Consider the following 55559-nt stretch of genomic DNA (forward strand, 5'->3'; position numbering starts at 1 on the left):
CGGAACTCCAGCGGTCCCTCGGCGTCGACGTGACGATGCTCGACCCGCAGCAGGCGGCAGACCTCTTTCCCGGGATCCGGACCGACGACCTGCTGGGCGCCACCTACTCCGCCGACGACGGGTCCGGTTCCCCGGCCGACGCCGTCGCCGGATATCTGCGCGGAGCGCGCGCCCGTGGGGCGGAGGTCCGGCCGCACACCGAGTTCCGCGGGATCGTCACGGACGCCGACGGCGCGGTACGCGGCGTCCGGACCGCGGACGGCACGCTCGACGCCGAGCTGGTCGTGCTCGCCGCGGGGCCGCAGGTCCGCGGGGTGGGGCGGCTGTGCGGGGTGGACATCCCCGTACGGCCGCACCCCCGGCAGGCGTTCGCCACCGGCCCGCTGCCCGCCCTGCACGGCGGGCTGCCGCTCGCCGTCGACATGGCCAGTGGCGCGTATGTGCACCCCGAGGCGGCCGGGACGGCGATCGTCGGCGGCAACGACCGCGACGCACCCAGCAGCGAACAGGCGACGGTGGACTGGTCGCGGGTCGAGTCCCTGGCCGGTGCGCTGTCCCACCGCTTCCCCCCGCTGGAAGGGCTGGAGGTCACCCGGGGCTGGGCCGGGCTGCGGGAGATGACCGCCGACGACCACGCGATCGTCGGCCCGGTCGACCAGGTGCCCGGGCTGTGGGTCGCGGCGGGCTTCTCCGGCCACGGCTTCATGCAGTCCCCGGCGGTCGGCGCGGCGCTCGCAGAGTGGTGGCTGACGGGCGCTCCGCCCCTGGACCTCTCCGCGCTGCGGCTGTCCCGGTTCACGGATCGGGCTCTCGAACTCGAAACCGCCGTCTTCTGAGCCGTCTTCCGAGCCGCTTTCCGAGCCGCTTTCCGAGCTGTCTTCCGATCCGTCTTCCGAACGGAGCCCGCCATGGCTTGCGATACGAATCCGACCGGGGCCGAACTGCTCGTCGCGACGCTCGTCCGGCACGGCGTCGACACCGTCTTCGGCGTCCCCGGCGACACCGGCGTCATCCTGTACGACGTGTTCGCGCGGCACACCGGCGCCCTGCGCCACATACTCGCCCGGGACGAACGGCACGCGGGCTACATGGCCGACGGCTACGCCAGGACCCACCGGCGGATCGGCGTGTGCGAGGCGTCCAGCGGCGGCGGCGCCGTCTACCTGGCCGGTGGCCTGGGCGAGGCGTACGCCTCCAGCGTGCCGGTCCTGGCGATCACCAGTGACATCCACCGGCGCAGCCGTGGCTCCGGCGCCATCACCGAGATCGACCAGGAAGCCCTCTTCGGCGCCGTCACCACGTGGTGCCGTACCGCGGAGCGCGCCGCGGACATCCCCGCGCTGGTCGCGGAGGCCGTCGCCACCGCCACCGGCGGCCGCCCCGGGCCGGTCGCGCTGATCTTCCCCGAGGACGTCCTGGAGGAACACGCGGCGGCCGCCGTTCCCGAGGGCGACCCGGTCCTCCCGGCGGCCCGCCCCGGCGCCTCCGAGTTCGCCGTCGCGGGTGTCGCCGCGGACCTGGCGCGCGCGGAGCGGCCCGTGGTCTTCGCGGGCGGCGGTGTCCACGCCTCGGGCGCCTGGCGGGAACTGCTCGCGCTCGCCGAGCACGGCGCGCTCCCGGTGGCCACCACGATCCACGGCAAGGGCGCGGTCCCGGAGGACCATCCGCTCTCCCTCGGCGTCGCGGGCGGCAACGGCTGCCGCGGCTACGCCAACGACTACCTGGCCGGTGCCGACGCCGTTCTCATCGTGGGCAGCCGGGCCAATTCCACCGACACCAACGGCTACACCTCCCCGCCCCGCGACCCCGGTGTCCGGGTGGCGCAGATCGACACGGACGCCTCCCGCGCGGGCCGCAACTTCCCCGGCAGCGTGCCCCTCGTCGGTGACGCGGCGACCGTGCTGGACCAGCTGCGCGACCGGCTCCCGGCCGCCCCCGCCGCGGCCCGGGCGGCACGGGAGGCGGACATCGCCGCCGTACGGGACGCCTGGGCGCGCACCGCCGCCGACGAACTGCCGGACCCGGGCGAGGGACGGCTCCAGCCCCGCGAGGTGATCCGGGCCCTGCACCGGGTGTTCGGCCCGCGGGCCTGGGTGGTGGCCGACCCCGGCACCCCGACGCCGAACCTCTCGGCGTACTGGGAGAGCGCGGGGGAGGGGTGGCGGGTGGTGATCCCCCGTGGCCACGGGCCGATGGGCTACGCCATCCCCGCGGCGATCGGCGTGGCCGTCGCCCACCCGGGCGAGCGCGTCCTGTGCGTCACCACCGAGGGCAGCCTGGCCATGGGCGTCGGCGACTGGGAGACCGCGGCCCGCCTCGCGCTCCCCATCACCTACGTCGTGCTGGACAACACCTCGATGGGCTGGATCAAAATGCTCCAGCACCTGTTCCTCGAACGGCGCTACTTCGGGGTGGACCCCGGGCCGATCGACCCGGTCCCGCTGGCCACCGGCATGGGCCTCCCGGGCGCCAGGGCCACCACGCTCGACCAGCTGGACGTGCTGGTCAAGGAGTCCGTCGGCCGCCAGGGGCCGTCGGTCGTCCACGTCCCCGTACCCGAGCACAAGGACGCGCCGCCGCCCGTCGCGCCCTGGGAGGCCGTGCTGACCGGACGGTCCACCGGCCGTCCCGTGTACTGACCCCGCCGTCGGCCGTCCCGTGTACGTGCCCCCGCCGTATCCCCCTTCCATCGTCCGCCCTCTTCACAGCACGTGCAGGTTCCCGGAAGGATCCGCTCATGGAGGCTCACGCAGTACTCCCCACGCCCCCTGATTCCGCCGCGCCCACGGTCGACCATCCGACCGCCATGCGGGCCGCCCGGGCGAGCTTCACCGGCACCGCCATCGAGTGGTACGACTACTTCCTCTACGGCAGCGCCGCCGCCGTGGTGTTCCCCAAGGTGTTCTTCTCCGACCTCGGCTCCACCGCGGGCACCCTGACCTCCCTGGCCACGTTCGGTGTCGCGTTCTTCTTCCGGCCCCTCGGCGGCGTCGTCTTCGGCCACTTCGGCGACCGGCTCAGCCGCAGGCAGGCGCTGGTGGCCACCCTGCTGATCATGGGTATCGGCACCTTCGCGATCGGGCTGCTGCCCACCGTCGGACAGGTCGGTGTCCTCGCCCCGATCCTGCTGGTGTTCCTGCGCATGCTCCAGGGCATCGGACTCGGCGGCGAATGGGGTGGCGCGGCGCTGCTCATCGTCGAAAGCGCCCCCACAGAACGCCGCGGGCTGTACGCGTCGGCATGCCAGCTCGGCGTACCGGCGGGGCAGCTGGCCTCGGCGGGCATGGTGGCGCTGTTCTCGCTGCTGCCGGAGGAGCAGTTCCTCAGCTGGGGCTGGCGGATCCCGTTCCTCTTCAGCGGACTGCTCGTGGCCTTCGGCCTCTACCTGCGGAAACGGCTGCCCGAACCCGAGTTCCAGGCGCTCAAGGACGCGCGGAGGCGGCCGAAGCTGCCCCTCGCGGAGGTCCTGCGCCACGCCAAGAAGCAGACCCTTCTGCTGATCTTCGTGCAGGCCGCGTCCACGATCGGCTACTACCTCTTCACCGTGTACTCGCTGTCCTACGTCGAAGGCGATCTGGGACTGCCGCAGTCCTGGGCGCTGAGCGGGGTGCTCATCGGCGCCGCGCTGCTGCTCCCGGCGATGCCGCTGTACGCCGCGCTGTCGGACCGGATCGGACGCCGCCCGGTGTACTTCGCGGGCACCCTGTTCATCGCCCTGTTCGCGATCCCCTTCTTCTGGCTGCTGGACACGCGCAACCCGTATCTCATCGCGCTGGCGATCATCCTGGCGCTGGTGTGCGGCTACGGTCCCACCGGGGCGCTCAACAGCGTCCTGTACGCCGAGCAGTACCCCACCCGCTACCGCTACACCGGAGCCTCCGTGGCGTACCAGATGTCCAGCGTGGTCGCCGGGGCACCGGCGGCACTGGTCGCCGCCGCGCTGGTGTCCGCCACCGGATCGGGCATGGCAGTCTCCTGGTATGTGATCGGGGCGGCGGTCATCTCGCTGATCTGCGTGATAGCGCTCGAGGAGACCCACCGCACCGCGCTGACGAAGGAGTAGAGACGATGGCGGACATCGGGATCGTCATGCTGGACAACCGGATTCCCCGCCCGGCCGGTGACGTGGGCAACCCCGCCAGCTTCGACTTCCCCGTCGCCATGGCGGTCGCGCCGGGGGCCGGCACCCGCCAGGTGGTGGAGCGCTCGGCCGAGGGCCTGCTGCCCGCGCTCACGGCCGCCGCCACCGGCCTCCAGGACGCCGGGGCGGCCGCCGTGACCACCTGCTGCGGTTTCCTCGCCGTTCATCAGCCGGAACTCGCCGACGCCCTGCGGGTCCCGGTGGCCACCTCCAGCCTCCTCCAGGTCCCCCTGGTGCTCCAGACGCTGCGCCACGACCAGAGGTGCTGTGTGCTCACGGTCAACGCGAGCACGCTCACCGACGCCCATCTCCAGGCGGTCGGCGTCGGGCCCGCGCTGCGCGACCGCGTCCACCTCGCCGGTCTGGAACACACCGAGCACCTCTTCCACGTGCTCACCGGCGACGACGAGACCCTCGACGTGCCGCGCGCGGAGGCCGAGGTGGTGGCCGCGGCACAGGCCGTGCTCGGCGAGCACCCCGACATCGGCGCGTTCGTCCTCGAATGCACCAACCTCCCGCCCTACTCCGCCGCCATCAAGGCCGCCACCGGCCGCCCCGTCTGGGACGCGCTCACCCTCATCCGATGGCTGCACGGCGGCTGCGCGGAGCCGACGGCACCCGGGACATGATCATGCTGAACATGGTGCATCTCCAGACCCTCCAGGCGGTGCTGTCCACCGGCTCGCTCAGCGGGGCCGCCAAGGAGCTCGGCTACACCACCTCCGCGGTGTCCCAGCAGATCGCCGCGCTGGAACGGGCGCTGGGCGTGCGGCTCTTCGAACGCGGCCCGCGCAACCTGTGGCCCACCACGGCCGCCCTCCAGATGGGCCGCCACGCCACCGCCCTGCTGTCCCGGCTGGAGGAGGCCGAGGAGGACATCCGCGCGTACGCCGACGGCAACCGGGGACGGCTCAGGGTGGCCGCGTTCCCGACCGTGAGCGCCCAGCTCCTGCCCAAGGCGCTGCGCAGGCTGGTCGCCCGGCTGCCCGACGCCGAGATCACCCTTCAGAACGACGGCGACCCCACGGACGTGGCCCTGGCCGTGTGCGAGGGCCGGGCGGACCTCGGCCTCGTCTACGAGTACGATCTCGTCCCCGAGACCTGGCCCGGTGAACTGACGCTCCGCCCGATCCTCGACGAGGAACTGCTCATCCTCTGCGGCCCGGAACAGCACACCGCCGACGCGCACCACGTGGACCTGCGCGAACTCTCCGGCGCCATCTGGGTCACCAACGACGAGGGCACCGCCGCCCACCACAACCTCCTGCGGCTCTGCGCCCAGTCCGGCTTCCGCCCCGAAGTCCGCTTCACCAGCAACGACTACGACGTCATCCGCGGCATCGTGCGGGAGAACCTCGGTGTCGCGCTGGTCCCCGCGCTCTCCCTCGGCATCGACCGGGCGATCACGATGCGCCGCATGCGGACCCGCGGCCCGCGCCGCAAGGTCCTCGCCGTGCACCGGTCCACCGACCCCAACCCGCTGGTGCCCGCGGCCGTCGACGCCATCCGCGAGGCGGCGGGGGAGTTCGTGACCTGGACGACCGGGGCCTTCGGCGCCCGCGTCGACTCCCCGCTCGCCACGACCCCCGGCTGAGCCTCCTGTGAACGCGGTACTCCCCCGGCAGCTACGCGCCCGATTCGCCCGCGCCCTCTCCGACACGTACGCCCGCGAGGCGCCCGGCCACGCCACGCTCGTGGACGTGGCCGCGCGGGTCGACGCCGACTGACTAGGCGGTGCCGTTCAGGAAGCGCAGGAGGAGGTTGCGGCCGACCGCGCCGGCGATGCTGTGGTACGTGTCGTCGAAGGCGTGGTCGCTGTAGGGGATGGCGTTGAACCGGACGTCGTCCTTGGCCTGCCGCAGCCGGTCGGCGAGCCCGCGGACCCGGGACTCCCGGATGAGGTGGTCGGAGGCGCCGGTGACCAGGAGGGACGGCATCAGCCCGGGGCGGACGCGGTTGACGGCGGAGGCGTAGGCGTAGCGCTCGGGGTACTGGGCGGGGGTGCCGCCGGTGTAGCCCTCGGTGATCTCGCGTCCGTAGCCCAGGAGGCCGTTGTCCTGCCACGTGCCCTTGAGGTCCGCGGCGGGGTAGAACCCGGCGACGGCGACCGGCGGGGCGGGCAGCCGTGCGGTGCAGCTGCTGGCGATGCGGCCGGTTTTCAGCCCGTACGCGACGTTCAGCGCGAGGCTCCCGCCCGCGGAGCCGCCCACCAGCACGGTGTGGGAGGTGTCGACGCCGTACGGGCGGGCCAGCCTGGCGAGCCGGGACATGGCGCAGACGACGTCGTCGGAGGCGTCCTTCCAGCGCGGTGGCGGCGTGAGCCGGTAGTCGATGGACAGGACGGGGTAGCCGTGGTTCGCGAGCCAGCGGTAGTCGCCCGCCCGCTGGGACCGGCTGCCGGTGGCGAACCCGCCGCCGTGGATCCACACCACCATGGGCTTGTCGCCCTGCTGATCTTCCGCGCGCGGCGTCCACAGCCCGGCCCTGAGCGTGCGGCCCTCGACGCGGTCGAAGCCGATCACATGGTCCGGCGGCGCCGTGGGCTGGTCGACGGCCAGGACGTCGGCGGCGGACACCGGCACGTTCTGGGAGTGGGCGTAGAGCAGCTGCGTGGTCAGCACGGTGGCCGCGCCGATGGCGGTGATGGCCGAGGTGGCGGTGGTCCACACCGCCGTCCTGCGCTTCCCGCGCTTCCACGCCACCACCGCGCCCGCGGCGATGAGCAGGCCGAAGACCACGTACCACAGCGGCCGCGGCCCGACCCAGGTGGTCGCGTAGTAGCCGAGTACGGGAACGGCCGGGACGAGCGTGCCGAGTGTGACGAGCGCCACCAGCCCCGAGACCACCAGCCCCAGGCCGAGGGCCGCGCGGCGCCCCCAGTGGCGCAGGGTGCTGCGTGAGGGAATGCGGACACGGGCGTTCATGTCGGGCCGTTCTCCTGTTCGCTGTCGTCGGTGGCTCAGGCGCCGTCAGCAGTGAGGAGGGCCCAGCTCGGGAATTCAGGGTAGCCAGGAGGTGAACCGGCCCGGCCACGCGGGTCGCCGGGCCGGGCCGGGTCGCCGCGTGGTCACGTGGCGTACAGGCCGTGCGGCTACTTGGCGTACAGCAGGGTGCCGAAGCCGGTCTGGTCGAAACCGCCGCTGGTCGAGCCGTAGTCACCGCCGCCGCCCTCGGGCCGGACGCTCTCGGCGATGGCCTTGATGTACGGCACGTCCAGACCGCGCCTGCGGCCGTAGTGGTAGTACAGGAGGTCCCAGACGGGCCGGACCTGGCCACGGCTCGCGGCGGAGATCACGGTGTGCGACCGCTGGGCGCAGTTCTGGCCGGTGCCCCAGGTGTAGGTGGTGAAGGGCACCTCGTGGCCGAGGTTGTACTTGGCGACGTACTGGGCGGCCTTCATGAAGCGGTTGCCGTCGTAGCCGTACAGGTCGTCGCCCTGGGACCAGGCCATTTCGCAGAAGGCGCCCATCTGGCCCATGCCCATCATGGTGTGGCCCTGGTCCCGGCCGGACTCCTGCCACTGGCCGAGGGCGTAGCCGTCGACGTTGTCGTACACAAACGGGACGGCGTGGCGGAGGGAGCCGTTGCCCGCGCCGCTCTTGAAGTAGTTCACCGCTTGGTCGTACTTCGCGGCGTCGTCGCACAGGATCCCGATGGCGAGGATCGAGTTCATGGTGCACAGGTCCCAGTTGGCCCAGTAGTTGGTGATGCAGGCGTCGTTGTGCTGGTTGAGGAACTGGTTGTTGAGCGGGTAGAAGACGTTCCGCATCATCGTCTGGAAGCGGCCGAGGTCGAATCCGCTGTAGCCGCGCATGAGTTCGGCCGCGTTGGCGAACTGGTAGCCGTAGAGCCCGGCGGCCAGGAAGCGGTCCGCGTTGCCGGTGAGGGTGGTGAGGGTGGCCGACCAGGCGTTGAGGATCGTGACGGCGGTGTCGCCGTGGGCGGTGGTGCCCGCGATCTTCCAGCGCAGGGCGTTCTGGTAGGCGGCGTGGATGTCGTTGTAGAGGATGCCGTAGTTCTCGCCGGTCCCGCCGCGGATGATGGTCTTCTGCGGATTGGGGGCCCAGGTGCTCGCGGAGTGGCGGTTGGCGGTCAGGCGGTTCCATCCGGACAGCCACGGCTCGGCGCCCGCGGCGACCCGCACCTTGGCGCGGTTGAGTTCGCCGTAGGCGTGCAGCGCGCCCGGGTGGGTGAAGGTGGCGGGCGCGGCGCCCGCGCTGCCGCCGGTGGCGGCGGTCGCTCCGGCGCCGACGGCGAGGGCGGCGGTGAGGCCGCCCGCGGACCGCAGCAGGGTGCGGCGGGTCGGCCGGTGTGCGGGCGGGGGAGTGGGGGAGTGGTCGCGGCTCATCGCTGGGGGTCTCCGCTCTGGGGGGTAGTGAGGCGCACGCGGTCGAACCGCGTGGTGGTGCGGGCCAGCGGGTCACGGGAGCAGACCACGAGGCCCACGTGGTACGGGGCGTCACCGAAGCCGGGGACGGTGCCCTCGGCGAGGGGGACCCAGGTGGCGCCGTCGTCGGTGGACGCGGCCGCGGCGAAGGCGGTCCCGGTGCGCTTCAGCCGCAGCAGACAGGGCAGGGTGAGGCGGCCGTCTCCGGTGAGGCGGCCGTCTCCGGTGAAGACGGACGGGCCCGCCACCACCGGGCGCAGCATGAGCTGCGCGGTGCTCCCGCCGGTGACGATCGCCCCGGCCGCCTGGTCGAACGGCGACAGGGACTTGGCCATGAGCAGCCCGACACGGTCGGCTGCTGTGGCACCGGTCCGCGAGACGAGCCGGGCGGTGATCTCGCAGTCCCCGTTGACGTACCGGCGCACGAACTGTCCCGTCATCCCCTGCCCGTTGACGGTGAGATCGGTCCCGGCGCCGCGCACGGTGAACGTCCCCGCGTCGTACGCGGTGCTCCCGGGGGTGCGGACGGCCACCACGCCGTACGTGCCGAAGGCACGCTCGTCGAGGACCGGATCGCCGAGGTCGCCGTACGACCAGGGCGCGGGCGGCGGTGTGCCGACGTCGAGGGTGAGGGTGCCGGTGGCGGTGCCGGACGCGTTGCCCGCGCCGGTGGTGAGTGTGAAGGTGCCGCTCGCCGAGGGCCGTCCGGAGATCAGCCCGGTGTGTTCGTCGATGTGCAAGGCCCGGGGCAGGCCGGTCGCGGTGAACCGTACCGGTTCGTGCGTGGCGCGGAGGAGATGGCGGAACGGGACACCACGGTTCGCGAACACGATGTCGGCCGAGGTGAGTTGGGGCACCGAAGGGGTCGGCATGCGCGCGCTCGCGGTCGGTGACAGCGGCCCGCGCCCGCCGCGGTTCGTCTTCGCCACGGCGTAGTGGTACGTCACCCCGGGTGTCCCGGTGGCGTCCGCGTACCGGACGCGGGTGCCGAAGCCCACCGGGCCGACGCCGGTGGCGACGGTCTCGTACGGGCCGTGGGCGCGTACGGCCCGCAGCACCGTGTACCGGGCCGCGGGGTCCGGGTCGGTCCAGGCCAGCTCGACGGCGTCGGCCGCGGCCCTCGCCCGCAGGCCGGTGGCGGTGCGCACCGGGCGGGGCACGGTCCACAGCGGCCCGGCCGGGGAGGTCACGGTGACGTTGTCGAAGGCGCCGGTGCCGGTCTCGGCGTACGCCTCGTCGACGCCCAGGCAGGAGGCCAGGGCGAGGCCCGCGTACGCGGTGCGCCCGAGCCGGACCTCGGTCGAGCCCACCTCGGTCCACCGCTCGCCGTCCGGGGAGATGGCACCGGTGCAGCGGCCGCCCCGGCGGGTCACCCGCACCCAGTACGGGGCTCGCAGCCGGTAGCCGTCGCCCGCGCCCTCGACGCAGGGGGCCTCCAGGGGCGTGGCCGACGTGGGCAGGGTGCCGAGGTCGGAGATCGGGAACGCCGCGGCGGTGGTGATGGCCTGCCGCTGGGACGGTGGTACGGGGGTGCTGCCGGTGGCCGAGACGGGAGCCCCGGCCGAGCGGCGTACGGTCCACACACCGCTCCAGGTGTGCAGCGGCAGCCCCTGGATCAGCATCGAGGCGTACGGGGCGTCCGCGTCGAGGGAGCCGCGGACCGTGACGCCGATCGTGGAGTACTGCGAGCTGAGCGGCCACACGATCCGCGCGGTGACCGTGCCGTCGCCGTGCAGCGGCAGATGCACCAGACGGCAGCTGTCCGCGGTGCCGCCCGCCTCCAGGACGAAGCGCTCGCCGTCGAAGGTGGCGGAGCCCGGAATGCGCGGTGTGCCCACGTCCCGGGCCGACCAGGGCCCGGGCAGCCCGGCCGTCGCCGCCACCCAGCCGGAACTGCCGCTCGTGCCCCGGGAGTTGGTGGCGTCGACCGTGTAGTAGTAGGTCCGCCCCGTCCGCACGGCCCGGTCCGTGTACGCCGGTGTGGCGACCCCGGAGGCGATCCGCTCGTACGGCCCGTCGGGGCCGGTGGCGCGCCGGACCGTGTAGCCGGTCGCCCACGCGGACGGCAGCCACGCCAGGGTGACGGCGTGGCGGGCGCCGGTGGCGGTGAGCCCGGCGGGCGCCGTCGGCGCGGCGGGGGTGGCCTTCGCCCCGGCGTAGGTGAGCGTGCCCCAGCCCGGCAGGTCGTCGTTGCCGCCCTCGACGGCGCGGGCGCCGCCGGGACCGCGGAAGACGGCGCGCTTCGTGTGCGGGGGGCTAAGGCCGCGTACGCCCGCGTAGTGCGCGTACGCCCTCTCGTAGACCGGTGGCAGGGTGCCGCGCGCCGTGGCCGACACCGCTGTCTTGAGGTACTTGCCGGTGCGGTCCAGGTCGGGGGAGAAGGGCACGTCGTCGCCGAGGTTGTAGCGGGCGGCGTACTCGACGTTCGCCAGGATCCGGTTGCCGTCGCAGCCCCACAGGTCGACGCCCTGGTTCCAGGCCACCTGGGCGGCGTCGCCGAGCAGGCCCACCGCGAGCTGCTCATGGCCCTGGTCACGGCCGCTCTCCTGACCCTGGCCGGCGGCGGTGACGACGCGGTGCGGGACGCTGCCGTTGCCCGCGCCGGCCGCCGCGTACCGCAGCGCGTCCTCGAAGAGCGTCGGCTCCTCGCAGAACACCCCGATGGACAGGACGGTCTGGACCGCCGTGAGGTCCCAGTTGCCGTTGGCGTAGAGCATGTAGCCGGACACCGCCGGATACCAGACGCGCAGAAAGGACTCTTCGCAGCGCGCGACGGCCGCCGTGCCCCAGCCGTCGTAGCCGGTGTGCCGCAGCAGCTCGGCCGCGTTGAGGAACAGGAAGGCCTGGAGCCCGGCGCCGAGGGGGCCGTCCGCTCCGGTGATGGCGGTGAGCGACGCCGACCAGGCGTCCAGGATGTCGCGGGCCTTGTCGGCGTGGGCTCGGTCGCCGGTGACACACCACATGAGCGCGTTCTGGTAGGCGGCGGCGGAGTCGGCGACGGCCTCGTTCATGAACCGGGCCGGACCGCGGCCCCAGGAGGTGATCTGGCCGGTGTTGCGCACGGTGTACGCGGACGACGAGCGGGGACTTGCGGCGAGCGCCAGATACCCGTCGTGGACCGGGGGTTCCCCGGCGGCGACCGCGGCCTTCATCCGCGCCAGGTCGGCGGCGCCGTGCAGCAGCCCGGGGTGGGTGAAGGTCCGGCTCCCGCCGCGGTTCTCCGCGGCCCGCGCCCCCCCGGGTGCGGCGAGGCCGGTCGCGCCCGGCGCGAGCAGCAGGGCCGCGGCGCCGCCGAGGAAGCCCCGGCGGTTCGGTGCGGGGGCCGTCATGACGCGGCGGCCTCGGCGGTGGTGAGGAACCTGAGGTTCGTCACATGCTCGTTGACGTGCATGGGGACGAAGTCCGCGGCCACGTACCAGGTCGGCTTCCGCATGCTGTCGGCGATGACCGTGCCGCCCACCACCAGGTTTTCGAAGGTCACGTTCTTGATGGCGTGCTCGGCGTCGTAACCGAGCAGCAGACACGGGCTGCCGTGGGTGCCGCCGTAGCTGAGGTCCTTGACGTACACGTCCTCGATGCCGCGGCCCACCGAGGTGTTGTACTTCGTGTTGTACATGACCCGCATATGGATGAGCTGGCCCTGCCGGAAGTCCTCGACGCGGACGCCGTCGATGCGCACGTTCCTGATGAGGTTGCTGTCGCCGGGGTTGAGGGCGATACAGCCCTGGTAGCCGGTCTGGGGTTCGCGGTGGTCACAGATGTCGAGGTTGCTGAAGGTCAGGTTCTCCAGCACCTCGGGCGCGTCGCTGTTGCCGTGTGTGCCCACGTTGATGGGATGCGCCACGTCGGCCCACAGGGTGGAGTTCTTGACGGTGATGTTCCGGGTGTCCCCGTAGTAGTCCCAGCGGTGGGCGTAGATGGCCACGCAGTCGTCGGCGTTGCGCATGAAGACACCGTCGATCGTGACGTCGGAGCTGGAGAAGACGTCGATGCCGTCGCCGTTGCCCTTGGAGCTGAAGGCGGCCATTCCGGTGAGGGTGATGTGCTCGGACTCGCCGATGGTGACGGCGTATCCGCCCGGGTTGAGCATCGTCACGGCGCCGATGGTGATGTTCTTCGACCCCTCGACGGTGGCGCCGCCGCCGGGCGCCGCGTGGATGACACCGCGTCCGGTGAGCCCCGCGTTCTCGACGTCCTTGAAGATCACTCGGGCCTTCAGTACGGCACCGCCGTCCAGATGGACGGTCTTGCCGGAGGGCACGGTCAGGGTGCCTCCGGGGGTGGTGTGCACGCCGGGGCCGAAGTGGATGACGTCCGGATCGTCCGCGGCCGGGCGGTCCGTCTCCAGGGGGCGGGCGAGCAGGTGCAGACAGTCGAAGATCTGGTCGTCGGCCTGCACGATGAGGTTGCGCGGCTCGGTGAGCCGGAACCGGGCGGTGTTTCCGCGCACCTCGGGAGTGATGCCGTACGAGTCGGGCCGGACGCGCACCGTCTCGACACCGCCCTTGAGGCAGGTCACCTCGACCTCGACGCCGCCCGAGAAGTCGAAGTACGCGAGCGTCGAATTCTGCTGCCGACCGCTGCCGGTGGTGGTGTCGACCAGGTTCAGGGTGGCCAGATAGGTGCCGAGCCTGCACCATCTGCCGCCGGGGGGGCGGACCTTGACGGTGAAGCTGTCGGTCTTCACCGGGGCTCCCGCCGGCACCGGATAGGTGACGAGCCGTGCCGCGCCACCGGTCTCACCGGCCCGGGCGGCGGTGGCGGCCGTGGCGGTGGTGCCGGTCAGGCCCGCGGCGAACACGGTGGCCCCTGCCGCCTGAAGGGTGGCGCGACGGGACAAGGGTGGATTCATGGCTGACTCCCTGCGCAGTGGAAAACGGAAACCGGTTACTGCGGCCAAGTGGCCAGAGCTTCTGCCCTGCCCGGAAACGGAGTCAAGGGTCCGGGTGCACTTTCGAAAGGATCGGTCGCCTCGGCGGCGTACGGCCTGCCGATTGACCCGCCTCCCCGTCAGATCTACGTTAGAAGACGCTTTCTGAAACCGTTTCCCCGGCGCCTCAGGAGAGTCATGACCAGTGCCCAGCCGCCGAGAGCCGTGTTCGCCATGGACCCGGTGCACCTCCCGCTGCTCTTCCCGCCGCCGCTCATGGACCGGCTCCGGCAGGTGGCCGAGATCGACACCGCGCTCGTCGTACGGGACCTCACCGACCCCGCAGCCGCCCCCGCGCTGGCCCGGGCCGAGGTGCTGATCACCGGCTGGGGCTGCCCCCGCCTCGACGCCGACGCCCTCGCCGCGGCGCCGAAGCTGCGCACCGTCCTGCACGCCGCGGGCTCCGTGCGCTCACTGATCGGCGACGCCCTGTGGGACGGCGGAATCACCGTGTCCAGCGCGGTCACCGACAACGCGCTGCCGGTCGCGGAGTACACCCTCGCCATGATCCTGCTCGCGGGCAAGGACGCCCTCGCACACCGTGAACGCTTCCGGGACACCCACGCCCACCCGACCCCCGCCGAGACCGCGGCCATCGGCAACCTGGGCCGCCGGGTGGGCGTCATCGGCGCCTCCCGGGTGGGCCGCCGACTCCTGGAACTGCTGCGGCCGTTCGACTTCTCCGTCTCGCTGTACGACCCCTACGTGGACGCCGCCGAAGCCGCCGCGCTCGGCGCCGAGCCACTGCCGCTGGAGGAGCTGCTGCGCCGCAGCGACATCGTGAGCCTGCACGCCCCCGACATCCCCGAGACCCACCGGATGCTGGACCGCGCGAGACTCGCCCTCATCAGGGACGGCGGCGTGCTGATCAACACCTCCCGGGGCGCGCTGGTCGACACCCGGGCCCTCACCGACGAGCTGGTCGCGGGCCGCCTGAGCGCGGTCCTGGACGTCACCGACCCCGAACCGCTGCCCGCCGGATCCCCGCTGTACACGCTGCCCAACGTGTTCCTCACCCCGCACATCGCGGGTTCGCTCGGCAACGAGCTGGCCCGCCTCGGCCGCGTCGTCGCCGAGGAGCTGGAACGCCTGGCGGCGGGGCTGCCGTTGGCCCACGAGGTGCGGCATGCGGATCTGGCCCGCGTCGCCTGAGGCCCGCCCCGGTGGCCCGCCCCCGCGGAGTAACGATGGGATACGGTTTCCGCACCGGCGCAGGGCGGGGCCCGGCCCGTCCGATGGGGGCGTCGCTACGGTGAAGGAGCCGCAACGGTGAGCGAGCGCAAGGCGTCGGGTGGCGCCGGACGGGCCACCATTCGCGACGTGGCGGAGCGCGCGGGCGTCTCCGTCGCCAGCGTCTCGCGCGTCCTGTCCGGCAACTATCCGGTGTCGGACGAGCTGCGCCGCCGGGTGATGAAGGTCGTACGGGACCTGGACTACGTCACCAACGCCCACGCCCGCTCGCTGGCCGGTGGCGGCACGCCCACCGTCGCCATCCTCATCAACAACATCACCGGCGCCGCCTTCGCCCACGTGGCCAAGGGAGTCGAGGGCGCGGCCTCGCTGCGCGGCTGGCTCTCGCTGGTGGGCACCACCGGCGACGACCCGGAGCGGGAACTCGCGCTGGTGAACCTCATGCGCCAGCAGGGCGTCGCCGCGGTGGTCCTGCTCGGCGGCGCGTACGACGTCGACGAATACCAGCTGAGGATGGCCCGGTTCGCCCGCTCCCTCGACGCGGCCGGATCACATCTCGTCCTGGTCGGCAGGCCGCCACTGGAGGGCGACGTGGCGGCCACCACGGTCGACTACGACAACGAGGGCGGCGCCTACGCCATGGCCAGCCACCTGCTGTCCGCCGGGCACCGCCGGGTCCTCGTCCTGCCGGGCCACTCCGAACTCACCACGGCCCAGGGCCGGTTGCGGGGCGCCCGGCGGGCCTTCGAGGCGTACGGCGTCCCGTTCGACCCGGGCATGGTGCTCCACGGCCCGTACGACTACGGCCACGGGTACGACGCGGTCGAGGAGAGCCTGCGCCGCGAGCTGGACTTCACGGCGGTGCTGGCCGGGACCGACGTGGTCGCCGCGGGCGCCATGCAGGCCCTGCGCGGCGCCGGGCTCAGGGTCCCCGAGGACATCTCGATCGTCGGCTACGACGACATCCCGCTGGCCTCCCAGCTCACCCCGCAGCTGACGACCGTTCATGTGCCGTACGAGGAGATGGGCCGGGCCGCGCTGCGCGCGGTGGCCGACCGGCGCGAGGGCGGCGCGGGCCGCCGTGCGGGCGGCGACGGTGCCCATCTGGTGCTGGGCACCCACGTCGTCGTACGGAACTCCGTCCAGCCGCCGGCCCGCCGTTCCTGACCACCGCGACGCACCACCGTCGTAAACGTTTTCCGCAACTCATCGCGCCCAGCCCCTTGTCGAGCGCGGACCAACCGGCCTACCGTCCACAGCAACCGGTTACTACCGCTTTCCCGCCTTCGGCCTCCGCCTGCCATTACTGGCCACCACCGAGCCGCCGTCCTCGCGTTCCGAGAACGCCAACATCCAAAGGATCACGGTCAGATGGACTTCACCCTGCCCCGGAGAAGGTTCGCCCGCGCCGCCGTCGCGGGGCTCGCGCTGACAGGTCTGGTCTCCGCCTGCGGCGGATCCGGCTCCGGGGACCCTGGGGCCTCCGGGGACTCCGGCCCGGTCACCCTTCCCTTCTGGGGCTGGGCCAACGGCCAGGAAGCCGTCGTCAAGGCGTTCAACGCGAGCCACCGTGACATCAAGCTCAAGTACACCAAGGTCACCGACCAGCTGACGATGCAGAAGCAGCTGACCAACGCCGTCAAGGCGGGCAACGCCCCCTGCCTGGTGCAGAACACCGCCGAATACGTGACCACCCTGGTCTCCCAGGGTGTGCTCGCCGACATCACCCCGTACGTCGGATCGGCGAAGGACAGGTTCAACGCCGGTGCGTGGGCGGGTGCCGGAGTGCAGGGCAAGGTCTACGGCGTTCCCACCGGCTCCGCACCCGCGTTCACCATCCTCCGCACCGACATCTTCCGGAAGTACGGCCTGAAACCGCCCGCGACCTGGGACGACTTCATCGCCGCCGGCAAGGTGCTGAAGAAGCACGGCATCCACATCACCAACTACGCGGGCGAGGACCCGAGCACGCTCGAAGTCCTCGCGATGCAGGCAGGGGCGCACTGGTACGCCATCGACGGCAACGCCTGGCGGGTGAACTTCCAGGACACCGGCACCCTCAAGGCGGCGAGGGTGATCCAGCAGATCATCGACAACGGTCTGTACTCCTCGCTCTCCTTCGCCGACTACGCGGCGGTCCAGCGCAACTACGACAACGGCCGCACCGCCACCCGGCAGATCTCCACCTGGCAGATGGCCGGCATGGTCCAGAACTTCACCAAGTCCAACGGCCTGTGGGCGCTGTCACCCTGGCCCGCGTTCACCGGCGAGCCCGCCAAGACCCCGGCCGGGACCAACCAGAGCGGCGGGCTCACCCTGGTGACCGAGCAGTGCGAGCACCCGAAGCAGGCCGCCGCCGCGGCGCTGTGGATGTCCACCGACACCGGTGCCGTGTCCACCATGGCCAGCCCGGAGACCGGCAACGGCGTCATGCCCGCGCTCGCGGACAGCGCGTCGTACGCCGAGAAGTCGCTCTCCGCCAAGCTGCTCGGGAAGAACTACCGACCGGGCAAGAAGGTGGTCACCGACAGCCTGGGCACCGTCACCACCGACTGGACCTTCGGCCCGAACTGGACCGCGATGTTCACCGAACTCCAGACCGGCTGGGCCAAGGTGCTCAACAAGCAGCAGAAGGTCACCGATCTGCTGGCCCATATGCAGAAGTGGACGGTGGCAGACCTGAAGTCCCGTGGCATCAGCGTCAAGAACTGAGGGCCCGCATGATCCGCTCCCAGCGCTGGAAGGGGGCCGCCTTCACGCTGCCCTTCCAGCTCGGCTTCGTCTTCCTCTACCTCATCCCGGTCGGCTACGCGGTCCACCAGTCCCTGTTCCGGGAGCAGCGGTCCGGCCTCGGACTCGGGGGCGCCACGGTGACGTTCGCCGGACTGGACAACTACCGGCACGGCCTGACCGATCCCGCGTTCATCAGCTCCGTCCTGCGGGTGGTCCTGTTCGCCTGTGTCCAGATCCCGGTCATGCTCGCCATCAGCCTGCTGCTCGCCCTGTGCCTGGACGCGCTCACCGCGCGGGCGGCCGCCCGGTTCCGGATGCTGCTGCTGATCCCGTACATGATCCCCGGGGTGGTGGCCGCCATCGTGTGGATCAACCTCTACAGCCCCGATGTCGGCCCGCTGACCTCGCTCGGCGGGCTCTTCGGGAGCTCCTGGAACTTCTTCGCGCCCTCGATGGTCTGGCCGTCCATCGGCAACCTGCTGACCTGGCACGGCATCGGCTACAACATGGTGATCATCTACGCGGCGCTCCAGGCGGTGCCCCGCGAGCTGTTCGAGGCCGCCCGGCTGGACGGCGCCTCCGAGACGCGCATCGCGCTGAGCATCAAGATCCCGCAGGTGCGCGGAGCGCTGGTGCTGACCGGCATGCTCTCCATCATCCAGATGCTCCAGATCTTCAACGAGCCCGCGCTGTTCCGGAACGTCACACCCCAGACGGTCAGCGACAGCTTCACCCCGATCATGATCGTCTACAACCAGGCGTTCAACGCGGGCAACTACCACTACGCCGCGGCCCTGTCGGTGCTGCTCGCCCTCGTCCTCGGCGTGGCCTCCTTCCTCTTCTACCGGCTGACCTCGAAGGAGACCGACTGATGGTGATGACGGAATCCGCCACCGAACGGTCCGAGGAGCGCACCGTACGGCGGCTCGCCCGCCCGGACCCGGCCGCGCGCGGGCGGGGCGGCCAGCGTTTCCTGCTGCTCGGCCTGATCCTGGCCGGTGCGTACAGCCTCTTCCCGGTGTGGTGGCTGATCGTCGCCGCCACCAAGGACCGGAGCGGGCTGTACCAGACGAACGGCCTGTGGTTCTCCGGCATGCACCTGTGGGACAACCTCCACCAGCTGGTCACCTACGACCACGGCATCTTCCTGCGCTGGACCGCCAACTCGTTCCTGTACGCCGGGGTGGGTTCGCTGGGCGGCACCCTCATCGCGCTCGCCACCGGATACGGCCTGGCCCGCTTCGACTTCCCCGGGCGCGGTGTGGTGTTCGCGTGCGTCGTGGGCTCGTTCCTGATCCCGATCGCCCTGCTCACCCTCCCGCTGTACCTGCTGTTCTCGTCCATCGGGCTGGTCGACACCCCCTGGGCCATGCTCATCCCGTGTCTGATCAACCCCTTCAGCGTGTACCTGGCCAAGGTCTACACCGAGTCCACGGTCCCCTTCGAACTCCTGGAGGCGGCCCGCCTGGACGGCGCCGGGGAGCTGCGGATCTTCTTCGGCATCGTGCTGCGGATGATGGCCACCGGTGGCGCCACCGTGTTCCTGCTCGCCTTCGTCAACACCTGGAACGCCTTCTTCCTGCCGCTGACCGTGCTGCGCGGCGAGGAGAACTGGACCCTCAACCTGGGCCTGTACAACTGGACCGGCAAACGGCTGGAGTCCGGCATCGACCTGACCAGCCTCGTCCTGACCGGCGCCCTGCTGTCGATCGTGCCGCTGGCCGTCATGATGACCGCGATGCGCCGCTACTGGCGCACCGGCGTCACCCTGGGCGCCCTCAAGTAAGCACATGGCCCGTCGGTACCGTCCGCCACCGGCAGCGCCTAGGATCGCCCGGTGACCGCCGCGAACCAGCAGACCGGGAAGAGTGAGGCGTCACCGGGCGAGACGCGTGCGGGCGCGGCCCGGAGCGCCACCGTCAAGGATGTGGCGACGCTCGCCGGGGTCTCCCCGAAGACCGTGTCCAACGTCATCAACGGCTTCGCGCATGTGGCGCCCGCGACCCGCGAGCGGGTCCAGCGGGCCATCCGGCAGCTCGGCTACCGGCCCAACCGGGCCGCCCGCAATCTGCGCCGCGGCAGCACCGGCATGATCGCGCTGGTTCTGCCGGAGCTGGACGTCCCGTACTTCGCCGAACTCGGGCGCCACTTCCTCACCACGGCCGAGGAACACGGCCGCACCCTGCTCATCGAGCAGACCCTCGGCGACCGGGACCGGGAGGCGTCCGTCATCAACGGTCTCGGCGACCACATCGTGGACGGCGTGGTGGTCAGCCCGCTCGCCCTGCACGGCAGCGCGCTCGCGGGCCATCTCGGCGCGGTGCCGCTCGTGCTCATCGGCGAACGCCCCAGCGGCGGACTCACCGACCACGTCGTCATCGACAACGTGGCCGCCGCCCGGGAGGCGGTGACCCATCTGATCCGCGGCGGCCGTCGCCGCATCGCCGCGGTCGGCCCGCAGCCCGAGCCGTACATCGGTACGCCGCTGCTGCGCAGGACCGGCTACCGCCAGGCGCTGGAGGCGGCCGGGCTGCCGCTGGACCCCCGGCTGGAGCGCGAAACCCCCCGCTACCACCTGCGGGAGGGCGCCCGGGCGATGGACGCGCTGCTGGACGGGGCCGAACCACCCGACGCCGTGTTCTGCTTCAACGACGCGCTGGCGCTCGGCGCGCTGCGCACCCTGTACGAGCGCGGGCTACGGGTCCCGGAGGACGTGGCCGTGATGGGCTTCGACGACATCGAGGCCACCCGCTACAGCACGCCCAGCCTGAGCACCGTCGCACCGGACAAGGGCGCGATCGCCCGCCACGCCGTCAGCTTGCTGCTGGAGCGGATCGACGCGCCGGGCCGGCCGCCCCGGGAGGTCGTCGTCGGGCACACGCTGTGCACCCGCGAGTCCACCGAGGACGGGGCCGGTCACTGACCTCCCAGACCGGTGGTGGCCACCGACTTCACGATGCGGCGCTGGAAGAGCATGAAGACGATCAGCAGCGGGAGGGAGCCGAGGACCGAGGCGGCCGACTCCTGGGCGTTCCGCAGCCCGGTGGAGTCCTTCACGGTCGACAGCCCCACCGGCAGCGTCATCAGCTGCGGATCGCTGGTGCTGATGAACGGCCAGAGGAAGTTGTTCCACGTGTTGATGAAGACGAAGATGGCGACCGCCGCCAGGATCGGCCGCGACAGCGGCAGCACCACGTTCCAGAACACCCGGAAGCTGCCCGCGCCGTCGATCCGGGCCGCCTCCTCCAGCTCGCGTGGAATGCCGTCGAAGAACTTCTTCAGGATGAACACCATCGCGGGCGCCACCACCTGCGGCAGGATCACCGCCGCATAGGTGTCGACGAGGTTCATGGCGAGCATCTGCCGGAACAGCGGCACGATCAGGATCTGCGGCGGCACCATGATCGAGGCGACGATGACGGCGAACAGCACCCGGCGGCCGCGGAAGAGGGTGCGCGAGAACGCGTACGCGGCCATCGCCGAGACGGATACGGTGAGCGCCGTGACGCACACGGCGATCAGGACGCTGTTCACCGCCCACACCGGAAGGTTGCCCTGACCGAAGATGGTCCGGTAGGCGTCGAGGGTGAAGCCCGCGTCGGGGAGCCAGTCGACACCCGACGCGCTCGCGTCGACCTCCGACTTGAACGACGTGTCCACGCCCCAGCCGAACGGCACCAGCCAGGCCACCGCCATCAGCGCCAGCGCCAGCAGCGTCAGGACGCGGGGGAGGGGGCCCGTCCCGAGCGTGGGATGCCAGGCCCGGCCGCCGCCGTGGCGGCGCCGCCGGGCCACCTCCCGGGGCATGGTCGAGCGCGGCTTGTCCTGCGTACGGGGTGGGAGTGTCTCGGGGGCCATGGCGGGATCAGTCCTCCCTGCGCGAGAAGATCTTCAACTGGGCGAGCGAGAGGATGATGATGACTCCGAAGAACACGTACGAGACCGCCGAGGCGTAGCCCAGCCGGTAGTTGGTGAAGCCGGTGTCGTAGATGTACTCCAGGATCGGCCGGGTGGACCCGTCGGGGCCGCCCCTGGTCAGCAGGTAGATCTGGTCGAACACCTTCAGCGACGCCATCACCTGCAACACCGAGATCATCGCGGTGGTCCGGCGCAGCTGGGGCAGCGTGACCGACCACAGCCGGCGCCATGCCCCGGCGCCGTCGAGCGCGGCCGCCTCGTAGAGGTGGTCGGGGATGGCCTGGAGCGCGGCCAGGTAGAGCAGGAAGTTGAAACCCACCGTCCACCACAGGGTCACCAGCGCGAGGGACCACATCGCGTACTTCTCGTCCGTCAGCCAGCCGATGCCGTCGATCCCGACCAGGTCCAGCAGGCCGTTGAGCATGCCCCGGTCCGGCTGGTACAGCATGTTCCAGATCTGGTAGACCACCGCGACCGGCAGCAGATGCGAGGCGAAGAAGGACAGCCGCCACAGCCACTGCCCCGGCATCCCCGTGTACACCAGCAGGGCCATCACGAGCGCCAGAGCCACCAGGGGGACGGTGGACAGGACGGTGAACCAGACCGTGTTGCCGAGGGTCTGCCACACCTGGCCGTCGCCGAGCGCCTCGGTGAAGTTGTCCAGCCCGACGAAGGTGCTGCCGCCGGCCCCGGTCAGGCTCGCGTCGGTGAAGCTCATCCACAGGCCGATGCCGAGCGGCACGACGAGGAAGAGCCCGAAGAACACCAGGAAGGGGGTGGCGAAGAGCCATCCGGTGGAGCCCGGAGGCCGTGGCGTCATGACGATGCTCCTTTCCGTTGCCATTCCGTCGCCATCAGGCCGGATTCGGCTGGGCCAGCAGGGTGTTGATCTGGGACACCATCGTGCGCACCGCCTTCGCCGGGGACGAGCCGCCGATCGCGGGATCGAGCGCCTGGGACATCCGCGTCTGGAAGTCCGAGCCGGAGCCCGCGAACCACACGGGCGGGTCGAGCGCGAGCTGCTTCGCGGCGCCCGCGTACTCGGACTGCGGACGCAAGCGGGCGTACGCCGCGGACGAGACCGCCGGTGTGTACGCCGGGATGTGACCGGCCGCCGCCCACTGGAGCCCGGACCTGACCAGCCCGGCGACGAACTGGTGGGTGCGCCGCCGCCGTTCGGGATCCGGGTCGTCCTGGTGCGGCAGCACCAGCGCATGGCTGTCGGCCGCGCCCGCCGGACGGTCGTAGAAGGTGGGGATGGGGGCGCCGCCCAGCCTGTCCTTCAGGGCCGACTGGTAGGTGGCCATGTCCCACTCGCCCGAGAAGATCATCGGTGAGCGGCCGCCCGCGAAGGTGGCGATCGCCGTCTGGACGTCCATGGTGCGGCTGTCGCGTGCCAGGTCGGCCATGAAACGCACCACCTCCACGGCGGTGTCCTCGTCGATCTCGGCCCGCTCGCCCGTGAGGTCGAAGGTGGCGCCGGTCTGGCTGAACAGCGACCAGAACATCCGCCAGCTCATCGCCGGGTCGTTGGAGTGGCCGAAGACCGGCCCGAGCTTGCCGCCGGACCGGCGGAGCTTGTCCATCAGCTCCAGGGCGTGCCGCGGCGATTCGAAGGGCACCAGCTGCCCTTCTCCGTTGAGCAGACCCGCCTTGCCCAGGACGTCCCGGTCGAAGAAGACCACGAAGGGGTGGGTGTCCAGCGGGATGGCGTACGGAGTGCCCTGGTACAGGCTCCGCTTGACGAGCGTGGCGTTGAGGTCGTCCTGCTTCAGCCCGAACTCGGCCAGCAGGTCCATGTCCCACGGGTCGAGCAGACCGCCGGGGGCGTAGCCCGCCAGCCGGGTGAGGTGCATGATGGCCACATCCGGTGAGCGGCCGCCTGCCGAGGCCATCGCGAGCTTGGTGTAGTACGGCGGGCCCCACTCCAGCACCGTCGTCCTGACCTTGAGACCCGGTACCCGCTTCTCCACGCCCCGCGTCAGGGACTTCATCAGCGCGCCGTCGGGTCCGGTGAACAGGTTCCAGTAACGGATCTCGTCCGCGCTCGTCACGCTCCCGGCGATCGAACCGCAGCCGCTGAGCGCGGACGCGGTGGCGGCCGCTCCCGCGCCGTACACCGCCCCTCTCAGCAGGCCGCGCCTGGTGAGACCGGTCATCGTCCCTCCTCGCCGGACGGGCGCTCGAAGGCGGCGGGGCGCAGCTGGGCGGCGCGCACCCGCGCCACGTCCAGCTTGCGGCCGCGGTCGAAGCGGTAGACGCCGTTCTGTTCCTGGAAGACATCGGTGAGCTGGGTGTAGCAGTAGCCGAACATGTGGGGGTCGTCCAGCAGCGCCGCGGTCAGCCCGGCGAAGCGCTCGTGGAACTCCTCCTCGCTCCTCGGTCGCCGCCCATAGCCCCAGGACACCTCGCGGTCGTCCCCGGCGGCGGCCGCGGCCTCCTCCGGATTCCACCAGATGCCGCCGAACTCGCTACAGAAGTACGGCTGGCCGCGGTACGGCAGCGACCACACCGCGTCGGTGTCCCGCCTGCCGGGGTTCCCCGCGCGGTCGGGGTTGATGAACGGTTCGTCCTTGTCCAGCCCCGCCATCTGCCGCCGGAACGCCTCCGGGTCCTGCTCGTAGCTGTGCGCGTCGTAGACGTCGGTCTCGGCCACGCGATGGGAGTAGCCGGAGGCGTCCAGCACCGGGCGGGAGGTGTCGGCGGCCTTGGTGGCCAGGAACATGGCCCGGGTGACATCGTCCAGGACGGTGTGCCGGTCGTGGAGTTCCTGGTGCGTCTCGTTGAGCGGGCACCAGCCGACGATCGACGGATGGGAGTAGTCCCGCTCCACGGCCTCCAGCCACTGTGCGACGAAACCGGCGGTCGGCTGCTGGTTGTCCCGGCTGGTACGCCCCTGACTCGCCCCCCAGTCGCCGAACTCGCCCCACACCAGATAGCCCAGCCGGTCCGCGTGGTGCAGAAACCGCTCCTCGAACACCTTCTGGTGCAACCGGGCCCCGTTGAAGCCCGCCGCCAGCGACAGTTCGATGTCGCGGACGAGGGCGGCGTCGTCCGGCGCGGTCATCAGCCCGTCCGGGTACCAGCCCTGGTCGAGGACGAGCCGCTGGAAGACGGGGCGGCCGTTGAGCAGCAGCCGCTTGCCGTCGATGGCCACCGACCGCAGCCCGGCGGTGCACGCGGCGCTGTCCACGACCTTGCCGTCGGCATCCAGCAGCTCGATCCGTATCCGGTACAGATGCGGATCCTCGGGAGCCCACGGCCGCAGGCCCTCCTCGGGCAGCGCGAGCACCGGACGGGGCGCCAGATCGAGGTCGGCGCGCACCGTCGCCTCCGCCACCGCGGCACCGTCCGCGTCGCTCACCCGGGCCCTGATGCGGTGGCCGGGGCGGTTGGCGCTGAGCGGCAGTTCGAGGTGGAACGCCCCGGAGCCGAGGTCGGGGGTGATGCGGGGCCTGCGCAGATGGACCTCGGGCACCGGCTCCATCCACACCGTCTGCCAGATGCCGGTGGTGCGGGTGTAGTGGCAGTCGCTGTTGGCGTACTCGGTGGCCTGCTTGCCGCGCGCCTGCGGACCGTGCCGGGCGTCCCGGGCCCGTACGACGATCACCACCTCGGCCTCGCCCCCGGCCGCGCCCGCCACATCGCCGAGGTCGGCGGTGAAGGAGGTGAACCCGCCGCTGTGCCGGGCCACTTCGCGCCCGTCGGCCCACACCGTGGCGTCGTGGTCGACCGCCCCGAAGTGCAGCAGCACCCGCCGCCCGGCCCAGGACGCGGGGACCCGCACCGTACGCCGGTACCAGACGGCGGGGTGGAAGTCGGTGTCCCCGGTCCCCGACAACGCGGACTCCGGACAGAACGGGACCAGGATCCGCCCGTCCAACTCCTGGTGGACCAGGCCGCGTTCGAGGCCGCTGTCGCCGGGATCGAAGGCGAACTGCCAGGTGCCGTTGAGGTTCAGCCAGTCCTCGCGGACGAAACCGGGGCGCGGGTATTCGGGTCGTGGAACATCGTTCGGTATATCGGGCGGCGGTGTGTCGGCGCGAGACATGGTCAACTCCGGGGCGCTGGCGGGCGGTTCAGCGGGCAGGGGTATGCCATCACCCGCTTACATCGTTGTAAAGACCTGATACACCTCGGGTTTCTTGAGCCGGAAGAGGCGTGCCCGGCGGGGTTCATGGACACTCGGCAGCCGCCGACGCAGACTGGCCCCATCTCCAGGACCACCCCGCACACCCCCGGGGCTCGCCCCGGCCGACCCGCTGGAGGCGTCGTGGCCGTGCAGATCTGTTCGTTGATCGTCGCCGAGCCGCAGGTGATCCCGCCCGGCGGGTATCGCGTGGTGCGGTTCCCCTTCGGCACCGCCGAGTCCTACGACGCGCTGGGCATGCATCAGGTGGCCCAGCCCGACGGCTACAGGATCAAGAACTGGCGCACCGATGACCGCGCGGGCCTGATCTGGCCGTCGGTCGGCGGATGGGGTGCGCTGACGGCGATGATCCAGTGGGAGGCCGGGGGCTACAGCGAATTACGGGACCGCTTCGTACGGGATCCGCTCGGGCTGTCGACGGGCCCGGACTCGACCGCCACCGACCACCGGCCGCCGAGCCGCGGCATGCAGTGCTTCACCAAGCACCACGAAATCTTCGTGCATCCGCAGACGCCGCTGGCGCTGATGGTCTCGCACAACAGCGGCTCTTCGGTGAGGCTGGTGCTCGCCGAGTTCAAGCTGGCCATCCATCAGGTCTGAGGGGTCACACCTCGCCCTTCTTCACCTTGTACAGCTCGATGTCCTCGTTCGCGAAGAGATGGACATAGCCGCAGTCCCAGCAGACCAGCCCGGTCGCGGACTCATTGGCCCAGGCGAGGTTCATGAGTTCCATCCCGGTGCTGTTCAGCTTCACCCGGCGGTTCCGGAAGAGACCGCCCTGGCAGAACATGCACGTGATCCATCGGTCCCCGATGGCCGCACGCACGGGCTTGGACATGCCCCTCCCCTTCCCGCCACCGAAGTGGCCTGCTCTCTCTGCTGCCGGCGCCTGATCAGCATAGTCGGGGCTTTCTGTCGGCAATGTAGCCAACTAAATTGTTGACAATCTTGTTGGCCTAGATTTACCTTCGACACGCACTCACTCAGGGAGAGCACGATGCCGAAGGAAGCCCGTCCAGGCACCGGAGAACAGGCCAAGCAGCATGCGCTGACCCAGCTGAGGCAGGCGATTCTGGCCGGCGAGATGGCACCGGCGCAGCGGCTGGTGGAGAACGAACTCGCCGAGCAGTTCGGGGTGACCCGGGCCAGCATCCGCGCGGCCCTGATCGACCTGGCCTCGGAAGGGCTGGTGGAACGGATCCGCAACCGCGGATCGCGGGTGCGGGTGGTGTCCGTCGAGGAGGCGGTGGCCATCACCGAATGCCGCATGGTCCTCGAAGGGCTGTGCGCGGCCAAGGCGGCCGTCGAGGCCAGTGAGGAGCAGCTGACCGAACTGGCCGACCTGGGCACGGCGATGTCCAAGGCGGTCGCCGACGGCGAACCGATGACGTACTCCCGGCTCAACCACGAGCTGCACGGCCGGATCAGAGAGATCTCCGGTCAGCAGGTGGCCGTGGAACTGCTGGAGCGGCTCAACGCGCAGCTGGTGCGCCACCGTTTCCAGCTGGCTCTGCGGCCGGGGCGTCCCCAGCAGTCCCTGAGCGAGCATCTGGCCATGATCGAAGCGATCAGGGCCCGGGACCCGCAGGCGGCCGAGGCGGCCGTCCGCACCCACCTCGCGGGCGTGATCGACGCATTGCGCGAATGACGCGTCGCGTGCAGGGCGCGCTCGAGGTGGGCCATCGACCCGTCCACCGAGGGGATTTCAGGGCGCCCAGGGCACCGTCAAGGCCACGGCGGGTTCCGTCAATGTGCCGGTCGTGCTGGGCGGGCAGTGTGTCCGCCCCGGCGATGCCGTCCTCGCCGACGACGCCGGGGTGCGCTGCATGCTGATGCGCGGCGGCACCTCCAAGGGCGCCTACTTCCTGGCCGAGGACCTGCCCGGCGACCCCGCGGAACGCGACGACCTGCTGCTGCGGGTCATGGGCAGCCCCGATCCACGGCAGATCGACGGCCTGGGCGGAGCGCATCCGCTCACCAGCAAGGTCGCCGTCGTCTCCGCCTCCGGCAGCCCGGACACCGATGTCGACTATCTGTTCCTCCAGATCGGTGTGGACACGGCCGAGGTGTCCGACCGGCAGAACTGCGGCAACCTCCTGGCCGGGGTGGGCCCGTTCGCCGTCGAACGTGGCCTGACCGCACCCGGGGACGGCCGGACGTCGGTGCGCATCCGGATGGTCAACAGCGGTGACCGCGCCCTCGCGACCTTCGCCACCCCGGACCGTCGGGTGGTGTACGAGGGCTCGACGGAGCTCTCCGGGGTGCCGGGAACGGCCGCGCCGGTGGTGATCGAGTTCCAGCGGGCCGACAGACCGCTGCTGCCCACCGGCCGCGCCCGCGACATCGTCGCCGGCACGCCCGTCACCTGCGTGGACAACGGCATGCCGACCGTGCTGATCGCCGCGTCCGCCCTCCAGGTCACCGGCCGCGAAGCCCCGGAGGAGCTGGAGGCCGCCGCCCACCTCGCCGCCCGTCTCCAGGAGATCCGGCGGGCGGCGGGGCGGCTGATGGGCCTGGGCGACATCGGCGGCACGACCGTGCCCAAGCTCAGCCTGCTGGCCCCGCCCACACACGACGGCACCGTCATGACCCGCACCTTCGTCCCCGTCCGCTGCCATACGGCCATCGGTGTGCTGGGCGCCGCGAGCGTCGCCGCGGGCCTGCGCGTCCCCGGAAACGTCGGCCAGGACATCGCCCGGCTCCCGGCGGCGGGGGAGCGGCTGCGCATCGAACACCCCACCGGATTCCTGGACATCGACACCGACACCGACGTCGACACCGGCACCGCTACCGACACCGACACCGACACCGGCACCGGCACCGGCACCGGCACCGACGTCGACAACGGCGGTGGCACGTCGCCCGTGGCCCGCCGTACGGCCGTCGTCCGTACCGCACGGAAGCTCTTCGACGGCACGGTCTTCCCCCGCCCCGTCTGAACCGCACCCCCCACCCTCGCGGAGTTGCCGATGGCCCCGCCACTCGGCGACATCGCCCACCTCGGGCATGTCGAACTGCTCACCCCCGACCCGGACCGCAGCCTGTGGTTCTTCACCACCCTCCTCGGCCTGACCGAGAACGGCCGCTCCGGTGACTCGGTCCACCTGCGGACCTGGGACGACTACGAACACCACAGCCTGACCCTCACCGCACACCGGACCTCCGGCATCCGCCGCACCGCGCTGCGCGTGTCCGGCGAGGACGCCCTCCGGCGCCGGGTCGAGGCGCTGGAGAACGCCGGTCACGGCGGCCACTGGGCCGAGGACGAACCGGGCATCGGCCCGCTCTACGTCACCCGCGACCCCGACGGCCATGAACTCGCCCTGTACTGGGAGAGCGAGTGGTACGGGGCACCGCCCGAGCTGAAGCCCGGCCTGAAGAACCAGCCCCAGGCCAAACCCGCCCACGGCGTGGGCGTCCGCCGCCTCGACCACGTCAACTTCGTCGCCGCCGATGTCGAGCCCGACGCCGTCTTCACCCGCGATTGTCTAGGCGCCCGCCCCACCGAGCAGATCGTCCTCGACACCGGACGGCTCGCCGCCCAGTGGCTGACCTTCACCAACAAGTCGTACGACATCGTCTACACCGAGGACTGGTCCGGCTCCCACGCCCGTCTGCACCACATCGCGTTCGCCACCGACACCCGCGAGGACATCCTGCGCGCCGCCGATCTGTGCCTGGACAACGGCGTCCACATCGAGACCGGCCCGCACAAGCACGCCATCCAGCAGACGTTCTTCCTCTACGTCTACGAGCCGGGCGGCAACCGCATCGAGCTGTGCAACCCGCTCACCCGCCTCGTCCTGGCGCCCGACTGGCCGCTGATCACCTGGACCCAGGCCGAGCGGGCCAAGGGCCAGGCCTGGGGTCTGAAGACCACGTCCTCCACACCCACGGCACACCGCCCGTCGACTGACCCTCCCTCCAGCTCTTTTGAGGGGCCTCCAGGAGGAGAGGAAACCCCCGATGTCCCCGACAACCGCCCCCGCCGGAACCCGCGGCATACGACTGGCCGCCGTGGTCGTCGGCCTGTGCTGGATGGTCGTCCTCTTCGACGGCCTCGATCTGTTCATCTACGGCGCCGCGCTGCCCGGCATGGTCGACGACCCGGATCTCGGGCTCACCCCCGACCGGGCCGGTGACCTCGGCAGCTACGCCACGTTCGGCATGCTGCTGGGTGCCCTGTCCGCGGGCACGCTCACCGACCGGGCCGGGCGCAGATCGGTGATCATCGGCTGCACCGTGGTGTTCTCGCTCGCCTCGGCCCTGTGCGCCGCGGCCCCCACCCTGGGTGTCTTCGGGGCGGCCCGGTTGGCGCCCGCGTCGCGGCCGTCTGGTTCGGCTGCACCGCCCTCGGCATCTTTCTGATGGGCATCCACATGCCGCTGGCGCTCACCTATGCCGTCGTGTTCCTGACCGGTCTGTGGCTCTTCAGTGCCCAGACCATGGTGTACGCGACGGTGTCCGGTCGCTCCACCACCGGGAACCGGGCCACCGCCGTCGGCTGGACCTCCGGCATGGGCCGCTTCGGCGCCGTCTTCGGCCCATGGCTCGGCGGTCGGCTCGTCGACGGCGACGCGGAGGGCTGGGGCTTCACCGTGTTCGCCGTCACCGCGCTGCTCGCCACCGTCCTGATCGCCCTGACCGGCGTACACCGGGCGGGTGCCTGAGAGGGCGTCAGGCGCGGCGCATCTCCAGCACGACCTTGCCCCAGGCGTGGCCGGACTCCACCTCGTGCAGGGCGGCTTCGGCCTCTTCGAAGGGGAAGACCCGGTGCACCCGCGGGTCCAGTCGGCCCGCCGCCACGCGGCGCGCCAGCTCGGCGAGTGTCCGCGGCGTGCTGTTACGGGTCAGCGGCCGGGCGCCGAACCGGGCCGCCGTCCCGGGGTCGGCCACCGTGAGGATCCGGCAGCCGAGCCGGATGAGCGCCGCGACACCATCGAGCGCGTCCCCGCCCACCAGGTCCAGAATCGCGTCGGGGCCCTGAGGCAGGGCCGCCTTCAGCTCCTCGGCGACGTGGCCGCTGTCGTAGGGGACCGCGGTGGCGCCCAGTGAGGTGACGAACTCCCGCTTGGCCGCGGCCGCGGTGCCGACGACCGACACCCCGGCCTCGCCCGCGATCTGCGCCGCCGCGACACCCACGCCGCCCCCGACGCCCAGGATCAGCAGGGTCCCGCCGGGCGCCGGACCTAGGTGTGTTGTCCGGAGAGGTTGGTGATGCGGCTGGCTGGGGTGTGGCCGCTGATTCCGGTGTGGGGTCGGTGGAAGTTGTACCAGTCCAGCCAGTCGGGAAACGCGGCCTGCCGTTCGGCTTCTGATGTGTAGGGCCGCTGGTAGGCCCATTCATCGAGCAGGGTGCGGTGGAAGCGTTCGACCTTCCCGTTCGTCTGCGGGCGCCAGGGGCGGGTCCAGCGGGGGCTGATGCCCAGGTCACGGCAGGTCTGCCGCCAGGTGTTCTTACTGTAGGCCCAGGCGTTGTCGGTCAGCACCCGCTCGACGGTCACGCCGCGTGCGGCGAACCAGGCGGCAGCTCGTCGTAGGAAGGCCGCGCAGGTGGCCGCCTTCTCGTCGGACAGGTTCTCGGTGTAGGCCAGGCGGGAGTGGTCATCCAGCGCGGTGTGCAGGAAGGCATAACCGGTCCCGCTCTTGTTCTTGCGGCCGGCCACGCGGCCCAGGACTTTGTGACCGCCGCCGTCGGGGATGCGGCCGAGCTTCTTGACGTCGATGTGGACCAGCTCGCCGGGGCGGGAGCGTTCGTAGCGGCGGACGGGTTCGCCGGTGGCCCGGTCCAGCGCGGCCAGCGGCGGCAGGCCGTGGCGTTGAAGGATGCGGTGAGCGGTGGAGGCGGCGACGCCAGAACGGGCGGCCAGCCGCAGCGGGCCGATCCGGTGTTCACGGCGCATCCGCAGCACCCGCTCCTCCACACAGGCGGGCGTCCGGCGGGGTGAGTGATGGGGGCGGCTGGAACGGTCCTGCAGACCCGCTGCCCCGTGGCGGCGGTAGCGTCCGGCCCAGCGGGCTGCGGTGGTATGGCTGACCTGAAACCGTTCGGCGGCCTGGCGCAGCGGCCAGCCGTCCTCGACGACACAGCGGGCCAGACGCAGCCTGCCGGTCGGAGTCAGCGGGGCGTTACGGTGGATCAACGAGGGCCTCCTGCGTGCCGGTGGTAGATGTCGCAATCCACACCGAAACCAGAAGGCCCTCGCCTCGTTCAAGCACCACTCACGGCGAGTCGCCCGTCACCAACGTCCCCGGACAGCACACCTAGGGGGTGTCCGCACAGTCCCGTCGGGCCCGCGACGCCTGGCACGCACGCTCGCTGCGTTGTCGGGATCACCCGAGTAGGCCCACTACGAGGGCGACCCTCCGCCTTGCGATCGCACGCACCAGACGCCGCGGGCTGATCCGACGCGACTGTGCGGACACCCCCTAGCACGCCCACCGCGTCGTACCCGGTTCCCGCCGCGATGGGCAGCGCCGCCGCGTCGGTGAAGGAGACCCCGGCGGGCTTCGGCGCCGTCCGGTCCGCCGTCAGGACGGCGAACGGTGCGTAGCCGCCGCAGCCCGCCGCGCTGCTGCCGAACACCGGGTCGCCGACGGAGAAGCCGGTGACGCCCTCGCCCACCTCCTCGACCGCCCCCGCCACCTCCCGGCCGAGAACGGCGGGCAGGTCGAGGTGGAGGAAACCGCGGTGCATCCCGGCACGGACCTTCCAGTCCACCGGGTTGACACCCGCCGCGTACACCGCGACCAGCAGCTCACCGGGGCCGGGCACGGGTTTCGGCAGATCGAGGAAGGCTTGCGTCTCCGGTCCGCCGTACCGGGTGAAGCCATAGGCGTCGGGCACGGTGTGTCTCCCCGCGTCGGTGGTTTTCGCGGACACGTCCTACGACCCCGACGCCGCGAAACCGCGGCGCTGTTCACGGCGGTCCCGCTGCCGGTCCGGGTCGGGGACGAGGGCCGCGAGCATGAGCCGTTGCGTGTAGCGGTGCTGTGGCCGGGTCGTCACCGCCCGGGTGTCACCGGACTCCACGATCTCCCCGCGGTACATGACGGCCACCCGGTGGCTGATGCGGCGCACCACGGACAGGTCGTGGGTGATGAACAGATACGCGACGCCGGTGCGCTCCTGGATCTCGATGAACAGGTCCAGCACCCGGGCCTGCGTGGACAGGTCCAGCGCGCTGACCGGCTCGTCGCACACGATGAGCCTGGGGTCGCGGCACAGGGCCCGAGCGATGGCGATGCGCTGGCGCTGCCCGCCGGAGAACTCCCGGGGAAGCCGGTGCGCGGCGTCCGCGGGCAGACTGACCTGGTCGAGCAGTTCGCGGATGCGCTCGCCCGCCGCCCCGCGTGACACACCGGCCACGAGCAGCGGCTCGGTGAGGATGTCGCCCACGGTCATCGCCGGGTTCAGCGAGGTGTAGGGGTCCTGGAAGACCACCTGGATCTCGTCGCTGAGTGCCCGCCGCTCCCGCGCGCCCAGCCGCGAGATGTCCCGGCCCGCGTAGGCGATCCGGCCCTCCGTGACGGGGGCCAGGCCGAGCACCGCGCGCCCGAGCGTGGTCTTCCCGGAGCCGGACTCGCCGACCAGCCCCACGGTCTCGCCCGCCCTGATGTCCAGCGAGACCCCGTGCAGCGCCCGGAACGGCGGGGTGCGCCACCCCTTGGCGGCGTACTCCACCACCACCCGGTCCACTTCCAGGACGCTGCCGTGCGCCGGGGTGTCCGGCTGAGGTGTCGGATTCGTCGTCATGCCTTCTCCTGCACGGTGGTGCGGGCCGAGGGGCCGTCGTCGAGCGGGGTACGGGGCGGGGCGTCTTCCAGCGTCGACGCCAGCAGCATCCGGGTGTACGCGTGGTGCGGGTTGGCGAAGAGCTGCCCGACGGGGGCCGACTCGACCACCTTCCCGGACCGCATGACCACGACGTGGTCGCAGATGTCGGCGACGACGCCGAAGTTGTGGGTCACCAGGACCATGCCCATCCGGCGCTCCCGCTGGAGCTCCCGCAGCAGGTCGAGCACCTCCGCCTGGACGGTGACGTCCAGCGCGGTGGTCGGCTCGTCGGCGATCAGCAGATCGGGGTCGCACGAGACCGCACCGGCGATCAGCACCCGCTGCGCCATGCCACCGGAGATCTGGTGCGGGTACGCGTCGTACACGCGCTCCGGCCGGTCGATGCCGACGCGCTCCAGCAGGGCCAGGGCCCGCTTCCGCGCCTCACCGGGCGAGATCTTCAAGTGCAGCCGCATGGGGTCGGCGAGCTGGCTGCCGATGCGGAACGAAGGGTCCAGGTTGGACATCGGTTCCTGCGGTACGTACGCGATCCGCCGGCCCCGCAGGCCGCTCATGGCCTTGCCGCCCGGGCGCCGCAGATCCTTTCCGTCGAAGGAGAGACCGTCGGCCTCGCGACGCGCCTCGGGAGGCAGCAGGCCCAGGACGGAGAAGGCGGTCTGGCTCTTCCCCGACCCCGACTCGCCCACCAGCCCGACGACTTCGCCGTGGCGGACGCTGAGCGACACCCCGTCCACGACCGTGGCCTCGCCGTCGCGGGTGGGGTACGACACCCTCAGGTTCCGTACGGTGAGCAGCGCGTCGCCGTCGTCGTCGCGAGCCGGGGAGTCGGCAGGCGGGGAATCGGGCGCCTTCGTACGCCGGGGGCGGCGGGCGGGAGCCGCCTGGCCGCCCTCCAGCAGGGTGTCCCGCAGCGCGTTGGCGAGCAGCCCGACCGAGGCGACCGTGACGACGATGGCGACTCCGGGCGCCACCAGCAGCGTGGGCTCGATGTACAGGTTGGCGAACGCCTCGTTGAGCATCGCACCCCAGCTGGCCTCGCTCGCCGAGCCCAGACCGAGGAACTCGATGCCCGCCTGGATGACGACGGCGACCCCGAACATCTGCGCCGCCTGGATGATCGTGGGCGCCTGCACCACCGGCAGGATGTGGCGGCGGACGATCCGCAGGTCGTTCAGGCCCGAGACCCGGGCCGCGTCGACGTAGAGTTCCTCGCGCACCGAGGTCACCGAGGCGCGCACGAGGCGGAAGACGCCCGGCGCGAGGATGACACCGAGCACGGTCATGGCCGCGTTGGCGTCGGGGCCGATCGCCGCGATGGCCACCAGCAACACCATGATCGCGGGCGCGGCCATCACGAGGCTGGCCACCCAGCTGAACGCGGCGTCGACCCAGCCCCGGTAGTAGCCGCTGACCAGGCCGGTCGGGACGCCGATCAGCAGCGCCACCGCGACCGCGAGGAACGCGCCCAGCAGGCTCACCCGCCCGCCGTACAGCAGCCGCGCCAGGACGTCCCGGCCGACGCTGTCGGCGCCGAACGGATGGGCGGCGCTCGGCGAGGCGAACGTGTCGAGCAGCGAAGGACGGGTGGGGCTGTGGGAGGTGAGCAGCGGGGCGAACACACTGGCCAGGACCAGCAGCGCCAGGACCGTCAGGCAGGCCACCGCCACCGGGTTGCGCAGCAGGCGGCGCCCCACACCGCCGCGGCGGGGGAGTGCGCCGTCCGCACCGGGCGCGTTCGGGGTGGCGAGCGTGGTCTCGCCGGGGGGATTGGTCATCGTACGCGCACCTTCGGGTTGAGCCAGCCGTAGGCGACGTCCACCAGCAGGTTGACCGCCACCACGATGAACACCAGATACACCACGACGCCCATGACCAGCGGAGTGTCTCCGTTGGTCGACGCCGTGACCGCCGCCGAACCGACCCCGGGCAGCCCGAACACCTTCTCGGTGATGACGGCGCCCCCGACCAGGCCGATGAACTGGAGGGACAGCACCGTCAGCGCGGGCGGCGCCGCGTTGCGCAGCACATGCCGGAACAGCACCCGGCGCTCGCTGATCCCGCGGCTGCGCAGGGTCCTGACGAAGTCCTGGCGCAGCACGTCGATCACCGAGCCCCGGACCTGCTGGGCCGTCGCCGCGATCACACCGATGGACAGCGAGACGGCGGGCAGGGTGATCGACTGGAACCATCCCGAGGGCGACGCCGCGAACGGCACGTATCCCGTGGCGGGCAGCCAGCGCAGCTTGACCGCGACGATCACGGAGAGCGCCAGCGCCGCCAGGAAGCTGGGGACCGCGTAGCCGAGGATCGCCAGCACCTGGACCACCCGGTCGAGCCAGCCGCGGCGGACGGCGGCGGCGACCCCGAGGACGATGCTGAGGACCGTCGCGAGGATCAGCCCCGCCACCACGACCGACAGGGTCACCGGCACCTTCAGAGCCAGGCTGGTGGCCACCGGGTCGCCGCTGAACCAGGAGACGCCGAAGTCACCGCGGACGGCGTGGCCCAGCCAGCTTCCGTACTGGCTGATCCAGGGGCGGTCGAGGCCCAGCTCATGGGTTTTGGCCGCCACTTGTGCCTGGGTGGCCGTGTTCCCGGAGATGTTGCGCACGGCGTCCGTGCCGGTGAGGCTCATCATCGCGAACGCCGCCGTCGCAAGGACGTAGAGGAGCACCAGCCCGGCCGCCACGCGGCGTATGAGGAAAGTCAGCATCGCAATCCTGTCTTTCTGTGGTTCTGCCGTCAGGCTGCCGGGGTCATCTGGTAGATCGGGATGGCCGACTCGAACGGCTGCGGTGTCACCTTGATGCTGTTCGAGACGCCGTGGACGGAGTCGAGAACGTCCCAGGGGGCGTTGAACGCGTTCGTCTGCACATACCGGTTGATCTGCTTGAACAGGTCGTTCTGGCGGGCGCCGGTGGCCTTCCGGGCGGTGGTGATGAGCTTGGCGAGCTTCGGGTCGAAGTCCTTGGCCGGGTTCCAGGCGGCGTCCGCGGTGAGCTGGGTGGAGATATAGTCCCAGGGCCGGTACGAGGCGAGCTTGAACCACGACATCGCGTACTTGCCCCGCTGGAGCGCGGTGAACAGCTCGGTGGACGGCACCTTCTTGGTCTTCACCTTGACGCCGATGTCCTCCAGCGCCTGGGTCATCACCGCCTGCTGGGCCGCCGCCACCGACGACACGTCGGGCATCGTCACCGTGAAACCGTGCGGATATCCCGCCTCGGCGAGCAGCTTCCTGGCCTTCTCGGGGTCGTAGGGGTACGTGCTCTGGAGCGACTTCTCATAGGCGCTGCTCTCCGGGATGGCCATCTGGGAGGTCGCGGAGGCGTATCCCATGTTGATCTTCGTGGCGATCGCCTCGCGGTCGAAGGCGTAGTTCAGGGCCTGCCGGACCTTCACCTTGCCCAGGGCCGGCACGATCTTCCCGGCGCGGTCCCAGATGTACAGGCCCTCGACGGCGTCCACGTGCGAACTCACCTGGAGACCACGGCCCTTGACCTGGCTCGCGCTCCGGGGATCGATCCGCGCCCAGTCCACCTGCTCGCCCAGCAGCGCGTTGAGGCGGGCGGTCGGGTCACTGATCGTCCTGATGACGATCTTGTTGAAGGGGAACGCCTTGGTGTTCCAGTAGTCGCGGTTGCGGGTGAAGGTGTAGACGCTGCCGTTGGTCGTGCCGGACTTGTTCAGCACATACGGCCCCGAGCCGACCGGGCCCTTCTTGCCGTCCAGCGCCTTCGGGCTGGCCACCATGCCGGACGGATCGCCCAGGCTGGTGATGAGCGAGGGATCGGGCGCCGACAAACGGATGGCCACCGTGGAGGGGTTCACGACGTCGACGGTGCTGATGGCCCTCAGCTTGCCCGCGGCCTCGTTCGTGCCCGCCTTGGTGTGCAGCAGGTTGGCCTTCACCGCGGCCGCGTCCAGGGCGGTGCCGTCGGTGAACTTCACCCCCTTCCTGAGCTTCATCGTCAGCACGGTCCGCGAGGTGTCGTACCGCCACGACGTGGCCAGGTTGGGCGTCGCCTCCGCGTTCTTGTCCAGGCGGACCAACGAGTCGAAGACCGGCTCGTAGTAGTTGATGTAGTCCCCCAGACCGGCCGAGGCCAGATCCCAGGGGGTGGCGGTGACCCCCACCGCGAGGGTCAGTGTCCCGTCGCCGTCCCCCATGCCGGAGACGGCGCCGCCACTGCACGCCGTCGCGGACACGAGGGCGAGAGCGGTCCCTGCCAGCCCCACTCGTCGCATCGCGCACCTCCTCACCTTGTGCCGTCGCGCGTCGTTCAGTGCGTCTGCCGGGCCCACTGGCCGCACAGCCGGATGCTTTCCTCGGCGGTGTCCTGCGCACCCCGGTCGACCTCGATGATCAGCCAGCCGTCGAAGTCGGCGGGCAGCTCCGCGAGGAGCCCCGGGATGTCCACCGAGGCGTGCCCCGGTTCGGCCCACAGGCCCGCGAGGACCGTCGTGCGGTAGTCCAGGTCCTCCGCCTTGCCCCGGGCGGCCACATCGGCGTGGTAGTCCTTGATGTGCATCGCGGCCACCCGGTCCCCGTAGTCGCGGAGGAGGCCGGGCACGTCGGCGCCGGCCCAGCCCAGGTGGCCGATGTCCGGGCCGAAGGAGAGGGTGTCCGCGGGCACGGTGTCGAGGATGAAGCGGGTCTCCTCCTCGGTCTCCGCCCAGGTCCCCACGTGCGGGTGGAAGGCCGCGGCCACCCCGTTCGCCCGGGTGGTCTCGCCCATCTTCGCGAACACGTCCCGCACCCGCTCCAGCCGTCCGCGGTCGGACTCCGCGCCCACCGCCGGCCGCTTGACCCTGGGTGCCTCCTTGGACATGCCGGTGGCCACGAAGACCGTGGACAGGCCGAGTTCGGCCTGCTGCTCGCTGATCCGGGCCGTCTTGTCCAGATGCGCCCGCAGGCTCGCTTCGTCCTCCGGCAGCGGGCCGGATATGTAGCCCGGTGCGGGCGCGAGACCGTGGTCGGCGAGCAGTTTGCCGTACTCGGCGGCCGTCATGTCCGCGGGCACGTCGGCGTGCACCGCGCGGAGCCCCGCATCGCTGATGATCTTCAGCCGCTCGGGGAGCGGCGGCGCCAGGGTGGGGTCGATCCAGCCGTCCTCGGTCTGCACGAACTGAAGGGGGTTGATCGCGATCTTCTTCGCGCGGATCGTCATGCGGGTCTTCTTCCTCACGTGGTGGGTGGTCGGGAGTGCGGGGGCGGGTCAGACGGAGAAGCGCGGCTCGGGGCGGTCGCAGGTGCTGTCCAGCGCCACGACACGCGTCTGCGTGGAGGCTTCCTCCACGGCGCACATCGCCTCCAGCACGTGGAAGGCGAACGAGCCGGTCGCGCGGTGCGGGGAGCCCTCGACCGCGTCCGCGAGGTCGCGCACCCCGAGACCGCGACGGGCCTGCTCCTTGGTGCCGACGGCGCCGAACAGGCCGACCACCGGCTCCAGTACGGACCACTCGGCGTCGCCGTGCCGCTTGAGCCGCACCTCGCCGTCGAAGTGGTTCGGGTTCGCCAGGGACAGCGTGCCGCCGGTGCCGTAGATCTCCATGTACGGCAGGTCGGTGTCCCAGATGTCGAAGCTCATCTGCATCGTTCCGATGGCCCCGGAGGCGAAGGTGAGCACGGCCGCGGCGTGGGTCGGGACCGTGACGTCGATCGAGTCGACGGCCCGGCCGGGCGCGGTCACCGTCCGCCGCTCCGCCCCGATCCGGCTCGATCCGGTGACGGTCCGGATGGGGCCCAGCAGGTTGACGAGGATGGCGAAGTAGTACGGCCCCATGTCCATCACCGGGCCCCCGCCCTCCTGGAAGAGGAAGCGCGGGTCCGGATGCCACGTCTCCGCCTTGCTGTGGCTGATGAACGCCGAGGCGCCGACCGGCGTTCCGATGAGCCCGTCGTCGATGGCCTTGCGCGCCGTCTGGCTCGCGCTGCCGAGGAACGTGTCCGGCGCCGAGCCGAGGACGCGCCCGCTCCGGGCGGCCGCTTCGAGCACGGCCCGGCCCTCCTCGACCGTCGCGGCCAGGGGCTTCTCCACGTACACATGCTTGCCGGCCTCGAGGGCGGCGATGGTGGTGCGCGCGTGGTGCACCGGCGGGGTCAGGTTGACGACGATGTCGACCGACTCGTCGGCGTACAGCTCCGTGTCATCGCCCCAGGCCGGTATGGAGTGGTCGGCGGCGGCCTGCTTGGCCCGGGCAACATCGATGTCGGCCACGCGCACGATCTCCAGCTCCGGGTGGCGGGCCAGGCCGGTGACGTACCGGCCGAAGATGTTGCCGCTGCCCAGGATGCCGATCCGATGCGTCTGCTTGGCCATGAACGTGATTCCTTTCCGGAATGCGACGGGGGGTCATGCGAGCTCTGCCGCCCACACCGTCTGTTAGTTCGCCTGGCCATGGCAAGACGCCGCTTTTAGTTTTTTCTCTTGACTAAAGCTGGCCCAATGTTCAGCCTGTCGAGCAGGCCGGAGCGCGGCCGGAACGCCATTGGGTGCATGAGGGAGCGATTAGGTACGTGACAGTGCATAAAAGTGAGCGGCGCGCTACCGATACGGCCCTGCTGCCCGCGGTGCCTTCCGCGTTGCGCAGCGTGCTGGATCTCGTGGTGTCGGGCGAGGCGACCAGCCGTGCGGAGATCGCGCGGCGCAGCGGCCTGGCCCGGTCGACGGTCGGACAGCAGGTCGACCATCTCGTCGGGCGGGGCATCCTCCAGGAGCTGGGGTCGAGCGAATCGGTGCGCGGTCGGCCGCCGAGGGTGCTGACGCTCAGTCCGCGGGCGGGAACCATCGCCGTGGCGGACGTCGACACGCTGGAATCCCGGGTGGCGATAGCGGACCTCACCGGGCGCGTGATCGCGCAGGAGACCGTGGACATCCGGGTCGACGCGGGACCGGACGCGGTGCTGGAGACGGTGACCGGGCGTCTGACGAGCCTGCTCGCGGCACACGAGCGCGACCCGGACCGGGTCCGCGAAGTGGTGATGGGGCTGCCCGGGCCGGTGGACTTCCAGCGCGGCTGCCCGGTGCAGCCGACCGGAATGCCCGGCTGGGACGGCTATCCGGTCGCCGAGTGGCTGACCAGGACCTTCCGGGCGCCCGCCGTCGTGGACAACGACTCCAACCTGATGGCGCTCGGCGAGGCCGGTCAGGACGGGATGGACACCCCGCTGCTGTGCATCAAGATCGCGACCGGTATCGGGGCCGGTGTCATCACCACGGACGGCGAGGTGTACCGGGGCGCGGACGGGGCTGCCGGGGACATCGGCCACATCCCCGCCGTCGGCGGTGGCGACGCCCTGTGCTCCTGCGGCAACGTCGGCTGCGTCGGGGCGATCGCCTCCCACCGCAGCATCCTGCGCGGCCTCGGCATCCCCGAGTCGACCGAGGACGACCCGCTGCACGGAGTGCACGTCCTGGCCGAACGCGTCGCCGACAACGACCCGCCCGCGGTGCGCGCGCTGCGGCAGGCCGCCACCGAGATCGGCGAAATAGCCGCCATGCTGGTCTACATGTTCAACCCGCGCACGCTGGTGCTCGGCGGCCCGCTCAGCGAACTCCGCGACGACCTCCTCTCCGGAGTCCGCGCCGCCGTCTACCAGCGCGCCCTGCCGCTGGCCACCCGCAAGCTGACCATCACCACGGCCCAACTCGGCAACAGCTCAGGGGTCCACGGCGGCATCGCCCTCGCCACCCGGGACGTCTTCAGCCCCGAGGGCATCGCCCGGATGCTGGTCGAGGACGCCGCGGGCGCGCCCGCGGCCGGGCGCTGACGGGCTCAGAGCGGGGGACTGGCGGTGTCAGGGCGGGGGCTGACGGTGTCAGAGCGGGGCGCGGTGCGCCTCGAAAATGGCGAGGCGTGAGGTGATGGCGCGGGACGCCTCGGTCAGCGCGGAGTGCATCCGGGGGATGCTGCTGCCCGCCGTGGGTGCGATGACCGCGAGGGCGGCCAGGTACGCGTGGGCCAGGCCGCGCACCGGCACCGCGACGGCGAGGTAGCCGGTACGGGCCTCCTCGACCTCCACGGCATAGTCCTGCTCCCTGATCCGGGCCAGCTCGGCGGGCAGCCGGGCGGGGGTGAGGGTGCGGGGCGTGGGGCGGTCCATCAGCGGGATCACCCTGGACAGCGGGTACTGCTCGGGGAGCATCGCGAGGGTGAGCTTCCCCGCGGCGCTACAGTGCAGCCGCAGGCGCCGCCCGCCCGCGGTGGACCGGGCCCGGTTGCGGTGCCGTCCGGCGTTCTCGATGCACAGCAGTTCCGAGCCGCTGGGCACGGCCAGGTTCACCGCGTTGTCGAGCTTCTGCGCCAGGTTCTCGATGACGGGCCTGGCGGCCTCGCGCAGGGTGCGCTGGCGGGGTGCGCGCAGGCCGATCTCGTAGAGCTGGAGCCCGAGCCGGTACTTGGCGCCCTCCCGCTCCAGGAGATTTCCGGCGACGAGTTCCTGGCACAGCCGGTGGACGGTGGCCTTGGCGACCCCGGTACGGGCCGTCAACTCCGCGAGACTGAGAGCGAAGTCGTTGTCCCGGAAAGCGGACAGAATGAGGCCGACCTTGCCGAGAACCGACTTGGGCGTCCCGCCGAGCTGCCGCGGATCTTTGTCCTTTTCGGCATACACGTACCCAGTCACTGCGCTTGACCTCCTCACGGCCACCAAAGCCGAGGAAGAGAACGATAGGCGCTTTTCAGGGAGGCCGAAAGAGAGCGCGATGAGACCCGCGGCGGCCCTTTTGTCAATACCCGGAAAGGCCGCCGAGAGCCGGCAGTACCTCGGATCCGACCGCCTCGATCAGCTCGGTGGGCGGATCGTAGGAACCCACGTGCTGGAGGAAGACCCCGGACACCCCGGCGTCGTGCAGGGCGGTGAGCCGTTCGGCGATCTGCGCGGCGGTGCCGAACAGACAGAATTCCTGGGCGAACCGCACGGCCGCCTCGTCGCTGACCCATGCCGAACACACCGTGACGGCCGCGTCCCAGTCCTCGGCGTGCACCAGATCCGGGTAGACCCCCTCCACCGTGGCGGGGACGTCCACCTCTATCCCCGCGAGGGCGAGGAAGGGCGCCCCGCCGTTCTGCGTGATCGACGCGCAGATCGGTTTGATCAGCCGCGCCTCGGCCTCGATGTCGTCGGTCACCGCGCAGAACGCGGACACCGTCAGCGGTACCGCCGAGGCCGTCCGGCCCACGGCCTCGGCGCCTTCGCGCACCCGGGCGGCGGCCCCGGCCAGGGTCCTCGGGGACACCCCGCTGAGCAGGATGGCGCCGTCGGCGATCTCACCCGCCAGCCGCAGGTTCTTCGGCCCGCTCGCCGCGAGGTGGATCGGGATCCGCGGCCCTGGATCGCGCAGCCGGGAGTGGACACCGCCGCCGAAGTCCCACTCCCGCCCGTCCAGCAGCGTCCGCAGCATGCCCACGCCTTCGCGCATCGCCGCCGAGGTGGTCTGCCGCAGATTGACCGGGCCGACCGAGCTGTTGCCCACGCCGAGGCCGAGGGTGAACCGCCCGGGTGCCAGCTCGGCCACGCTGCGCGCGGCCGACGCCACGACGGCCGGATGCCGGGTCGCCACATTGGTGACCGCGGTCCCCAGGCCGATGCGCTCGGTGGCCAGCGCGGCGGCGGTCAGCGTGGTGAACACGTCCCGCCACAGCAGCTGCGAGTCGGGAAACCACACCTGGTCGAAGCCCAGCTCCTCGGCCCGTCGCACGGTCCGCGCCACCCGGTCCGCCCGGTCGCACGGCGGTACCCGGATCCCGATCCACGGCCGGGTCGTCACGGCGCTCATGCCCGCCCCTCGGCCAGGTCCAGCGCCACGTCCGTGATCATGTCCTCCTGGCCGCCGACCATGCCGCGTCGGCCGACCTCGACGAGGATGCTGCGGGTGTCCAGGCCGTAGCGGGCCGCCGCCGTCTCGGCGTGGCGCAGAAAGCTGGAGTACACGCCCGCGTAGCCGAGGCTCAGGGTCTCCCGGTCCACCCGCACCGGCCGGTCCTGGAGCGGCCGTACCAGGTCGTCGGCGGCGTCCATCAGCGGGAACAGATCGCAGCCGTGGGACCACCCCAGCAGATCGGCCACCGCGATGAAGGCCTCCAGCGGGCAGTTTCCGGCGCCCGCGCCCTGCCCGGCCAGCGAGGCGTCGACGCGGGTGACGCCGTTCTCCACGGCGACCACGCTGTTGGCCACCCCGAGCCCCAGATTGTGGTGGGCGTGGATGCCCAGTTCCGTGTCGGGTGAGAGGACGTCGCGGTAGGCGCGGAAGCGATCGCGCACCCCGTCCATGGTCAGCCGTCCGCCGGAGTCGGTGACGTACACGCAGTGGGCGCCGTAGGACTCCATCAGCTTGGCCTGCCGGGCGAGTTCGGCAGGCTCGGCCATGTGGGACATCATGAGGAAGCCCGCGACGTCCATGCCCAGCTCGCGGGCGGCGGAGATGTGCTGGGCGGAGATGTCGGCCTCGGTGCAGTGGGTCGCGATGCGCACCGAGCGGATGCCCGTCGCATGGGCCCGCATCAGGTCGCGCACGGTGCCGATGCCGGGCAGCAGCAGGGTGGTGGGGACGGCGTGCCGGACGGCGTCGGTGACCGCCTCGATCCACTCCCAGTCGGTGTGCGCGCCGACGCCGTAGTTGACGCTGGAGCCGGACAGGCCGTCGCCGTGGGCGATCTCGACGGCGCCGACGCGGGCGGCGTCGAGGGCGGCGGCGATGGAGCGGGCCTGGCCTGTGGTGTAGCGGTGCCGGAGGGCGTGCATGCCGTCCCGCAGGGTGACGTCCTGGATGTACAGGGAGGCCTCTGGCGTGGTCACTTGGCTGCCTCCATGGTCCGGTGTGCGGCCAGGCGCTCCGCGGTGCGCAGCGCGGCCGAGGTCATGATGTCGAGGTTGCCCGCGTAGGCCGGGAGGTAGTGGGCGGCGCCCTCGACCTCCAGGAACACCGACACCTTGGCCGCGCCGCGGCGCGCGCCCACGGGTACGAGGGTGCGCAGCGGATCGTCGTCGGCGATCCGGTCGAACTGCACCTTCTGCTTGAGGCGGTAGCCCGGGACATAGGTCTGGACGCGCTCCACCATCGCCTCGATCGAGGCGGTGACCGCCGCGTCGTCGCACTCCGAGACCAGACAGTGCACGGTGTCCCGCATGATCAGCGGCGGTTCGGCCGGGTTGAGGACGATGATGGCCTTGCCCCGGCCCGCCCCGCCGACCTGCTCGATGGCGGAGGCGGTGGTCTCGGTGAACTCGTCGATGTTGGCCCGGGTGCCCGGACCGGCCGAGCGGGAGGCGATGGAGGCGACGATCTCCCCGTAGTGCACGGGGGTGACGGCCGAGACGGCGGCGACGACCGGGATGGTGGCCTGTCCGCCGCAGGTCACCATGTTGACGTTGGAGCTGTCCAGATGGGCGTCGAGGTTCACCGGCGGCACCACGTACGGGCCGATGGCGGCCGGGGTGAGGTCGACCACCGTACGGCCGAGGGCGCGCAGCACCTCGTCGTGGCGGCGGTGGGCACCCGCCGAGGTGGCGTCGAAGACGATCCGCACATCGGCGAACTCGTCCAGCGCGACCAGCCCGTCCACGCCCTCGTGCGTCGTGGCCACCTTCAGGCGGCGGGCGCGCGCGAGGCCGTCGGAGTCCGGGTCGATGCCCGCCATCGCCGCCATCTCCAGGCTGCCGGACAGCCGCAGCACCTTGATCATGAGATCGGTGCCGATGTTGCCGGAGCCGATGACGGCGACCTTGGTACGGGTGCTCATGCCCTGTCTCCCTCCGTCGCGAACTCGACCGTGACCCGGCCCAGTTGACTGATCTGTGCCTCGAAGCGATCTCCTGGGCCCGCGGCCACCATCGGGCCCAGCGCCCCGGTCAGCAGGGTCTCCCCGGCGCGCAGCGGATCGCCCTGGGCGGCGACGGTCGAGGCGAGCCAGGCCGCGGCGTTCAGCGGGCTGCCGAGGCAGTCAGCGCCGGTGCCCTCCGAGACCGTCCGGCCGTCGCGGGTCATCGTCATCCGCACCCCGCGCACATCGAGCCCGGTCAGCGGCACGGGGGTGCCACCGAGCACGTACAGCCCGCAGGACGCGTTGTCGGCGACGGTGTCCACGATGCCGATGTTCCACTCGGCGATACGGCTGTCCACGATCTCCAGCGCGGGCAGCGCGAACTCGGTCGCGCGCAGCACGTCGGCCACGGTGCAGTCGCGGTGCGGCAGATCGGCGCCGAGGACGAGCGCCACCTCCGCCTCCACCTTGGGCTGGAGCAGCCGCCCGGCCGCCACCACACCGCCCTCCGGGACCGCCATGTCGGCGAACAGCGTCCCGAAGTCCGGCTGGTCCACGCCCAGTTGGGTCTGCACGGCGGGCGAGGTCAGGCCGATCTTACGGCCCGCGATCCGCCGCCCGGCGGCCACGCCGCGCCCGACGTTCACCCGCTGCACCGCGTACGCGGCCCCGATGTCGCCGTCGGCGAGGAACGTGCGCACCGGCGGGCACACCACACCGGTGCGCGTGGCCTCCAGCAGGGTGTCGGCCGCCTTGGACACCTCCGGGGGAAGTCCCTGGCCGGTCATGAGGCGGCTCCCGCGACGAGCGGGGTGTCGACGCCGACGGGGCCGAGGCCGGTGGCTCCGCCCGGGGTGCCCAGCGGCTCCGTACGGCCGGGCAGCGGCTCGGTGAAGAAGCGGCGGTTGTCCTCGCGGTACTCGGGCCCCGCCAGCCGGTCCACCGCGATCGCCTGTTCGGGGCAGGCGGTTTCGCAGGCGCCGCAGTCGATGCACTCCACCGGGTTGATGTAGAGCTTCCGCATCCCCTCGTAGATGCAGTCGACCGGGCATTCCTCCATGCAGGAGCGGTCCATGATGTCGACGCAGGCCGGGCCGATGACGTAGGCCATGTCAGTTCTCCTTCTCTGTGGAATGCCCGGGGAACAGCATTGCCTCCGGATCGATCACGGTGGCCGCGTTGTTCACGGCGGTGGCGACCTCGCCGAAGCCAACGGCGATCAGCCGCACCTTGCCGGGGTAGTCGGTGATGTCCCCGGCGGCGAACACCCGCGGCAGGCTGGTGGCCATCCGGGTGTCCACGGCGATCCGCCGGGCCTGAAGCTCCAGCCCCCAGTTCTGGAGCGGGCCCAGATCCGCGGTGAAGCCGAGTGCGGCCACGACGGTCTGCGCCGGGAGGATCCGGGTGTCCTTGGTGAGGCGATGGCGGATCGTCACCTCTTCGAGGTTCTCCGCACCGTGCAGCCCGGTCACCTCGGTGTCGGTGATGATCTCGATGCCGAGGGAACGCACCTTCTCCACGGTCGCGCCATGGGCCCGGAACCGGTCCCGGCGGTGCACCAGCTTGACGGACCGGGCCAGGGGAGCGAGGGTCGCCGCCCAGTCGAAGGCGCTGTCCCCGCCGCCGACGATCACGATGTCGTGACCGGTGTGCACGGCCGGATCCGGTACGAAGTACACCTGCCCGCGTCCGAGGTAGTCCTCGCCCGCCGGCAGCGGCCGGGGCGTGAACGTCCCCACCCCGCCGGTGATCACGACGGCTCCGGCCCGGACCGCGGTCCCCGTGTCGCTGCGCACCACGGGGTGTCCGTCCTCGTCGTGGGACAGCTCGACCGCCCGCTGACCGAGGAGATAGACCGGGCCGTACGGCTCCGCCTGGGCCACCAGGCCGTCCACCAGATCGCGGCCGCGCACCGAGGGGAAACCTGCGATGTCGAAGATGGGCTTCTCGGGGTACATCGCGCTGATCTGGCCGCCGCACTGGGGGAGGACGTCCATGACCGCCACGCGCAGCCCGCGGAACCCCGCGTAATACGCGCCGTAGAGTCCCGACGGACCGGCGCCGATGATGAGGATGTCGGTGTCCACCACGTCCGATGCGGACGTGGTGGCCGGAACATCGGTAAGAACGCTCATGGGCCGGGAGCGTAGGGACCGCCGTGGCCGGGCCCAATGAAACCGTTCCGTCTGGCGGGACACCTCGCTACGGCTGAGGTGCCTGCCCCTGGGAACGTGGCGCGACCACAGGGAAATCCCGCGCGGGAGGTCATGACCCATGAACCCGGACAACAGCAGAGCGGGGCGGCTGCTGGTCGCCTGTACGGCGCTCCTCCTCGTCCCCGCCTGCATGGCGGGGACGGTGGACTCCGACGCCGGGGAGGTGAAGGGCGGGCCCACGGTGCGCGTCGCCCTCGGCGTGGACGCCTCGTACGCGCCCTTCTACCTGGCGAAGGAGCGGGGGATGTTCGCCAAGGCAGGCGTGAACGTCGAGCTGATGCGGACCGAGGGCGGCCCCACGGCGGGCCAGGCGGTCACGGCGGGCACCGCACAGCTGGCGGCCAACGCCGACTCCACCGCGCTGTCGCTGATGGCGGGCGATCCGGGCCTGCGGGCGCTGGGTGTCTTCCAGTCCTCCGGCCGCTATCTCAAGGTCGTCATGCGCGATGGCATCACGTCCCCGCGGCAGATCAAGACGATGGCGTCCATCCAGGGCCTCGGCCTGTACGCGACCCACGCCTATCTGCGCCGCCACGGCATCGATCCCGCGTCAGTGAAGATCCACCAGAGTTCGCCGCCCGAGATGCCCGGACTGCTCCAGCGCGGCTCCATCGACGCCTATGTGCTCTACGAGCCGTGGGCCGCCAAGGGCGCTGAGTCGGGCGGCCACGTCGCGGGCCACAGCGGCGACTTCGGGGTGACCTATGTGCAGTGGCTGCTGGCGGAAGACCGCTGGCTGAAGAACAACCAGGAGGTCGCGGCCAAGGTCTTCAAGGTCCTCGCCGAGGCGGACCGGATGGTGACCCGCGATCCCGCCGCCGCCGCGGAGGCCACCCACCAGCAGGTGAAGCTGCCCACGGCGCAGACGCGGAAGGTGCTCCCGGAGATCACCTTCCGCGTCCGCGGACTGACCGGCGCCGACGTCACGCAGTCCGCCAGGATCACCGGCTTTCTCACCGGGCAGAAGCTCATCAAGAAGTCGCCCGATCTCGACCGCGCCCTGATGAAGGGCTGGTACGAGCGGTACGCCGGTTAGATTGGACCACCGGGGCGGGTCAGCTCGACCGTCCCGGTGACACACGCGGTGCCGTCGTCCTTGAAGACGGACACGTCCAGCGAGACGCGCTGTCCCCCGGCGGCGGGCTCGACCGCGGCGACCGTCGCGGTCCAGGTGAGCGGTTCACCGGCCACGGCGGTCGCCCGGTTGCGCCAGCTCACCCCCTCCAGCCGCGCGTCCGGCCCCGACCAGTCGAGGGCGTACCGGACGAGTGTCTCGCCGTGCAGGGTGGACTGCACGACCACATCGGGAAACCCCTCCGAGGCGGCGAACTCCCCGTCGTAGTGGATGCGGTGCGCGTTCCATGACACGGCGCTGAACCGGAACAGCTGCACCCTGCTGTGGGCGTAGCGGCGTGGCGGGCAGACCTGCCCGGCGGCGGGGGTGTTCACGCGGCGGCCTCCCTCGGAGCGGTTTCTCCGTCCAGCACGACGATCGTCTCGTCCACGGCCATCAGCTCCCTTCCGTCCTCCGAGGTGAACCGGGTGGTCACGCCCAGCAGGACGAACGCCCCCGAGCGGCCCCCCTTACGGTCCGCCGAGGTCACCGCCCGGGACGCGGTGATCCGGGCGCCCGCCACGGGGATCCGGCCGAGCCGCACCGACTGGCCGCCGTGCACCTGGCGCACCAGCAGGCCCTGGGTACACGGGGACTCCCGGGCGGCCAGGCCGTCCGGGCGCAGCGCGTCCTCGGCCGGACCGTCCTCCCAGCTCATCATCGCCGCGAGGAACAGCGGGGGAGCCTCGACGGGCTCCCCGGTCGCCTCCCGGGCGCGGGCCCGGGCCACGTACGCGTCATCGCCCACGGCCGCCGCGTACCGGCAGAACTCCTTGACCGTCAGCACACCGCAGTCCTCGGGCTCCCACCGGCCGATCAGCGTCCGGGCCCGCGCCACCACCTCCTCCAGCGCCGTCACAGGGCGGCTCGCAGCGCCCGGCTGATCCCCAGACCCGCGGTGCGCAGCGCACCCATGTGCGTGTTGGCGTCGAAGCGGTACGTGGGCGCGGTGATGGACAGCGCACCCGCCAGCGAACCCCCGCGGGCGAACACTGGCACGGCCATGCTCAGATAGCCCAGCCGGATCTCCTCCGCCTCCGTCGCGATGCCCTGCTCCCGGACCCGCTCCAACTGGCACAGCAGCCGCGCGGGCGAGGTGATCGTGTAGCGGGTGAAGGGCTTCAGCCCGTTGCCGATCACCTCCCCGGCCAGGGACTTCGGCGAAAAGGCCAGGATCGCCTTGCCGGTGGCGGTGCAGTACAGCGGAAGCCGCCCCGCCACCCGCGACTCCTCGCTCAGCCCGCGATGCGGGAGGATCTTCTCCAGATACACGACGTCGAGGCCGTCGTGGATCGCGAAGTGGATGGTCTCCCGGGTGGCCAGCAGCAGATCCTCCATGTACGGCTGCGCCACCTCGCGCAGGATCCGCTGCCGGTGCACCCGCTGGCCGATCTCGAACAGGCGCAGCCCCAGCCGGTAGTCGCAGCCCGCCCGCTCCAGGAGCCCCCAGACGACCAGCTCCTGCGCGAGCCGGTGCACGGTGGCCTTCGCCACGCCCGTACGGCGCACCAGGTCGGCGAGGGAGAGGGTGTCGTCGTCGGCGGTGAACGCCTCCAGGATCGGGCGCACCTTGCCCAGGACGGAGTTCATCGAGTCGGGAGACGGCGGCGCTGCCGCGTGGTCGAGCGGGACGACGGTCATGCCGGGCACCCCCTCATCGCGACGCTTCGTCGAGGAAGTCCAGGCTGAGCGGGTTGTAGAGCTCCGCCTTCTCGTGCTGCGGCCAGTGCCCGCACTCGTTGAAGAGCTCCAGCCGGGCCCCGGGGATGGCGGCGGTGATGGCCTCGGCCTCCGGCACGGCCCCGAACGGGTTCTTGTTGCCCCACACCACCAGGGTCGGCGCCTTGATCCGCGCCATCCGGTCCGGCCGCAGCAGATTGCGTTCGCGCCGCTCGACCTCCTGGAGCGCCAGCAGGTTGTCCACGTTGGCCTGGAAGTCGGGGTGGTGGTAGATCTCGTAGCGGACCTGGGTCAGCTCCTCGCCCAGCTCCTCGTCCCAGTTCGCCCACAGCAGCTCGAGCCGCTTCCGGGTGTCGGAGATGTCGTCGTTCAGGACGGCGTTGCGCGTCGAGGTCTTCAGCCGCTCCATCACCTCCGGGTTGACCTTGGTCCCGCCCATGCACAGCAGCTGGAGCGAGGCCACCCGGTCCGGGTACTCGCTCGCCAGCCAGGACCCCACCCAGCCGCCCAGCGACTCGCCGACCAGGTGCGCGCGCTGCGCCCCCACCGCGTCGAGGTAGGCGATCAGGTGGTCGACGTAGGCGGGGATCTCCGCGGGGTGGTCCGGCTTGCCGGTGTAGCCGTGGCCGAGCATGTCGATGGCGTGGCAGCGGTATCCCCGCTCGACGTGCGCCGGGATGTTCCGTACGAACGCCTCCAGGTGGCCCGTCGTGCCGTGCAGGAACACCACGTGTTCGCCGTCCTCGGGACCCGCCTGGAGGGCCCGGGTGGTGATGTCGCCGGTTTGCACGTACGCGTGCCGGTAGTCGATGCCCGACAGTTCCGTCCAGATGCTCATGGCTGCCTTTCGCTGGTGTGGTGGTGCGTGGGATCGAGGACGGCGACACCCATGCCGGTGAGCCATTCCGGCAGGGATTCGTATGCCAGCCGCCGTCCGGGGGCGTGGCCGAGCAGGGCCGCCATGAGCAGCCAGGTGCGCACCTCCTGGGCGCCGTTGCCCGCCACTTTCTCCAGTTCTTCGGTGGTGTACCGGGCCACTTCGTGGGTCCGGCCGTTTTCGACCAGGCTCAGGAACTCCTCGTCGAAGTCCTCGTTGATGGCGGACTCCGCGGCCCGGATGATTTCGCGGCGCCTGACGTCGTAGTCCTTCCAGTGGTCGCGGCCGTTCAGCCACGCGCCCACCATGAACTCCTCGTCGTCGCCGTGCGGATCGCGCCAGTCCGGCCACGGCAGGCGGTGCGACAGACCGCCGGAGCCGATCACCGCCACCCGGCGGCCCTCGGGGAACCCCAGCACCGCGTCCCGGATGGCGCGGCCCAGCTGCTCGCAGCGGTCGAGCGTGGGCAGCGGATGGGCGAACACGTTCACCACGAGCGGCACGATCTCCACGTCCAGCCCGTCGAGCAGATACTGGATGGCGTGCGACTGGCCGTGGTCGATCTGGAGCTTGGCCGAGTACGCCAAGTCGAACCGGCCGCCCTCCACCAGGGTGTTCGCGATGTGCCGGGCGAGCGGCACGTCCACCGGCTGCGGGCCCTCGGGGGTGCCGGACTCACCGCTGGCCACGCACTCGCCCACGCCGATGGTGAAGCTGGGGATGAGGTCCAGCCAGAAGCCGCGGAAGTGGTTGGAGCCCACCAGGATCACGGTGTCGGGCCGGGCCGCCGCGATCTCGTCGCGCGCCTGACGCAGCGCGTCGCGGAACCGCTCGGCGCGGTCCTTGTGGAAGGTCTCCTCCCAGTGGGTGTTCATGAGCGTGCTGTGTGACGCGCCCACACCGAGGACGATGTCGGTCATGACGGTTCTCCTTCCACCTCGTCGCGGGTGCGGGTGACGGTGTCGACGGCGGTACGGACCAGGTGGCGGGTCAGCCGCTCCATGGCCCGCACGTCGACGGTGTTCATCCCCGCTGCGAAGTCGATCTCGAAGGGGGCGTCGGTGACCTTCGGCATCCCGACGCGCACCGTGGGCACGCCCCGGCCGCGCAGGATGTTGGCGTCGGTGGCGCCGCTGTTGCCACGGATCACCTCGTGCGGACGGTCCTCCAGCGCCTCCCAGCCCGCGATCGCGCTGCGGCACACCCAGCTGTCCGGATCGGTCCGGGTCCCGGGGATGGCGAGGATCATCTCGGCGGTGACATCGATCCCGGTGTCCTCCCGGATCGCGTCGACCGTGGCCAGGAACTCCCGCTTGGCCCGCACCGGGGTCGTGTCCGGGCCGATCCGCAGATCCACCCTGAGCGTGCAGGCCGCCGGGGTCGTGGCCGCCATGCGCGGCCATCCGCCGCGCACCGAGGCCACCACGCCCTGCGGCGCGACGGTGCCGCCGGTGTGGCGGAGGGCGTACTTCTCGAACCACTCCTCCAGGCGCAGCGCGACCGTGCCCGCGTTCGCGATGGCGTTGTCGTACGGCAGGCGGTGGCGCGACCCCACATAGGTGTGCAGGCCGGGCACGGTGACCTCGAACCACACGAGCCCGACCTCGTCCCAGGACACCGTCCAGCCGGGCTTGGCGATCACCGCGTAGTCGGTCCACACCCCCTGCTCCAGCAGGAACGAACAGCCCACGCCCTGGCCCGTGTTGTACCGGACGCCACCGGGCCGGGCGTTGGTGGGCATGCCGCCCGCGCCGAACGCCGCGACGAGATCGCCGGTGAGCGGGACACCGGACCGGCGGATGGCCTCGGCGGCCATCATCACGCACGCGGCGTGGCCCTTCGGGTTGGACGCCCCGAGCCCGGTCACCAGATCGCCGTGGACGGTGGCGCGCGGCCGCATGTCGGGGCGCAGCTCGGGGCCGATCCAGGGGACGTCCTCGCTCTCCTCGCCCACCGTGAGGGTGTCGATGGGCGCGTAGAGCATGAGGTCGGGGCCGGTGCCGTCGCCGGTGAGCCGGGCCCAGGCGTTGGCCTGCCGGTCGTCGACCGGCTGCACCCGGGCGTCGCATCCGGCGGCGCCGAGGGTGTCGGCGATGTGTGCGGCGAGCGGTCCCTCGTCGCCCGTCGGGCTCGGGACGTCGACGAGCCCGATGATCAGCTCGCGCAGCCGGCCGGGGGTGATGTGGCGCCAGGCGTCGGTGACCCAGGCGCCGCGTCGCTCGTCCAGTCCGGTCAGGCCCGCCGGTCCGCCGCCGGTCACTGGTTGATCCTGTGGACCTGGGTCATGGTGGTGCGCGCGATGCGCTTCCTGGCCAGGGGGAGGCTCACGGCGATCGCGGCCCCGGCCAGCAGGGTGAGCAGGGTACGGCCCATGGTCATGCCTTCTTGTCGCGGGTGGAGTGGGGTGTTTCGGGGGCGTCGGCGCCGACCGCGGCCAGCTTCTTGCCGTACTCCTCCTCGCTGAGGTTCCGCCAGGAGGTCAGTGAGACATCGGGGCGGTAGAGCTTCTCCGGGGGCGCGTCGGTGACGTCGACCATCCAGGCGTCCTGGCCGGAGAACTGGCCGTGGAACAGCCAGCGGACGGCGCCCAGGTACTTGGCGTAGAAGCCGAGCGTCTTCCAGCCCTCGGTGAAGTTGACCATCACGCCGACGTAGCGGTGGTTGTCCTCGTCCACCGGGACGTAGAACTCGTAGTGGATGAACTTCGGGTAGGCGATGCGCAGGACACCCGGCATCGACAGGGACGCGAAGCCGGGGAACTCCTGCGCCTCGATCGTCGGGTTGATCGTGTCGGCCTTGCCGGTGTTCCCGATGTTGAAGGTCTCCTCGGGCGGCTGCATCTTCCACCAGCGCTTGTTGGTCCAGCGGCCGACGCCGGGGTAGTGGGCCTCCCAGTGGACCTCGTCCTGCACCCGGAAGATCCAGCGCCCCTTGGGCACGATCCGGGTGATGTTCCAGGTGGGCATGGGCTTGAACAGGCGCCACAGCGCGGTCCGGTGCAGATACTTCGCGTGGCCCTCGTCGAAGCCGTTCTCGCAGGCGAAGCGCCAGTTGCCACCGCGCGGCTCGATCCGGCCCCCCATGACGAACCCGTTGCCGACGAGTTCCTCGGGCAGCTGCGTATCGATCGGGTGCGGCTCCTCGTCGGCGATCGGGATGTACACCCACACCATGCCGAGGCGCTCTTCCACCGGGTACGTCCGCACCCCGACCTTGCCGGTCAGCCGGCAGCCGGGCCCGTCGGTGATGACCGCGGACAGCTTGCCGGTGGGCAGATCGAACGTCCACCCGTGGTACGGGCAGCTCACGGTGCCCGGAAACTGCTGGTCACCCTCCGACAGCGGCACCCCGCGGTGCGGACAGCGATTGTGCAGGGCGTACGCCGTGCCGCCGTCCCGGATCAGCGTGATCTTCTCGCCGCAGAGGGTGAAGGGGAGCGGCTTGCCGGTGATGTGGCTGGACCAGGTGACCGGGTACCAGTACCCGCGGAAGCCCGAGCCCGCCGCATCGTAATGGGGCCAGGAGGCCCAGTCCTGGCGGCCGGGTTCCCCCGCTGTTCTGCCGCGGCCCCGGCCGGTGTGCTGGGTATCGGGCGAGCCCTCGACCGTCATCGTGCGTGTCCTCCCGCTGCCGTACGAACCATGGCACCGAGAATGCGCGGCCGCGCCGGGTCTGCCTACGGACTCGTCCCGCTCAGCAGAACGCCCGGTGTCGCGGGCGCCGCACGGCCACCTGGCGCGACATCCCCGAAAGGGCAACGGACCGCGGCGTCCCGCTCAGCGGAACCCCCTCCATGCGCGGGCGCGCCGCCGCGGTCTACCGTGCGCGCACTCGGCGAAGGGACCACGATGACGAAGACCATCGCAACCCCCCGGCCCCCGGACGGCTCGGCCCCCGGCGGTGGCGGAACCCGCGGTGCGGCCCTGTCCGCCACCGGGGTGGGCATCCGGTTCGGCTCCTTCGAGGCCGTACGGGACATCTCGCTCGACATCGCCGCCGGTGAGTTCCTCTGCCTGCTCGGACCGAGCGGCTGCGGCAAGTCCACCCTGCTGTCCGCCATGGCCGGGTTCGTGCCGGTGGCCGCGGGCGGCCTCACCGTCGACGCCACCCCGATCACCGGCCCCGACCCCGACCTCGGCATGGTCTTCCAGGGCAGCGAGGCCCTGTTCGACTGGATGACCGTGCGCCAGAACGTGGCCTTCGGCCCGCGGATGCGCGGACGGTCCCGGGCGGCCCGCGCCGAACTGGCCGACTCCTATCTCGGTCTGGTGGGGCTGCGCCACTGCGCCGACCGGTTTCCCGGCCAGCTCTCCGGCGGCATGCGCCAGCGGGTGCAGATCGCCCGGGTGCTGGCGGGCGAGCCGCGCGTGGTGCTGATGGACGAGCCGTTCGGCGCGCTCGACGCCCAGACCCGCCAGGTCATGCAGGACGAGATGGGCCGCATCTGGAAGGCCTCGGGATGCACCGTCGTCTTCGTCACCCACGACATCGACGAGGCGATCCTGCTGGCCGACCGGATTGCCGTGATGACCGCGGGCCCGGCCGCCTCGGTCAAGGCCGTCTACCCGGTCGACCTGCCCCGGCCCCGGGACGAGACGGACCCGGCCGCCGTCGAACTCCGCCGCGCCCTGCGGGAGGACATCGGCGAGGAAGTGCGC

General features: G+C 71.4%; 53 protein-coding genes and 1 pseudogene (2 of these 54 only partly in view). 21 read left to right on the top strand and 33 right to left on the bottom strand.

The window, feature by feature from the left end; translation table 11 throughout:
* From HYQ63_RS38900 to HYQ63_RS45320, 6 genes are all read left to right on the top strand, one after another.
* Positions 1 to 836 carry the 3' portion of an FAD-binding oxidoreductase gene (locus HYQ63_RS38900; RefSeq protein ID WP_218929617.1) on the top strand. 277 nt of this gene lie to the left of the window's left edge, so 836 of the gene's 1113 nt are visible here — the last part of the coding sequence; the start codon falls outside the window, past its left edge; the stop codon is at positions 834 to 836.
* Between the two features lie 72 nt (positions 837 to 908).
* Entirely contained in the window at positions 909 to 2639 is a 1731-nt protein-coding gene (locus HYQ63_RS38905) for a thiamine pyrophosphate-binding protein (RefSeq protein WP_179938408.1), read from the top strand.
* A gap of 98 nt (positions 2640 to 2737) precedes the next feature.
* Positions 2738 to 4063 (top strand): MFS transporter, encoded by a 1326-nt coding sequence (locus HYQ63_RS38910; protein WP_179938410.1) that lies wholly within the window; start codon positions 2738 to 2740, stop codon positions 4061 to 4063.
* A 5-nt stretch (positions 4064 to 4068) separates the two neighbouring features.
* Positions 4069 to 4770 carry an aspartate/glutamate racemase family protein gene (locus tag HYQ63_RS38915; protein ID WP_179938412.1) on the top strand — a complete coding sequence of 234 codons (702 nt, stop codon included), beginning with the start codon at positions 4069 to 4071 and terminating at the stop codon, positions 4768 to 4770.
* Complete coding sequence (locus HYQ63_RS38920; RefSeq protein WP_179938414.1) at positions 4725 to 5735, top strand: LysR family transcriptional regulator; 1011 nt, start codon at positions 4725 to 4727, stop codon at positions 5733 to 5735. Before HYQ63_RS38915 ends, HYQ63_RS38920 begins: the two co-directional genes overlap by 46 nt.
* Positions 5736 to 5742: 7 nt before the next feature.
* Positions 5743 to 5868 carry a hypothetical protein gene (locus tag HYQ63_RS45320; protein ID WP_257232437.1) on the top strand — a complete coding sequence of 42 codons (126 nt, stop codon included), beginning with the start codon at positions 5743 to 5745 and terminating at the stop codon, positions 5866 to 5868.
* Here HYQ63_RS45320 and HYQ63_RS38925 read toward each other — a convergent pair whose 3' ends face one another.
* From HYQ63_RS38925 to HYQ63_RS38940, 4 genes are all read right to left on the bottom strand, one after another.
* Positions 5869 to 7065 (bottom strand): alpha/beta hydrolase, encoded by a 1197-nt coding sequence (locus tag HYQ63_RS38925; protein ID WP_179938416.1) that lies wholly within the window; start codon positions 7063 to 7065, stop codon positions 5869 to 5871. It abuts the gene before it with no gap.
* A gap of 167 nt (positions 7066 to 7232) precedes the next feature.
* Complete coding sequence (locus HYQ63_RS38930; protein ID WP_179938418.1) at positions 7233 to 8489, bottom strand: alginate lyase family protein; 1257 nt, start codon at positions 8487 to 8489, stop codon at positions 7233 to 7235.
* A complete protein-coding gene (locus HYQ63_RS38935; RefSeq protein WP_179938420.1) occupies positions 8486 to 11857 on the bottom strand; it encodes an alginate lyase family protein in 3372 nt (1123 codons plus the stop codon). The genes HYQ63_RS38930 and HYQ63_RS38935 overlap by 4 nt, the downstream gene beginning before the upstream one ends.
* Positions 11854 to 13380: a glycosyl hydrolase family 28 protein gene (locus tag HYQ63_RS38940; RefSeq protein WP_179938422.1), complete on the bottom strand. Its 1527-nt coding sequence runs from the start codon at positions 13378 to 13380 to the stop codon at positions 11854 to 11856. Before HYQ63_RS38940 ends, HYQ63_RS38935 begins: the two co-directional genes overlap by 4 nt.
* Positions 13381 to 13596: 216 nt before the next feature.
* Here HYQ63_RS38940 and HYQ63_RS38945 point away from each other — a divergent pair, with 216 nt between their 5' ends.
* From HYQ63_RS38945 to HYQ63_RS38970, 6 genes are all read left to right on the top strand, one after another.
* Positions 13597 to 14610 (top strand): hydroxyacid dehydrogenase, encoded by a 1014-nt coding sequence (locus HYQ63_RS38945; protein ID WP_179938424.1) that lies wholly within the window; start codon positions 13597 to 13599, stop codon positions 14608 to 14610.
* Between the two features lie 117 nt (positions 14611 to 14727).
* The gene (locus HYQ63_RS38950; protein ID WP_179938426.1) at positions 14728 to 15816 is read left to right on the top strand and encodes a LacI family DNA-binding transcriptional regulator; all 1089 of its coding nucleotides are present in this window, start codon (positions 14728 to 14730) and stop codon (positions 15814 to 15816) included.
* Between the two features lie 204 nt (positions 15817 to 16020).
* A complete protein-coding gene (locus HYQ63_RS38955) occupies positions 16021 to 17361 on the top strand; it encodes an ABC transporter substrate-binding protein (RefSeq protein WP_179938428.1) in 1341 nt (446 codons plus the stop codon).
* 8 nt (positions 17362 to 17369) lie between these two features.
* Complete coding sequence (locus tag HYQ63_RS38960; protein WP_179938430.1) at positions 17370 to 18254, top strand: carbohydrate ABC transporter permease; 885 nt, start codon at positions 17370 to 17372, stop codon at positions 18252 to 18254.
* Positions 18254 to 19168, top strand: a complete 915-nt coding sequence (locus tag HYQ63_RS38965) for a carbohydrate ABC transporter permease (protein WP_179938432.1) — start codon at positions 18254 to 18256, stop codon at positions 19166 to 19168. Before HYQ63_RS38960 ends, HYQ63_RS38965 begins: the two co-directional genes overlap by 1 nt.
* A 51-nt stretch (positions 19169 to 19219) precedes the next feature.
* Positions 19220 to 20305, top strand: coding sequence for a LacI family DNA-binding transcriptional regulator (locus tag HYQ63_RS38970; RefSeq protein WP_179938434.1), 1086 nt, complete (start codon positions 19220 to 19222; stop codon positions 20303 to 20305).
* On the opposite strand, the gene HYQ63_RS38975 is transcribed toward HYQ63_RS38970, so the two are convergent.
* From HYQ63_RS38975 to HYQ63_RS38990, 4 genes are read right to left on the bottom strand one after another with little or no spacing between them, the layout of a single operon-like run.
* A complete protein-coding gene (locus HYQ63_RS38975; protein WP_179940986.1) occupies positions 20299 to 21189 on the bottom strand; it encodes a carbohydrate ABC transporter permease in 891 nt (296 codons plus the stop codon). The two genes, HYQ63_RS38970 and HYQ63_RS38975, sit on opposite strands and share 7 nt — an antisense overlap.
* A 58-nt stretch (positions 21190 to 21247) precedes the next feature.
* Positions 21248 to 22144 (bottom strand): carbohydrate ABC transporter permease, encoded by an 897-nt coding sequence (locus tag HYQ63_RS38980; protein ID WP_179938436.1) that lies wholly within the window; start codon positions 22142 to 22144, stop codon positions 21248 to 21250.
* Between the two features lie 10 nt (positions 22145 to 22154).
* On the bottom strand, positions 22155 to 23459 hold the full coding sequence (locus tag HYQ63_RS38985) for an extracellular solute-binding protein (protein ID WP_179938438.1): 1305 nt from the start codon (positions 23457 to 23459) through the stop codon (positions 22155 to 22157).
* Complete coding sequence (locus tag HYQ63_RS38990; RefSeq protein ID WP_179938440.1) at positions 23456 to 25351, bottom strand: glycoside hydrolase family 2 protein; 1896 nt, start codon at positions 25349 to 25351, stop codon at positions 23456 to 23458. The genes HYQ63_RS38985 and HYQ63_RS38990 overlap by 4 nt, the downstream gene beginning before the upstream one ends.
* A 222-nt stretch (positions 25352 to 25573) precedes the next feature.
* On the opposite strand from HYQ63_RS38990, the gene HYQ63_RS38995 reads away from it, so the two are divergent.
* Positions 25574 to 26050: a hypothetical protein gene (locus HYQ63_RS38995; RefSeq protein ID WP_179938442.1), complete on the top strand. Its 477-nt coding sequence runs from the start codon at positions 25574 to 25576 to the stop codon at positions 26048 to 26050.
* Positions 26051 to 26054: 4 nt separating this feature from the next.
* Here HYQ63_RS38995 and HYQ63_RS39000 read toward each other — a convergent pair whose 3' ends face one another.
* A complete protein-coding gene (locus HYQ63_RS39000) occupies positions 26055 to 26288 on the bottom strand; it encodes a hypothetical protein (RefSeq protein WP_179938444.1) in 234 nt (77 codons plus the stop codon).
* Between the two features lie 159 nt (positions 26289 to 26447).
* On the opposite strand from HYQ63_RS39000, the gene HYQ63_RS39005 reads away from it, so the two are divergent.
* The 5 genes and pseudogenes from HYQ63_RS39005 to HYQ63_RS45745 all read left to right on the top strand — a co-directional run bounded on the left by HYQ63_RS39005 (position 26448) and on the right by HYQ63_RS45745 (position 30120).
* On the top strand, positions 26448 to 27098 hold the full coding sequence (locus HYQ63_RS39005) for a GntR family transcriptional regulator (RefSeq protein ID WP_179938446.1): 651 nt from the start codon (positions 26448 to 26450) through the stop codon (positions 27096 to 27098).
* A 115-nt stretch (positions 27099 to 27213) separates the two neighbouring features.
* Complete coding sequence (locus HYQ63_RS39010; RefSeq protein WP_373689239.1) at positions 27214 to 28389, top strand: 4-oxalomesaconate tautomerase; 1176 nt, start codon at positions 27214 to 27216, stop codon at positions 28387 to 28389.
* A 30-nt stretch (positions 28390 to 28419) separates the two neighbouring features.
* Positions 28420 to 29366, top strand: a pseudogene (locus tag HYQ63_RS39015) (catechol 2,3-dioxygenase).
* 179 nt (positions 29367 to 29545) lie between these two features.
* Positions 29546 to 29818 carry an MFS transporter gene (locus tag HYQ63_RS45740; RefSeq protein ID WP_306664888.1) on the top strand — a complete coding sequence of 91 codons (273 nt, stop codon included), beginning with the start codon at positions 29546 to 29548 and terminating at the stop codon, positions 29816 to 29818.
* Positions 29818 to 30120, top strand: a complete 303-nt coding sequence (locus HYQ63_RS45745) for a hypothetical protein (protein WP_306664868.1) — start codon at positions 29818 to 29820, stop codon at positions 30118 to 30120. Before HYQ63_RS45740 ends, HYQ63_RS45745 begins: the two co-directional genes overlap by 1 nt.
* 7 nt (positions 30121 to 30127) lie before the next feature.
* Here HYQ63_RS45745 and HYQ63_RS39025 read toward each other — a convergent pair whose 3' ends face one another.
* The 9 genes from HYQ63_RS39025 to HYQ63_RS39065 form a co-directional block, all read right to left on the bottom strand.
* Entirely contained in the window at positions 30128 to 30592 is a 465-nt protein-coding gene (locus tag HYQ63_RS39025; RefSeq protein ID WP_257232439.1) for a zinc-binding dehydrogenase, read from the bottom strand.
* Positions 30593 to 30639: 47 nt separating this feature from the next.
* Positions 30640 to 31593, bottom strand: coding sequence for an IS481 family transposase (locus tag HYQ63_RS39030; protein ID WP_179937750.1), 954 nt, complete (start codon positions 31591 to 31593; stop codon positions 30640 to 30642).
* Between the two features lie 68 nt (positions 31594 to 31661).
* Positions 31662 to 32297 (bottom strand): alcohol dehydrogenase catalytic domain-containing protein, encoded by a 636-nt coding sequence (locus tag HYQ63_RS45750; protein WP_306664869.1) that lies wholly within the window; start codon positions 32295 to 32297, stop codon positions 31662 to 31664.
* 39 nt (positions 32298 to 32336) lie between these two features.
* Complete coding sequence (locus tag HYQ63_RS39040; RefSeq protein WP_179938450.1) at positions 32337 to 33206, bottom strand: ATP-binding cassette domain-containing protein; 870 nt, start codon at positions 33204 to 33206, stop codon at positions 32337 to 32339.
* Positions 33203 to 35023 (bottom strand): dipeptide/oligopeptide/nickel ABC transporter permease/ATP-binding protein, encoded by a 1821-nt coding sequence (locus tag HYQ63_RS39045; protein WP_179938452.1) that lies wholly within the window; start codon positions 35021 to 35023, stop codon positions 33203 to 33205. Before HYQ63_RS39045 ends, HYQ63_RS39040 begins: the two co-directional genes overlap by 4 nt.
* Positions 35020 to 35961, bottom strand: coding sequence for an ABC transporter permease (locus HYQ63_RS39050; protein ID WP_179938454.1), 942 nt, complete (start codon positions 35959 to 35961; stop codon positions 35020 to 35022). The genes HYQ63_RS39045 and HYQ63_RS39050 overlap by 4 nt, the downstream gene beginning before the upstream one ends.
* A gap of 29 nt (positions 35962 to 35990) precedes the next feature.
* A complete protein-coding gene (locus tag HYQ63_RS39055; RefSeq protein WP_179938456.1) occupies positions 35991 to 37496 on the bottom strand; it encodes an ABC transporter substrate-binding protein in 1506 nt (501 codons plus the stop codon).
* 35 nt (positions 37497 to 37531) lie between these two features.
* Positions 37532 to 38419 (bottom strand): sugar phosphate isomerase/epimerase, encoded by an 888-nt coding sequence (locus HYQ63_RS39060; RefSeq protein ID WP_179938458.1) that lies wholly within the window; start codon positions 38417 to 38419, stop codon positions 37532 to 37534.
* 48 nt (positions 38420 to 38467) lie between these two features.
* The gene (locus HYQ63_RS39065; RefSeq protein WP_179938460.1) at positions 38468 to 39571 is read right to left on the bottom strand and encodes a Gfo/Idh/MocA family protein; all 1104 of its coding nucleotides are present in this window, start codon (positions 39569 to 39571) and stop codon (positions 38468 to 38470) included.
* A 203-nt stretch (positions 39572 to 39774) separates the two neighbouring features.
* Between HYQ63_RS39065 and HYQ63_RS39070 the strand changes: the two genes are divergently transcribed.
* A complete protein-coding gene (locus HYQ63_RS39070; RefSeq protein ID WP_179940988.1) occupies positions 39775 to 41022 on the top strand; it encodes an ROK family transcriptional regulator in 1248 nt (415 codons plus the stop codon).
* A 48-nt stretch (positions 41023 to 41070) separates the two neighbouring features.
* On the opposite strand, the gene HYQ63_RS39075 is transcribed toward HYQ63_RS39070, so the two are convergent.
* The 7 genes from HYQ63_RS39075 to HYQ63_RS39105 form a co-directional block, all read right to left on the bottom strand.
* Complete coding sequence (locus tag HYQ63_RS39075; protein WP_179938462.1) at positions 41071 to 41877, bottom strand: IclR family transcriptional regulator; 807 nt, start codon at positions 41875 to 41877, stop codon at positions 41071 to 41073.
* Positions 41878 to 41980: 103 nt separating this feature from the next.
* Positions 41981 to 43030, bottom strand: coding sequence for an LLM class flavin-dependent oxidoreductase (locus HYQ63_RS39080; RefSeq protein ID WP_179938464.1), 1050 nt, complete (start codon positions 43028 to 43030; stop codon positions 41981 to 41983).
* The gene (dmpG, locus tag HYQ63_RS39085; protein WP_179938466.1) at positions 43027 to 44049 is read right to left on the bottom strand and encodes a 4-hydroxy-2-oxovalerate aldolase; all 1023 of its coding nucleotides are present in this window, start codon (positions 44047 to 44049) and stop codon (positions 43027 to 43029) included. Before dmpG ends, HYQ63_RS39080 begins: the two co-directional genes overlap by 4 nt.
* Positions 44046 to 44993, bottom strand: a complete 948-nt coding sequence (locus tag HYQ63_RS39090; RefSeq protein WP_179938468.1) for an acetaldehyde dehydrogenase (acetylating) — start codon at positions 44991 to 44993, stop codon at positions 44046 to 44048. The genes dmpG and HYQ63_RS39090 overlap by 4 nt, the downstream gene beginning before the upstream one ends.
* Positions 44990 to 45802, bottom strand: coding sequence for a 2-keto-4-pentenoate hydratase (locus tag HYQ63_RS39095; protein ID WP_179938470.1), 813 nt, complete (start codon positions 45800 to 45802; stop codon positions 44990 to 44992). Before HYQ63_RS39095 ends, HYQ63_RS39090 begins: the two co-directional genes overlap by 4 nt.
* Positions 45799 to 46125 (bottom strand): ferredoxin, encoded by a 327-nt coding sequence (gene fdxA / locus HYQ63_RS39100; RefSeq protein ID WP_179938472.1) that lies wholly within the window; start codon positions 46123 to 46125, stop codon positions 45799 to 45801. The genes HYQ63_RS39095 and fdxA overlap by 4 nt, the downstream gene beginning before the upstream one ends.
* Before the next feature lies 1 nt (position 46126).
* Positions 46127 to 47149, bottom strand: coding sequence for an NAD(P)/FAD-dependent oxidoreductase (locus tag HYQ63_RS39105; protein ID WP_179938474.1), 1023 nt, complete (start codon positions 47147 to 47149; stop codon positions 46127 to 46129).
* Positions 47150 to 47288: 139 nt separating this feature from the next.
* On the opposite strand from HYQ63_RS39105, the gene HYQ63_RS39110 reads away from it, so the two are divergent.
* Entirely contained in the window at positions 47289 to 48266 is a 978-nt protein-coding gene (locus HYQ63_RS39110; protein ID WP_179938476.1) for an ABC transporter substrate-binding protein, read from the top strand.
* Here the strand turns inward: HYQ63_RS39110 and HYQ63_RS39115 are convergent.
* Genes HYQ63_RS39115 through HYQ63_RS39145 form a run of 8 tightly spaced genes read right to left on the bottom strand, consistent with a single transcriptional unit; the run spans position 48263 to position 54512 of the window.
* Positions 48263 to 48679: an acyl dehydratase gene (locus HYQ63_RS39115; protein WP_179938478.1), complete on the bottom strand. Its 417-nt coding sequence runs from the start codon at positions 48677 to 48679 to the stop codon at positions 48263 to 48265. The genes HYQ63_RS39110 and HYQ63_RS39115 overlap by 4 nt on opposite strands.
* On the bottom strand, positions 48676 to 49203 hold the full coding sequence (locus HYQ63_RS39120; RefSeq protein WP_179938480.1) for a MaoC family dehydratase N-terminal domain-containing protein: 528 nt from the start codon (positions 49201 to 49203) through the stop codon (positions 48676 to 48678). Before HYQ63_RS39120 ends, HYQ63_RS39115 begins: the two co-directional genes overlap by 4 nt.
* Positions 49200 to 49985 carry an IclR family transcriptional regulator gene (locus HYQ63_RS39125; RefSeq protein ID WP_179938482.1) on the bottom strand — a complete coding sequence of 262 codons (786 nt, stop codon included), beginning with the start codon at positions 49983 to 49985 and terminating at the stop codon, positions 49200 to 49202. The genes HYQ63_RS39120 and HYQ63_RS39125 overlap by 4 nt, the downstream gene beginning before the upstream one ends.
* Before the next feature lie 13 nt (positions 49986 to 49998).
* Positions 49999 to 50862: an alpha/beta fold hydrolase gene (locus tag HYQ63_RS39130; RefSeq protein ID WP_179938484.1), complete on the bottom strand. Its 864-nt coding sequence runs from the start codon at positions 50860 to 50862 to the stop codon at positions 49999 to 50001.
* Positions 50859 to 51821, bottom strand: coding sequence for a catechol 1,2-dioxygenase (locus HYQ63_RS39135; RefSeq protein WP_179938486.1), 963 nt, complete (start codon positions 51819 to 51821; stop codon positions 50859 to 50861). The genes HYQ63_RS39130 and HYQ63_RS39135 overlap by 4 nt, the downstream gene beginning before the upstream one ends.
* A complete protein-coding gene (locus HYQ63_RS39140; RefSeq protein WP_179938488.1) occupies positions 51818 to 53161 on the bottom strand; it encodes a M20 family metallopeptidase in 1344 nt (447 codons plus the stop codon). The genes HYQ63_RS39135 and HYQ63_RS39140 overlap by 4 nt, the downstream gene beginning before the upstream one ends.
* Entirely contained in the window at positions 53158 to 53280 is a 123-nt protein-coding gene (locus HYQ63_RS45325) for a hypothetical protein (protein WP_257232441.1), read from the bottom strand. The genes HYQ63_RS39140 and HYQ63_RS45325 overlap by 4 nt, the downstream gene beginning before the upstream one ends.
* Positions 53277 to 54512 carry a Rieske 2Fe-2S domain-containing protein gene (locus tag HYQ63_RS39145; RefSeq protein ID WP_179938490.1) on the bottom strand — a complete coding sequence of 412 codons (1236 nt, stop codon included), beginning with the start codon at positions 54510 to 54512 and terminating at the stop codon, positions 53277 to 53279. The genes HYQ63_RS45325 and HYQ63_RS39145 overlap by 4 nt, the downstream gene beginning before the upstream one ends.
* Before the next feature lie 237 nt (positions 54513 to 54749).
* Here HYQ63_RS39145 and HYQ63_RS39150 point away from each other — a divergent pair, with 237 nt between their 5' ends.
* Positions 54750 to 55559 carry the 5' portion of an ABC transporter ATP-binding protein gene (locus HYQ63_RS39150; protein ID WP_179938492.1) on the top strand. Its footprint extends 45 nt past the window's final position, so only the first 810 of its 855 coding nucleotides appear in the window; it begins with the start codon at positions 54750 to 54752; its stop codon lies off the right edge, out of view.

It is taken from the genome of Streptomyces sp. Rer75 (genome assembly GCF_013414305.1).
Lineage (GTDB): Bacteria > Actinomycetota > Actinomycetes > Streptomycetales > Streptomycetaceae > Streptomyces > Streptomyces himastatinicus.

What these genes read in the sequence shown, in the direction of transcription:
- HYQ63_RS39040 (WP_179938450.1), bottom strand. Translation starts at nt 33,206, where the DNA reads ATGACGACGAATCCGACACCTCAGCCGGACACCCCGGCGCACGGCAGC.
- HYQ63_RS39125 (WP_179938482.1), bottom strand. Translation starts at nt 49,985, where the DNA reads ATGACCGTCGTCCCGCTCGACCACGCGGCAGCGCCGCCGTCTCCCGAC.
- HYQ63_RS39110 (WP_179938476.1), top strand. Translation starts at nt 47,289, where the DNA reads ATGAACCCGGACAACAGCAGAGCGGGGCGGCTGCTGGTCGCCTGTACG.
- HYQ63_RS38935 (WP_179938420.1), bottom strand. Translation starts at nt 11,857, where the DNA reads ATGACGGCCCCCGCACCGAACCGCCGGGGCTTCCTCGGCGGCGCCGCG.
- HYQ63_RS39095 (WP_179938470.1), bottom strand. Translation starts at nt 45,802, where the DNA reads ATGACCGGCCAGGGACTTCCCCCGGAGGTGTCCAAGGCGGCCGACACC.
- HYQ63_RS39055 (WP_179938456.1), bottom strand. Translation starts at nt 37,496, where the DNA reads ATGCGACGAGTGGGGCTGGCAGGGACCGCTCTCGCCCTCGTGTCCGCG.
- HYQ63_RS39090 (WP_179938468.1), bottom strand. Translation starts at nt 44,993, where the DNA reads ATGAGCACCCGTACCAAGGTCGCCGTCATCGGCTCCGGCAACATCGGC.
- HYQ63_RS38915 (WP_179938412.1), top strand. Translation starts at nt 4,069, where the DNA reads ATGGCGGACATCGGGATCGTCATGCTGGACAACCGGATTCCCCGCCCG.
- HYQ63_RS38905 (WP_179938408.1), top strand. Translation starts at nt 909, where the DNA reads ATGGCTTGCGATACGAATCCGACCGGGGCCGAACTGCTCGTCGCGACG.
- HYQ63_RS39065 (WP_179938460.1), bottom strand. Translation starts at nt 39,571, where the DNA reads ATGGCCAAGCAGACGCATCGGATCGGCATCCTGGGCAGCGGCAACATC.
- HYQ63_RS45740 (WP_306664888.1), top strand. Translation starts at nt 29,546, where the DNA reads ATGGTCGACGACCCGGATCTCGGGCTCACCCCCGACCGGGCCGGTGAC.
- HYQ63_RS38930 (WP_179938418.1), bottom strand. Translation starts at nt 8,489, where the DNA reads ATGAGCCGCGACCACTCCCCCACTCCCCCGCCCGCACACCGGCCGACC.
- HYQ63_RS38940 (WP_179938422.1), bottom strand. Translation starts at nt 13,380, where the DNA reads ATGAATCCACCCTTGTCCCGTCGCGCCACCCTTCAGGCGGCAGGGGCC.
- HYQ63_RS38945 (WP_179938424.1), top strand. Translation starts at nt 13,597, where the DNA reads ATGACCAGTGCCCAGCCGCCGAGAGCCGTGTTCGCCATGGACCCGGTG.
- HYQ63_RS38920 (WP_179938414.1), top strand. Translation starts at nt 4,725, where the DNA reads ATGGCTGCACGGCGGCTGCGCGGAGCCGACGGCACCCGGGACATGATC.
- HYQ63_RS39130 (WP_179938484.1), bottom strand. Translation starts at nt 50,862, where the DNA reads ATGAGCATCTGGACGGAACTGTCGGGCATCGACTACCGGCACGCGTAC.
- fdxA (WP_179938472.1), bottom strand. Translation starts at nt 46,125, where the DNA reads ATGGCCTACGTCATCGGCCCGGCCTGCGTCGACATCATGGACCGCTCC.
- HYQ63_RS39105 (WP_179938474.1), bottom strand. Translation starts at nt 47,149, where the DNA reads ATGAGCGTTCTTACCGATGTTCCGGCCACCACGTCCGCATCGGACGTG.
- HYQ63_RS38990 (WP_179938440.1), bottom strand. Translation starts at nt 25,351, where the DNA reads ATGTCTCGCGCCGACACACCGCCGCCCGATATACCGAACGATGTTCCA.
- HYQ63_RS39145 (WP_179938490.1), bottom strand. Translation starts at nt 54,512, where the DNA reads ATGACGGTCGAGGGCTCGCCCGATACCCAGCACACCGGCCGGGGCCGC.
- HYQ63_RS38925 (WP_179938416.1), bottom strand. Translation starts at nt 7,065, where the DNA reads ATGAACGCCCGTGTCCGCATTCCCTCACGCAGCACCCTGCGCCACTGG.
- HYQ63_RS38965 (WP_179938432.1), top strand. Translation starts at nt 18,254, where the DNA reads ATGGTGATGACGGAATCCGCCACCGAACGGTCCGAGGAGCGCACCGTA.
- HYQ63_RS39060 (WP_179938458.1), bottom strand. Translation starts at nt 38,419, where the DNA reads ATGACGATCCGCGCGAAGAAGATCGCGATCAACCCCCTTCAGTTCGTG.
- HYQ63_RS38960 (WP_179938430.1), top strand. Translation starts at nt 17,370, where the DNA reads ATGATCCGCTCCCAGCGCTGGAAGGGGGCCGCCTTCACGCTGCCCTTC.
- HYQ63_RS38975 (WP_179940986.1), bottom strand. Translation starts at nt 21,189, where the DNA reads ATGCCCCGGGAGGTGGCCCGGCGGCGCCGCCACGGCGGCGGCCGGGCC.
- HYQ63_RS39005 (WP_179938446.1), top strand. Translation starts at nt 26,448, where the DNA reads ATGCCGAAGGAAGCCCGTCCAGGCACCGGAGAACAGGCCAAGCAGCAT.
- HYQ63_RS38985 (WP_179938438.1), bottom strand. Translation starts at nt 23,459, where the DNA reads ATGACCGGTCTCACCAGGCGCGGCCTGCTGAGAGGGGCGGTGTACGGC.
- HYQ63_RS39000 (WP_179938444.1), bottom strand. Translation starts at nt 26,288, where the DNA reads ATGTCCAAGCCCGTGCGTGCGGCCATCGGGGACCGATGGATCACGTGC.
- HYQ63_RS45325 (WP_257232441.1), bottom strand. Translation starts at nt 53,280, where the DNA reads ATGACCATGGGCCGTACCCTGCTCACCCTGCTGGCCGGGGCCGCGATC.
- HYQ63_RS39045 (WP_179938452.1), bottom strand. Translation starts at nt 35,023, where the DNA reads ATGACCAATCCCCCCGGCGAGACCACGCTCGCCACCCCGAACGCGCCC.
- HYQ63_RS39050 (WP_179938454.1), bottom strand. Translation starts at nt 35,961, where the DNA reads ATGCTGACTTTCCTCATACGCCGCGTGGCGGCCGGGCTGGTGCTCCTC.
- HYQ63_RS38910 (WP_179938410.1), top strand. Translation starts at nt 2,738, where the DNA reads ATGGAGGCTCACGCAGTACTCCCCACGCCCCCTGATTCCGCCGCGCCC.
- HYQ63_RS38980 (WP_179938436.1), bottom strand. Translation starts at nt 22,144, where the DNA reads ATGGCAACGGAAAGGAGCATCGTCATGACGCCACGGCCTCCGGGCTCC.
- HYQ63_RS39135 (WP_179938486.1), bottom strand. Translation starts at nt 51,821, where the DNA reads ATGACCGACATCGTCCTCGGTGTGGGCGCGTCACACAGCACGCTCATG.
- HYQ63_RS45745 (WP_306664868.1), top strand. Translation starts at nt 29,818, where the DNA reads ATGGGCATCCACATGCCGCTGGCGCTCACCTATGCCGTCGTGTTCCTG.
- HYQ63_RS38955 (WP_179938428.1), top strand. Translation starts at nt 16,021, where the DNA reads ATGGACTTCACCCTGCCCCGGAGAAGGTTCGCCCGCGCCGCCGTCGCG.
- HYQ63_RS39080 (WP_179938464.1), bottom strand. Translation starts at nt 43,030, where the DNA reads ATGAGCGCCGTGACGACCCGGCCGTGGATCGGGATCCGGGTACCGCCG.